62 protein-coding genes and 1 tRNA gene (2 of these 63 cut by a window edge) are annotated in these 56,993 nt (G+C 37.5%); 22 read left to right on the top strand and 41 right to left on the bottom strand.

Features of this window, described 5'->3' with window-relative positions; all coding sequences use genetic code 11:
* Together ggt and GQR56_RS02105 are read right to left on the bottom strand one after the other, a co-directional pair.
* On the bottom strand, window positions 1–755 hold the 5' portion of the coding sequence (ggt, locus tag GQR56_RS02110) for a gamma-glutamyltransferase (RefSeq protein ID WP_166108994.1). 919 nt of this gene lie to the left of the window's left edge; only the first 755 of its 1,674 coding nucleotides appear in the window; its start codon is at window positions 753–755; its stop codon lies off the left edge, out of view.
* Window positions 756–843: 88 nt separating this feature from the next.
* Window positions 844–1,389 (bottom strand): GNAT family N-acetyltransferase, encoded by a 546-nt coding sequence (locus GQR56_RS02105; RefSeq protein ID WP_166108993.1) that lies wholly within the window; start codon window positions 1,387–1,389, stop codon window positions 844–846.
* Window positions 1,390–1,440: 51 nt separating this feature from the next.
* On the opposite strand from GQR56_RS02105, the gene GQR56_RS02100 reads away from it, so the two are divergent.
* Window positions 1,441–1,806 (top strand): hypothetical protein, encoded by a 366-nt coding sequence (locus GQR56_RS02100; RefSeq protein WP_024612281.1) that lies wholly within the window; start codon window positions 1,441–1,443, stop codon window positions 1,804–1,806.
* 48 nt (window positions 1,807–1,854) lie between these two features.
* Here the strand turns inward: GQR56_RS02100 and GQR56_RS02095 are convergent, their stop codons facing one another.
* Window positions 1,855–4,080: a TonB-dependent receptor gene (locus GQR56_RS02095; RefSeq protein WP_166108992.1), complete on the bottom strand. Its 2,226-nt coding sequence runs from the start codon at window positions 4,078–4,080 to the stop codon at window positions 1,855–1,857.
* Between the two features lie 463 nt (window positions 4,081–4,543).
* Here GQR56_RS02095 and GQR56_RS02090 point away from each other — a divergent pair, with 463 nt between their 5' ends.
* Window positions 4,544–5,125 carry a LuxR C-terminal-related transcriptional regulator gene (locus tag GQR56_RS02090; protein ID WP_166108991.1) on the top strand — a complete coding sequence of 194 codons (582 nt, stop codon included), beginning with the start codon at window positions 4,544–4,546 and terminating at the stop codon, window positions 5,123–5,125.
* A 65-nt stretch (window positions 5,126–5,190) separates the two neighbouring features.
* Here the strand turns inward: GQR56_RS02090 and GQR56_RS02085 are convergent.
* From GQR56_RS02085 to rlmE, 7 genes are all read right to left on the bottom strand, one after another.
* Window positions 5,191–5,275, bottom strand: a tRNA-Leu gene (locus GQR56_RS02085).
* 78 nt (window positions 5,276–5,353) lie between these two features.
* Entirely contained in the window at window positions 5,354–5,707 is a 354-nt protein-coding gene (secG, locus tag GQR56_RS02080; protein ID WP_024609585.1) for a preprotein translocase subunit SecG, read from the bottom strand.
* A 1-nt stretch (window position 5,708) separates the two neighbouring features.
* Window positions 5,709–6,458, bottom strand: coding sequence for a triose-phosphate isomerase (tpiA, locus tag GQR56_RS02075; protein WP_166108990.1), 750 nt, complete (start codon window positions 6,456–6,458; stop codon window positions 5,709–5,711).
* Between the two features lie 72 nt (window positions 6,459–6,530).
* Window positions 6,531–7,880 carry a phosphoglucosamine mutase gene (glmM, locus tag GQR56_RS02070; protein ID WP_166108989.1) on the bottom strand — a complete coding sequence of 450 codons (1,350 nt, stop codon included), beginning with the start codon at window positions 7,878–7,880 and terminating at the stop codon, window positions 6,531–6,533.
* On the bottom strand, window positions 7,880–8,725 hold the full coding sequence (gene folP, locus GQR56_RS02065) for a dihydropteroate synthase (RefSeq protein WP_166108988.1): 846 nt from the start codon (window positions 8,723–8,725) through the stop codon (window positions 7,880–7,882). Before folP ends, glmM begins: the two co-directional genes overlap by 1 nt.
* Window positions 8,726–8,845: 120 nt before the next feature.
* Window positions 8,846–10,819, bottom strand: a complete 1,974-nt coding sequence (gene ftsH, locus GQR56_RS02060) for an ATP-dependent zinc metalloprotease FtsH (RefSeq protein WP_166109043.1) — start codon at window positions 10,817–10,819, stop codon at window positions 8,846–8,848.
* Between the two features lie 66 nt (window positions 10,820–10,885).
* Window positions 10,886–11,515: a 23S rRNA (uridine(2552)-2'-O)-methyltransferase RlmE gene (gene rlmE / locus GQR56_RS02055; protein ID WP_024609590.1), complete on the bottom strand. Its 630-nt coding sequence runs from the start codon at window positions 11,513–11,515 to the stop codon at window positions 10,886–10,888.
* 88 nt (window positions 11,516–11,603) lie between these two features.
* On the opposite strand from rlmE, the gene yhbY reads away from it, so the two are divergent.
* Window positions 11,604–11,900: a ribosome assembly RNA-binding protein YhbY gene (gene yhbY, locus GQR56_RS02050; RefSeq protein ID WP_024609591.1), complete on the top strand. Its 297-nt coding sequence runs from the start codon at window positions 11,604–11,606 to the stop codon at window positions 11,898–11,900.
* 111 nt (window positions 11,901–12,011) lie between these two features.
* Here the strand turns inward: yhbY and GQR56_RS02045 are convergent, their stop codons facing one another.
* A complete protein-coding gene (locus GQR56_RS02045) occupies window positions 12,012–12,521 on the bottom strand; it encodes a histidine phosphatase family protein (RefSeq protein ID WP_166108987.1) in 510 nt (169 codons plus the stop codon).
* Entirely contained in the window at window positions 12,518–13,672 is a 1,155-nt protein-coding gene (locus GQR56_RS02040) for a serine hydrolase domain-containing protein (protein WP_166108986.1), read from the bottom strand. The genes GQR56_RS02045 and GQR56_RS02040 overlap by 4 nt, the downstream gene beginning before the upstream one ends.
* A gap of 111 nt (window positions 13,673–13,783) precedes the next feature.
* On the opposite strand from GQR56_RS02040, the gene GQR56_RS02035 reads away from it, so the two are divergent.
* From GQR56_RS02035 to GQR56_RS02010, 6 genes are all read left to right on the top strand, one after another.
* Entirely contained in the window at window positions 13,784–14,590 is an 807-nt protein-coding gene (locus GQR56_RS02035) for a hypothetical protein (RefSeq protein ID WP_024612031.1), read from the top strand.
* Window positions 14,591–14,681: 91 nt separating this feature from the next.
* Window positions 14,682–15,539: a MipA/OmpV family protein gene (locus GQR56_RS02030; protein ID WP_166108985.1), complete on the top strand. Its 858-nt coding sequence runs from the start codon at window positions 14,682–14,684 to the stop codon at window positions 15,537–15,539.
* Entirely contained in the window at window positions 15,529–15,912 is a 384-nt protein-coding gene (locus tag GQR56_RS02025) for a DUF3019 domain-containing protein (protein WP_024612030.1), read from the top strand. The genes GQR56_RS02030 and GQR56_RS02025 overlap by 11 nt, the downstream gene beginning before the upstream one ends.
* Window positions 15,913–15,933: 21 nt before the next feature.
* On the top strand, window positions 15,934–16,638 hold the full coding sequence (locus tag GQR56_RS02020) for a response regulator transcription factor (RefSeq protein ID WP_166108984.1): 705 nt from the start codon (window positions 15,934–15,936) through the stop codon (window positions 16,636–16,638).
* 19 nt (window positions 16,639–16,657) lie between these two features.
* Window positions 16,658–17,950: an ATP-binding protein gene (locus GQR56_RS02015; RefSeq protein ID WP_166108983.1), complete on the top strand. Its 1,293-nt coding sequence runs from the start codon at window positions 16,658–16,660 to the stop codon at window positions 17,948–17,950.
* 205 nt (window positions 17,951–18,155) lie between these two features.
* Window positions 18,156–19,511: a sodium-dependent transporter gene (locus GQR56_RS02010; RefSeq protein ID WP_166108982.1), complete on the top strand. Its 1,356-nt coding sequence runs from the start codon at window positions 18,156–18,158 to the stop codon at window positions 19,509–19,511.
* 82 nt (window positions 19,512–19,593) lie between these two features.
* Here the strand turns inward: GQR56_RS02010 and GQR56_RS02005 are convergent, their stop codons facing one another.
* Together GQR56_RS02005 and GQR56_RS02000 are read right to left on the bottom strand one after the other, a co-directional pair.
* Window positions 19,594–20,043, bottom strand: coding sequence for a GNAT family N-acetyltransferase (locus tag GQR56_RS02005; protein WP_166108981.1), 450 nt, complete (start codon window positions 20,041–20,043; stop codon window positions 19,594–19,596).
* Window positions 20,044–20,110: 67 nt separating this feature from the next.
* Entirely contained in the window at window positions 20,111–20,854 is a 744-nt protein-coding gene (locus GQR56_RS02000) for a sporulation protein (protein ID WP_166108980.1), read from the bottom strand.
* A gap of 266 nt (window positions 20,855–21,120) precedes the next feature.
* Here GQR56_RS02000 and GQR56_RS01995 point away from each other — a divergent pair, with 266 nt between their 5' ends.
* Both GQR56_RS01995 and GQR56_RS01990 read left to right on the top strand, forming a co-directional pair.
* Entirely contained in the window at window positions 21,121–22,692 is a 1,572-nt protein-coding gene (locus GQR56_RS01995; protein ID WP_166108979.1) for a cation:proton antiporter family protein, read from the top strand.
* Between the two features lie 333 nt (window positions 22,693–23,025).
* Window positions 23,026–23,241, top strand: coding sequence for a DUF3820 family protein (locus tag GQR56_RS01990; RefSeq protein WP_024612023.1), 216 nt, complete (start codon window positions 23,026–23,028; stop codon window positions 23,239–23,241).
* Between the two features lie 112 nt (window positions 23,242–23,353).
* Here GQR56_RS01990 and GQR56_RS01985 read toward each other — a convergent pair whose 3' ends face one another.
* From GQR56_RS01985 to ilvY, 6 genes are all read right to left on the bottom strand, one after another.
* Window positions 23,354–24,595, bottom strand: a complete 1,242-nt coding sequence (locus tag GQR56_RS01985; protein ID WP_166108978.1) for an ATP-binding protein — start codon at window positions 24,593–24,595, stop codon at window positions 23,354–23,356.
* Between the two features lie 26 nt (window positions 24,596–24,621).
* Window positions 24,622–25,314 (bottom strand): response regulator, encoded by a 693-nt coding sequence (locus GQR56_RS01980; protein ID WP_166108977.1) that lies wholly within the window; start codon window positions 25,312–25,314, stop codon window positions 24,622–24,624.
* Window positions 25,315–25,328: 14 nt separating this feature from the next.
* Window positions 25,329–25,709, bottom strand: coding sequence for a DUF3019 domain-containing protein (locus GQR56_RS01975; protein ID WP_029880521.1), 381 nt, complete (start codon window positions 25,707–25,709; stop codon window positions 25,329–25,331).
* A 1-nt stretch (window position 25,710) separates the two neighbouring features.
* On the bottom strand, window positions 25,711–26,586 hold the full coding sequence (locus GQR56_RS01970) for a MipA/OmpV family protein (protein ID WP_166108976.1): 876 nt from the start codon (window positions 26,584–26,586) through the stop codon (window positions 25,711–25,713).
* Between the two features lie 131 nt (window positions 26,587–26,717).
* Window positions 26,718–27,773, bottom strand: a complete 1,056-nt coding sequence (locus GQR56_RS01965; RefSeq protein WP_206018066.1) for a GGDEF domain-containing protein — start codon at window positions 27,771–27,773, stop codon at window positions 26,718–26,720.
* A 115-nt stretch (window positions 27,774–27,888) separates the two neighbouring features.
* A complete protein-coding gene (ilvY, locus tag GQR56_RS01960; RefSeq protein WP_166108975.1) occupies window positions 27,889–28,794 on the bottom strand; it encodes an HTH-type transcriptional activator IlvY in 906 nt (301 codons plus the stop codon).
* A gap of 138 nt (window positions 28,795–28,932) precedes the next feature.
* On the opposite strand from ilvY, the gene ilvC reads away from it, so the two are divergent.
* Together ilvC and GQR56_RS01950 are read left to right on the top strand one after the other, a co-directional pair.
* Complete coding sequence (gene ilvC, locus GQR56_RS01955) at window positions 28,933–30,405, top strand: ketol-acid reductoisomerase (RefSeq protein WP_166108974.1); 1,473 nt, start codon at window positions 28,933–28,935, stop codon at window positions 30,403–30,405.
* 194 nt (window positions 30,406–30,599) lie between these two features.
* Window positions 30,600–32,519, top strand: a complete 1,920-nt coding sequence (locus tag GQR56_RS01950) for a methyl-accepting chemotaxis protein (RefSeq protein ID WP_166108973.1) — start codon at window positions 30,600–30,602, stop codon at window positions 32,517–32,519.
* A gap of 122 nt (window positions 32,520–32,641) precedes the next feature.
* Here the strand turns inward: GQR56_RS01950 and GQR56_RS01945 are convergent, their stop codons facing one another.
* Complete coding sequence (locus tag GQR56_RS01945) at window positions 32,642–32,956, bottom strand: GIY-YIG nuclease family protein (RefSeq protein WP_166108972.1); 315 nt, start codon at window positions 32,954–32,956, stop codon at window positions 32,642–32,644.
* Window positions 32,957–33,062: 106 nt separating this feature from the next.
* Between GQR56_RS01945 and bamE the strand changes: the two genes are divergently transcribed.
* On the top strand, window positions 33,063–33,422 hold the full coding sequence (gene bamE, locus GQR56_RS01940; protein ID WP_024612013.1) for an outer membrane protein assembly factor BamE: 360 nt from the start codon (window positions 33,063–33,065) through the stop codon (window positions 33,420–33,422).
* A 65-nt stretch (window positions 33,423–33,487) separates the two neighbouring features.
* On the opposite strand, the gene GQR56_RS01935 is transcribed toward bamE, so the two are convergent.
* Together GQR56_RS01935 and GQR56_RS01930 are read right to left on the bottom strand one after the other, a co-directional pair.
* Entirely contained in the window at window positions 33,488–33,811 is a 324-nt protein-coding gene (locus GQR56_RS01935) for an RnfH family protein (RefSeq protein WP_024612012.1), read from the bottom strand.
* A complete protein-coding gene (locus tag GQR56_RS01930) occupies window positions 33,808–34,248 on the bottom strand; it encodes a type II toxin-antitoxin system RatA family toxin (protein ID WP_166108971.1) in 441 nt (146 codons plus the stop codon). The genes GQR56_RS01935 and GQR56_RS01930 overlap by 4 nt, the downstream gene beginning before the upstream one ends.
* 148 nt (window positions 34,249–34,396) lie before the next feature.
* Here GQR56_RS01930 and smpB point away from each other — a divergent pair, with 148 nt between their 5' ends.
* On the top strand, window positions 34,397–34,876 hold the full coding sequence (gene smpB / locus GQR56_RS01925; protein ID WP_024612010.1) for an SsrA-binding protein SmpB: 480 nt from the start codon (window positions 34,397–34,399) through the stop codon (window positions 34,874–34,876).
* Between the two features lie 319 nt (window positions 34,877–35,195).
* A complete protein-coding gene (locus GQR56_RS01920; protein ID WP_166108970.1) occupies window positions 35,196–37,787 on the top strand; it encodes a TonB-dependent receptor in 2,592 nt (863 codons plus the stop codon).
* Window positions 37,788–37,841: 54 nt separating this feature from the next.
* Here the strand turns inward: GQR56_RS01920 and GQR56_RS01915 are convergent, their stop codons facing one another.
* Both GQR56_RS01915 and fadR read right to left on the bottom strand, forming a co-directional pair.
* Window positions 37,842–38,447, bottom strand: a complete 606-nt coding sequence (locus tag GQR56_RS01915) for a peroxiredoxin C (RefSeq protein WP_166108969.1) — start codon at window positions 38,445–38,447, stop codon at window positions 37,842–37,844.
* A 237-nt stretch (window positions 38,448–38,684) separates the two neighbouring features.
* Window positions 38,685–39,398, bottom strand: coding sequence for a fatty acid metabolism transcriptional regulator FadR (gene fadR, locus GQR56_RS01910; protein ID WP_024612007.1), 714 nt, complete (start codon window positions 39,396–39,398; stop codon window positions 38,685–38,687).
* Window positions 39,399–39,824: 426 nt separating this feature from the next.
* On the opposite strand from fadR, the gene dsbB reads away from it, so the two are divergent.
* Window positions 39,825–40,343 (top strand): disulfide bond formation protein DsbB, encoded by a 519-nt coding sequence (gene dsbB, locus GQR56_RS01905; protein ID WP_166108968.1) that lies wholly within the window; start codon window positions 39,825–39,827, stop codon window positions 40,341–40,343.
* Between the two features lies 1 nt (window position 40,344).
* The gene (locus GQR56_RS01900) at window positions 40,345–40,647 is read left to right on the top strand and encodes a DUF6170 family protein (protein ID WP_024612005.1); all 303 of its coding nucleotides are present in this window, start codon (window positions 40,345–40,347) and stop codon (window positions 40,645–40,647) included.
* A gap of 13 nt (window positions 40,648–40,660) precedes the next feature.
* Here GQR56_RS01900 and GQR56_RS01895 read toward each other — a convergent pair whose 3' ends face one another.
* Complete coding sequence (locus GQR56_RS01895) at window positions 40,661–40,957, bottom strand: ComEA family DNA-binding protein (protein ID WP_166108967.1); 297 nt, start codon at window positions 40,955–40,957, stop codon at window positions 40,661–40,663.
* A 314-nt stretch (window positions 40,958–41,271) separates the two neighbouring features.
* Here GQR56_RS01895 and GQR56_RS01890 point away from each other — a divergent pair, with 314 nt between their 5' ends.
* On the top strand, window positions 41,272–41,589 hold the full coding sequence (locus GQR56_RS01890; protein WP_166108966.1) for a YebG family protein: 318 nt from the start codon (window positions 41,272–41,274) through the stop codon (window positions 41,587–41,589).
* A 97-nt stretch (window positions 41,590–41,686) separates the two neighbouring features.
* On the opposite strand, the gene putP is transcribed toward GQR56_RS01890, so the two are convergent.
* Complete coding sequence (gene putP / locus GQR56_RS01885) at window positions 41,687–43,165, bottom strand: sodium/proline symporter PutP (protein ID WP_024612002.1); 1,479 nt, start codon at window positions 43,163–43,165, stop codon at window positions 41,687–41,689.
* Window positions 43,166–43,495: 330 nt separating this feature from the next.
* Between putP and GQR56_RS01880 the strand changes: the two genes are divergently transcribed.
* Window positions 43,496–44,719 (top strand): HDOD domain-containing protein, encoded by a 1,224-nt coding sequence (locus GQR56_RS01880; RefSeq protein ID WP_024612001.1) that lies wholly within the window; start codon window positions 43,496–43,498, stop codon window positions 44,717–44,719.
* Window positions 44,720–44,774: 55 nt separating this feature from the next.
* Here GQR56_RS01880 and GQR56_RS01875 read toward each other — a convergent pair whose 3' ends face one another.
* From GQR56_RS01875 to ccmA, 10 genes are read right to left on the bottom strand one after another with little or no spacing between them, the layout of a single operon-like run.
* Window positions 44,775–45,506: a VacJ family lipoprotein gene (locus tag GQR56_RS01875; protein WP_166108965.1), complete on the bottom strand. Its 732-nt coding sequence runs from the start codon at window positions 45,504–45,506 to the stop codon at window positions 44,775–44,777.
* A 9-nt stretch (window positions 45,507–45,515) separates the two neighbouring features.
* Window positions 45,516–46,769, bottom strand: a complete 1,254-nt coding sequence (ccmI, locus tag GQR56_RS01870; protein WP_166108964.1) for a c-type cytochrome biogenesis protein CcmI — start codon at window positions 46,767–46,769, stop codon at window positions 45,516–45,518.
* Entirely contained in the window at window positions 46,770–47,231 is a 462-nt protein-coding gene (locus tag GQR56_RS01865; RefSeq protein ID WP_024610529.1) for a cytochrome c-type biogenesis protein, read from the bottom strand.
* On the bottom strand, window positions 47,231–47,800 hold the full coding sequence (locus GQR56_RS01860) for a redoxin family protein (protein WP_024610530.1): 570 nt from the start codon (window positions 47,798–47,800) through the stop codon (window positions 47,231–47,233). Before GQR56_RS01860 ends, GQR56_RS01865 begins: the two co-directional genes overlap by 1 nt.
* On the bottom strand, window positions 47,797–49,767 hold the full coding sequence (locus GQR56_RS01855; protein WP_024610531.1) for a heme lyase CcmF/NrfE family subunit: 1,971 nt from the start codon (window positions 49,765–49,767) through the stop codon (window positions 47,797–47,799). Before GQR56_RS01855 ends, GQR56_RS01860 begins: the two co-directional genes overlap by 4 nt.
* A 2-nt stretch (window positions 49,768–49,769) precedes the next feature.
* A complete protein-coding gene (gene ccmE / locus GQR56_RS01850) occupies window positions 49,770–50,249 on the bottom strand; it encodes a cytochrome c maturation protein CcmE (RefSeq protein WP_024610532.1) in 480 nt (159 codons plus the stop codon).
* Window positions 50,246–50,449: a heme exporter protein CcmD gene (gene ccmD, locus GQR56_RS01845; RefSeq protein WP_007377927.1), complete on the bottom strand. Its 204-nt coding sequence runs from the start codon at window positions 50,447–50,449 to the stop codon at window positions 50,246–50,248. Before ccmD ends, ccmE begins: the two co-directional genes overlap by 4 nt.
* Window positions 50,450–50,451: 2 nt before the next feature.
* On the bottom strand, window positions 50,452–51,189 hold the full coding sequence (locus GQR56_RS01840; protein ID WP_024610533.1) for a heme ABC transporter permease: 738 nt from the start codon (window positions 51,187–51,189) through the stop codon (window positions 50,452–50,454).
* On the bottom strand, window positions 51,189–51,875 hold the full coding sequence (gene ccmB, locus GQR56_RS01835; protein ID WP_166108963.1) for a heme exporter protein CcmB: 687 nt from the start codon (window positions 51,873–51,875) through the stop codon (window positions 51,189–51,191). Before ccmB ends, GQR56_RS01840 begins: the two co-directional genes overlap by 1 nt.
* Window positions 51,875–52,495, bottom strand: coding sequence for a cytochrome c biogenesis heme-transporting ATPase CcmA (ccmA, locus tag GQR56_RS01830; RefSeq protein WP_166108962.1), 621 nt, complete (start codon window positions 52,493–52,495; stop codon window positions 51,875–51,877). Before ccmA ends, ccmB begins: the two co-directional genes overlap by 1 nt.
* A gap of 113 nt (window positions 52,496–52,608) precedes the next feature.
* Here ccmA and GQR56_RS01825 point away from each other — a divergent pair, with 113 nt between their 5' ends.
* Both GQR56_RS01825 and GQR56_RS01820 read left to right on the top strand, forming a co-directional pair.
* Window positions 52,609–54,747, top strand: coding sequence for a flagellar hook-length control protein FliK (locus GQR56_RS01825; RefSeq protein WP_166108961.1), 2,139 nt, complete (start codon window positions 52,609–52,611; stop codon window positions 54,745–54,747).
* A 2-nt stretch (window positions 54,748–54,749) separates the two neighbouring features.
* On the top strand, window positions 54,750–55,058 hold the full coding sequence (locus GQR56_RS01820) for an EscU/YscU/HrcU family type III secretion system export apparatus switch protein (protein WP_166108960.1): 309 nt from the start codon (window positions 54,750–54,752) through the stop codon (window positions 55,056–55,058).
* A 31-nt stretch (window positions 55,059–55,089) separates the two neighbouring features.
* On the opposite strand, the gene GQR56_RS01815 is transcribed toward GQR56_RS01820, so the two are convergent.
* The 4 genes in view from GQR56_RS01815 to GQR56_RS01800 are tightly spaced (at most 24 nt apart) and all read right to left on the bottom strand, a layout consistent with a single transcriptional unit that may run on beyond the window.
* Window positions 55,090–55,491, bottom strand: a complete 402-nt coding sequence (locus GQR56_RS01815; RefSeq protein WP_024610538.1) for a DUF2802 domain-containing protein — start codon at window positions 55,489–55,491, stop codon at window positions 55,090–55,092.
* An 18-nt stretch (window positions 55,492–55,509) separates the two neighbouring features.
* Window positions 55,510–56,004, bottom strand: coding sequence for a chemotaxis protein CheW (locus tag GQR56_RS01810; RefSeq protein ID WP_024610539.1), 495 nt, complete (start codon window positions 56,002–56,004; stop codon window positions 55,510–55,512).
* Between the two features lie 24 nt (window positions 56,005–56,028).
* Window positions 56,029–56,808, bottom strand: coding sequence for a chemotaxis protein CheW (locus tag GQR56_RS01805; protein WP_166108959.1), 780 nt, complete (start codon window positions 56,806–56,808; stop codon window positions 56,029–56,031).
* A gap of 3 nt (window positions 56,809–56,811) precedes the next feature.
* A protein-coding gene (locus GQR56_RS01800) for a ParA family protein (RefSeq protein ID WP_166108958.1) crosses the window boundary here: on the bottom strand, window positions 56,812–56,993 show its 3' end. The gene runs 589 nt beyond the window's last position; 182 of the gene's 771 nt are visible here — the last part of the coding sequence; the start codon falls outside the window, past its right edge; it ends in the stop codon at window positions 56,812–56,814.

The following is a 56,993-nucleotide window of genomic DNA, read 5'->3' as shown; positions in this document are numbered from 1 at the left end:
GTATAATTTTTTAAATCATCTTGGTTAATTATGCCACCGTGCTGATGCATAAATTTAGCAATAATATTTGCGGTTTCGCCTTTATAAAAACCATCTTGACCGTTATCGCGAATACGCTTTAGTGTAGCTGCGAGCTCTGGTTGTTTAAACGTGGTATTTGCTTTTACATCTGCAAAATAGTTTGCAAAGTTTACGTTTATTTTTTGCTCTTTTAAATAAGCTATATACTCGCTAACGCCTTTTGCTAGTTTTGGCGGAACCACAAAGCCTTTTTCAGCTAAAGTAACTGCAGGTTGTACTAACGTTTTCCACTCAAGCGTGCCATGCTTTTTATGAGCAAGCCACATACCCGCAACACTGCCTGGTATTCCACTGGCATGAATACCATATATTGATTTATCAGGAATAACGTTACCTTGCTCATCTAAGTACATATCACGGTGAGCTGCTGATGGTGCTGTTTCTCGATAATCTATAAAATCACCTTCACCATCTTTTTGAATAAGCATAAAACCACCACCGCCAATATTGCCGGCTTCGGGTAACGTTACAGCAAGTACAAATTGCGCAGTAATAGCCGCATCAATTGCATTGCCTCCTTGCTCTAATATACTTTTAGCCGAATCAGCACTAAACGAATCCGGCATAGCAACTGCGCTTTGAGGTAAAGGCTGTGCCACCGCGCTAAATACGGTGAGCTGTAAAATAAATACACTTTTGACAATTAATTTTCGTCGAGAGAAAAACAATCCCATTGAATATCCTTAACTTATTATTTTTAGTTACTCATATTAATGCACGCCACTTATGTGCAGGTCAATATTTATACTGTCAATTTAATCATCATTGAACATTTTTTGAATAAAGCACCGCAGGTAAACTCCCTTGCTCGTCTTTATGTGAATAGTTTTTTATAAATTGTAGACCTAATTTTTTCATTATTTTTATAGAAGCCGTATTACTTACAATAGCAGTAGCACTTATTGCTTTAACTTCATTGTTTTTAACAAGCTCGTCGCACAATGCTAATGCAGCCTCTGTAGCGTAGCCATGACCCCAGCTTGCTTGTTTAAAACGCCATCCTATTTCAATATTATTAAAGCGAGGTGTTTCACTAAAAAAATCCATAGGTCTTATTAATATCCAACCAATAAATGTATTATTTATTTTTGTCGTAATTTGCCAAAGCCCCCACCCTTTATCTTCATTTCGATAAGCAAGCATGCGAGGAATGCCTTCATTTTTTATTTGAGCTAATGTACTTGGCACACCACGCGTTAAATACTGCATTACAGCAGGGTCTTGATCGAGCTCAAACAATTGAGGCCAATCGTGTTCATTCATTAATTTAAAATTTAATCTTGTTGTTACAGGTGTGTTCATTTTCATTCTTGTATAGTCCGTCTCGAATTAATTATTAGTCTCTAAAGGGGATAACACATGAATAAATTAGCAGGTTTAGCTTTATTAGGCACTTTAATTACATTAACTGGTTGTGAAGATGCGAGTGAAGTAAAAGAAGATGCAAAAGACAAAAGCGCTCAAATGCAAGAAAAGCTTGGTGATGCATGGGAAGACGTAAAAGAGACGACACACGAGCTTAAAACTGATGAATCACTAAACCAGTTATTAGACCAAAGTAAAGCTATGGGCTTAGACATGTACGATGACGGTAAAGAAATTGCTGTTGATGCATGGATTAAAAGCAAAGAAGCAGCTGGCGAATTGACTGAAAAAACAAAACAAAAAGCACAAGAAATTGCTGATGAAATAGAGCAAGCTCGTCAAGATGAAAAAGAAGGTTAATTTAACTTCTAATAAAAAGGGTAAGCCATGGCTTACCCTTTTTTTGTTTTAGTTAAGTTCAAAGTCTTTTTTGAATTTTAAACCAAATTCACTACGATCGTTACTACGCATTACCCCTACAAAACCTGATTGCTGTAAACGTCCTACGTCGTATATTTCATTAAATACGTTTTCACCATAAAGCGTTACTTCCATATCGCCGTACGGGTTAGTATAAGAAATATTAAAACCAACAAGCTCGCGTGAATCTATTGTTTCACTTTCGTTATAAACTGACTGCCCTTGCATATCACTACGGTATGAGTAATTAGCGTTTAGTGCCAAAGTGCCCCCATTGCTTAAATCCATAAAGTAAGAAGGTGCAATCATTACAGTCCAACGAGGTGTTAATGCTGGTGAATCACCTTTACCAATACCTTGTACACCGTCTGCTACGTCTGTAATTTCAGAATCTAGGTAACCCACTGCGCTTCGAATTGTAAAGTCGTCTGTAATTGCAACAGTTGTTTCAAGCTCAATGCCCTGTGCTTTAGATTGACCTGCATTTTCAACAATAGTAACAAAACCACCACCGGCTGTTGGATCTGAAAAAGGTAATGCTAAATCAGTGTAATCAGTAACAAATACGGCAAGCATCATAGATACATTTTCGTGTACTTGACCTTTTAAACCAACTTCATAGTTAATTGCTTTAGTTTCATCAAATGAAGTAAATTGGTCGGGACCACCAAATGGACGCGGTGGAAAGCCACCTGTTTGATAACCTTTTTGAATTTGACCATACACATTCATATCATTACTGAGTTGATACGAAGCGTTTATATCCCAAGTAACGGCATCAAAATCGGCGCTTACATACTTACGCGCAGGGAATGATGGAAAAATAGCATCAGCATCTTTTTCGTCTTGAGAGTAACGTAATCCACCGCCTAGTGTTAAATCATCAGTTAAATCGTAACTTGCATTTATATATGCGGCGTATGAGTTAGTCTCTTGATTAATTTCAAAATTTCCATATCCACCAAATGATGGGGTTACTCCATCATTTAATAAACTATTTGGTGTATTAAACGGGCTAAATACAAATGGTCCTGAACGCGTAAATCCATCTTCATTAAAGAAATAAAGACCAGACACAAAGTCCATATTCTCAAACGTAGCATTTAACTGTATTTCAAAAGAATACTGGTCAGCACCACCCTCTTCAGGAAACTCTGATAAATTAAGTGGCGATGCATCATCATCAAGTCCACCTTCGTATTCAGAAGTACGGTAGCTTGAAATAAACTTTGCAGCGTAAGTATCGTTAATCGCCCAATCAGCTGTAAACGATGTTCCCCAACCTGAGTATGATGTAGATTCAATGCCAGCAACAGTTGTGCCTAAATCATCAGGATCAGATGGAATTAAATCTTGTGTTAATAATGGGAAATCTCCATTAAACACGTCATTCGAATCCAATGGCTCAGTTAGCTCAATAGTATATGGAGATTGACCTGACTCATTATCAACACCATCCAAAGAGAAAGTAAGAGCTAAATCACTGCTTGCCTGCCACTTAATTGCAACACGACCGCTAAACTCTTCTTCTTCGCCAATTTCTTTCTCTGGATTTGCTAAATTGACAGCTTCACCTACACCATCTCGAGTTTTATATGATGCACTTGCTGACATACTTATGTCATCGTTTAGTGCATTGTTAAAATATACATCGCCAGCAATACGACCACGGCTGCCAACCTTTGCTGTAGTGGTAATAATGCCCTCATCACCTGGCTGCTTTGTAATTACATTTACTGCACCACCTAAAGTGTTACGCCCGTACAAAGTTCCCTGAGGACCACGAAGAATCTCTACACGTTCAACATTTGGTAAAGATAAGTTAGAACCCATTTGGCGACCCAGATAAACACCATCTAAATAAACACCTACGCCAGGATCTGTTGTAATTATATGATCTTGCAGACCAATGCCTCGAATAAATACCGAGGCATGAGCCGAGTTACCAACGCCATAGCGTGTAATATTTAAATTAGGGACATACTTACCAATATCTTCTAAATTACTCATATTGGCTTTATCAATAAGATTTGCACCAATTGATGTGATAGCAGTTGGAGATTCAAACAGACTCTCGGTGCGTTTACGGGCTGTTACTTCTATTTTCTCAAACGCATCTTGTTTTGCTGTTGTTTTAATTTCCTCAGCATTTACTGATGTAGTTAGTGCAGCAAGAATTGCTAGGCTTAACGGTGAGAGGTTGCGTAGTTTCAAAGTATTCACCAAAGGATATCGTATGATTTGTTATGCGTTTATATTTAGATAATATAAATTTTAAACATAAAAAAAGACGCTAAAAAGCATCTTTCCTCTGGAAGGTTATTATATGACAAATTTGTGAGTGAATGTATAAATACCTTTAAAATAAAAACAACACAAAGTAACAATTGCAATTTTGTAAATTATCATTTGAGCATAACGATATAAAATTACTACCAAATAAATAGTACTGAGTATGTTAGTTTTTAAATTTATTATCGCTATCCTTTATCTTGCTTCTCTTTAAAACAATTAGAGTAAAGGTCTATAAATAAGAACTTCAATTTAAAGTTCTAAATAAATACTAGTCACTGTTCAATTAAAGTACAATAACAGAACAAAAAACTACTTGTATACTCATTAATACTCACAAAAAAACAGGAATGTGCAATTAAAACTAATCTATGGATAGAATATTATGGATATCAATAATAAGAATATTGAGAGCTTAAATGCTCCAGATTATAAGTCGTTACTTTATGTAGCGCAAAACTACAATATACTATTAATTAATTATAGTGCTTTGAATACTATTACTAATTATGAACTTGTAAGTAAATTCATGGCAGAAAACGGTCATTCCGGATTGATGATATTTAACGTTCCTAAAAACGGTGATTTATTAGAGTTAAAAGAGTGGCCAAATTTGAAAGGGATATTTTATGAAGGTGCTGATAAATTACTTTTCCAACAAGGTTTAAAAGCGATTGAAAGAGGTGAGCTTTGGTTTCCAAGAGCAGTGACTGATAGTTGGATGCGACAGATGCTTAAGAATGAACAAAAAACAGCATTGCAATCAAACAACATAACAATTAAAGAAATGAAAGTACTGAACTTGTTATTCTCTGGTTTACACTCATCCGCAATCGCAGATAGCTTATTTATTAGTGAAGCAACAGTGCGAGTTCATTTACATAAAATTTATCAAAAAATATCTGTAAAAAATAAACAACAAGCACTACTTTGGTGTCAAAAAAATCTAAATAAAATTAATAACTGATATTAAAATCATGTTATTTAAAATACAAAAAAACCAGTAACATCACTGTTACTGGTTTCTAAATTTGGTGCGGATGGGGGGACTTGAACCCCCATGCCCTAAAGCACCACCCCCTCAAGGTGGCGTGTCTACCAATTCCACCACATCCGCATTTGTAATATCTTTATCGCTAAACTTTAATGATTTATTTGAGGAATATAAATCGTTTAACTATTAGTTTTAACTAAATTAGTTTGGCACGTCAGAGCTTTGCTCTTTAGTTGATGTTACTGGAACATCTTCTTCAACAGGAACAACTGTTTCAACTGCTGGTGCGTCTTGTAGGTTTTCCCACTCATCAGTCTGTTTAATTTGACCTGCAGTTAGGTTACCTAGCACAATACTTAAAACAAAAAATACAGTTGCTAAGCTTGTGGTTGTTTTTGTCATGAAGTTACCAGCACCTGACGACCCAAAAACGGTACCAGAAGCACCAGCGCCAAATGAAGAACCCATATCTGCGCCTTTACCTTGCTGGATTAAAACCATGCCAACTAAAGCTAAAGCCACTACTAAATAAACTACTAATAAAATTTCGTACATCTTATACGGTTCCTTTTGCACTTTTGCAGATTGCAGTAAATGAATCTGCTTTTAAACTAGCACCACCAATTAGGCCGCCGTCTATATCTGTTTGTGCAAATAATAATTCGCTATTTTTTTCATTTACGCTACCACCATATAAGATGGAAAGCCCTTGTGCTAAACCGCTATCTAATCCAGCAATTTTGTCACGGATAAATTTGTGAACGTTTTGTGCCTGTTCCGGCGATGCAGTTTTACCTGTGCCAATGGCCCAAACGGGCTCGTATGCTATCACAGAATCTTTTAGTGCTGCTACACCTAATTTCTCAATTACTGCATCAATTTGCGCAGCAACTACTTGCTCAGTTTGACCGTTCTCTTGCTCAGTTTCGCTTTCGCCTACACATAAAATAGGTGTCAAGCCAACTTGTTGAGCTCGTGCAAACTTTTCGGCTACAGTATTATTACTTTCGTTATAAATACTTCTGCGCTCAGAATGTCCTACTAAAACATACTCTGCGCCTAAATTTTTAATAAGTTGAGCATCAACTTCGCCAGTAAAAGCACCTGGTTTATTTTCAGAAACAGTTTGTGCCCCTGTAGATACACCACTAGCAATAAGTGCCGATATTAATGGGAACGGAGGAAATAAAACAATGTTTATCTCTTGAGATTTAACACTGTTAATAGCTTCAGACATTTGTTTAACAAGTTCTAAAGAACCGTTCATTTTCCAGTTGCCTGCGACCATCGCTTTGCGTATTGCCATTTTTCCACTCCACATTAGAAAACGGGCGAGATATTAACTTTTCTCACCCAAAGTTACAAGAGGTTATTGTTATCAATCAGTTTGTTTGCTCATAGATTCGACAACATCCGCAATTTTTTGAGCGCTATCTATTACTATTTTTTCTTGCTCTGCTTCAACCATAACACGAACAACAGGTTCAGTGCCTGATTTACGAAGTAAAACACGCCCTTTATCACCTAAACATTCTTCAACTTGAGCAACAGCAGCAAGCACTTCTTTTGCTTTAGTTGGATCTGTTCCTGGGGTATAACGCACATTTATCATTTTCATTGGATACTTGGTAAAACCAGCACCTAAATCTTGAAGCGTGCGATTTTGTGCAACCATAGCAGCCAATACTTGTAAGCTCGAAATAATACCATCACCGGTACTTATTAAATCAAGGTTGAGAACATGTCCAGAGCTCTCTCCACCGATTTTCCAGCCTTTTTGTTGCAGTAGTTCCATAACATATCGGTCACCTACTTTGCTGCGAGCAAACTCAATTCCCTTCGCTTTCAAGGCGTTTTCTAAACCCATATTCGACATAACGGTGCCAACTACACCACCGCCTAAGTTATCATCTTGAGCGGCTTGGCAGGCAATAATATAAACTAAATCATCACCATCAAAAACACGACCATTATGGTCAACCATCATCACACGGTCACCATCACCGTCATAGGCAATACCTACATCAGCTTTAAATTCAAGTACTTTACGTTTTAAAGTGTCTACATGAGTAGCACCGCATTCGTGATTAATGTTTACACCATTTGGCTCACATGCAAAAGTAATAACGTCTGCACCTAGCTCTCGCATAACAGAAGGAGCTATGTGATAAGTTGCGCCATTAGCGCAATCAACAACAATCTTTAAACCCTCTAGCGATAAGCCTTGAGGAAACTGACTTTTACAAAATTCAATGTAACGTCCATCAGCGCTAGGTAATCGGCTCGCTTTACCTAATTTATCTGAGGCAACACACGTCATTGGCTCATCTAGCATGGCTTCTATTTGTAACTCAACTGCATCATCAAGCTTTAAGCCGTTGCCATTAAAAAACTTAATACCGTTATCATAATATGGATTATGTGAAGCACTGATAACAACACCAGCTTCAGCGCGAAAAGTTTGCGCTAAATAGGCAATTGCCGGAGTTGGCATTGGCCCAAGTAATACAACATCAATTCCAGCGGCAATGAAACCAGATTCAATTGCGGTTTCAAGCATATAACCAGAAATACGTGTATCTTTGCCAATGATAACTTTTTTAGTTCCATTTTTAGATAAAACACGTCCTGCTGCCCAGCCTAGTTTCATAGCAAACTCAGGTGTAATTGGTGCGGTTCCAACTAACCCACGAACACCATCGGTACCAAAATATTTTCTTTCTTTCATTATAAAACCCCTTGTTCACAGGCTCGTAATACTCCAAGTACATCAGCTGTTTCTTTAACATCGTGTACTCGAATTATTTTAGCGCCATTTTGTGCTGCGATTAATGCGCCAGCTAAACTACCCGCTAACCGTTCATTTGTTTCTCTATTTAATAAGTTTCCTATCATCGATTTACGAGATAAGCCTGCAAGCAATGGTAAACCAAACTTATTAAAATCATCAAACTTAGCTAAAATTTTATAATTATGGCTAAGTGTTTTTCCAAATCCAAAACCTGGGTCTAAAATAAGCTGTTCTAGCTTAATCCCTGCTGTTTTACAGGCAATTATGCGCTTATTAAAAAAACCACTAATATTAGCTAATAGATCATCATAATGCGGTGAAGATTGCATGCTACGTGGTTGCCCTTGCATGTGCATCAAACAAACAGCTACATTTTCAAACTGCGCTACAACCTCTAATGCACCGGGTTCTTGTAAAGCTCTAACGTCATTTACAATATCAGCCCCAGCTGTAATAGCCTGCCTCATTACCTCTGCTTTACTTGTATCAACAGATATTACGCAATCACTTTTATTGCGTATTGCTTTTATAACAGGAATAACACGTGCCAGTTCATCTTCAAGACTTACATCGGGAGCACCGGGTCTAGTCGACTCTCCACCAATATCCAAAATCAGTGCACCATCATTAAGTAATTGCATTGCACGTTCAAGCGCTATATTGATATTTAAGCACTCTCCACCATCAGAAAATGAATCTGGTGTCACATTTAATATACCCATTATCACAGGGTTAGTTAAATTTAGAGTGCGCCCGTGAGGGAGGTTTAGTAAGTCATTCATTGCTAACCTTTGTATTCTTATAGCAATTAAGCAAAACCCTAACGAATAATTAGGATATTAAATTAAATCCATACAAAAAAAGCCCCGAAGTTCGGGGCTTTTAATTTACTACTTTAACGATTATTCATCTTTATCATCAAGATTTGTATCATCTTTATCATCAAGATTTGTATCATCTTTTTTTGATAAATCTGTAGGTTTTTGACTTTCGCTATCATCAACAACCTTATCTTTACTAACATCTACTTTTTCTGATTTTTGTTCATGACGGTCATGCGCATCGCGAGGTTCGCGAACTGGTTGACGTGCCATTAAATCATCAATTTGTTTAGCATCGATTGTTTCGTATTTCATCAGTGCGTCTTTCATCGAGTGAAGAATATCAATGTTTTCTTTTAATATATCTTCTGCTCTTTGGTAGTTACGGTCTGAGAATAAACGAATCTCAGCATCTATCACTTTAGCTGTATCATCTGACATGCTTGATGCGCGACTTCCACCGCCACCCATATACATTTCATTTTGATCTTCAGCATAAAGTAATGGACCAAGTTTTTCACTTAAACCCCAATGCGTAACCATTTTACGAGCTATATCTGTTGCTCGTTCAATATCATTACTTGCACCCGTTGTTACTTTATCTGCGCCATAAATAAGTGCTTCAGCAATACGACCACCATAAAGGCTAGAAATCATTGACTCTAGAAGCTCTTTAGAATGACTTACACGGTCTTGCTCAGGCAAGTACATCGTTACACCTAGTGCACGACCACGTGGAATGATAGACACTTTATACACTGGATCATGCTCTGGCACCATGCGACCTACAATCGCGTGACCAGCTTCATGATAAGCTGTCATTGCTTTTTCTTGCTCGCTCATTACCATGGTTTTGCGCTCAGCGCCCATCATAATTTTATCTTTAGCGGCATCGAACTCAGCCATGCTAACAACTCGTTTATTTCCACGAGCAGCATAAAGGGCTGCTTCGTTTACCAAGTTAGCTAAATCAGCACCTGAAAATCCAGGAGTACCACGAGCAATTAAAGCAGCTTCTACGTTATCGCCTAAAGGTACTTTGCGCATATGTACTTTAAGAATCTGTTCACGACCACGAATATCTGGTAAACCAACTTCTACTTGGCGGTCAAAACGACCTGGACGAAGTAATGCTGGGTCCAATACATCAGGACGGTTTGTTGCTGCAATAACGATAATACCCTCGTTACCACCAAAACCATCCATTTCTACTAGCATTTGGTTAAGTGTTTGTTCGCGCTCGTCGTTACCGCCGCCCATTCCTGCGCCACGTTTACGACCTACGGCATCAATCTCATCTATAAAGATAATACAAGGTGATGCTTTTTTAGCTTGTTCGAACATATCACGTACACGTGATGCACCAACACCAACAAACATTTCAACAAAGTCTGAGCCTGAAATTGTAAAGAATGGCACTTTTGCTTCACCAGCAACAGCCTTTGCAAGTAAGGTTTTACCCGTACCTGGAGGACCTACCATTAATACGCCTTTAGGAATGCTACCGCCTAACTTTTGGAATTTTGATGGGTCACGTAAGAAATCTACTAATTCAGTAACATCTTCTTTCGCTTCATCACAACCGGCTACATCAGCAAACGTTGTTTTAATTTGATCTTCGCTCATCAAGCGCGCTTTGCTCTTACCGAACGACATCGCACCTTTACCACCACCGCCTTGCATTTGACGCATGAAGAATATCCATACACCAATAAGCAGTATCATTGGGAACCAAGAAATAAATATATTTGCTAAAAATGATTGTTCCTCGGGTTTAACCCCTTTCACATTTACATCACTTTTAAGTAAATCATTTAAAATATCTTTATCGTAAATAGGCATAATCGTTTGAAAACGTTCGCCACTCGTTTTAGTACCAGTAATTGTTCCACTCGTACTTTCTATTGCAACTTCTTGTATAGAGCCATTTCGGGCATCTTTAACAAATTGACTGTAACTCGTTTGACGATCAACTTGATCGCCACCATTAAAGCTCTGAAAGACTGACATCAGCACAACTGCAATTACCAGCCATAGTATTAAATTTTTCGCCATATCGCTCAAGGGGTTAACCTCTTGTATCCAATTAATGTAAATTCAACTAAACGCCAAGTAACTGTACTATAGTTTGTATCCGCTCGCTACTATATATACTTCCCGAGAACGGGCACGTGAGGCATCAGGTTTGCGTATTTTTACTATTTTAAAACTATTACGTACATCTTGCAGGAATTGATCAAAGCCTTCCCCTTGGAATACTTTAACAACAAATGCACCATTTTTCTTCAATACTTGATTACACATATCTAATGCAAGCTCAACTAGATACATACTACCAGCTTGGTCAACTGAGTTGTTACCACTCATATTTGGTGCCATGTCAGACAATACCACATCAACATTTTTACCATCAATACGTTTTAATAAGGCACTTAATACAGCTTCTTCACGAAAGTCACCTTGCAAAAAGTCAACACCCGCTAATGAATCCATAGGAAGTATATCGCACGCAATAACTTGACCTTTATCACCTACTTTTTCAGCTAGGTATTGTGACCAACTACCAGGCGCAGCGCCTAGGTCAACAACAGTCATCGCTGGACGAAGTAATTTGTCTCTGTTCTGGATTTCATCTAATTTAAAAACCGCTCTAGAACGCCAGCCTTTTTTTTGCGCTTCTTGAACATATTTATCATCAAAATGTTCTTTCAGCCATCGCTGTGAACTGGCTGACTGTTTTTTATTTGTCATAAATTAACACGCAACTAATTAGTAATATTCTTTAGATGGCGGTAGAATACCCTTAATTCAAGCCATATTCAGCAAAATTTGTATAAACATGACATTATCAAACAAACAAAAGCAGTTCTTAAAGGGTCAAGCACATAGTCTTAAGCCCGTAGTTTTACTAGGTTCTAACGGTTTAACCGAAGGCGTAGTAATGGAAATTCAAAGTGCATTAGAAATTCACGAATTGATTAAAGTAAAAGTTCCTACTGACGATCGTGAAACTAAAGCGCTAATTTTTGATGCAATAGTACGTGAAACTGGTGCTACTAAACTACAATCGATTGGTCACACTATCGTGATTTATCGTCAAAGTGTAGAGAAAAAAATTAGATTACCACGTAGCTAATCCTTCTTTTTTAAAGATTTAGCACGTTGAATGAAAAAACCAGCTTAATGCTGGTTTTTTGTCGTTTATAGAAAGTTTTTTTGATTATTATAAATTTAACTTACTCGCACGTTAAAAATCCATAGTTAACTCGCTAACACTATATTGGTTGCTACTTTTATCTAAATTGCTTTTTAATAAAAAATAACGTGTGAAGTCTGTCTCTGCCATTAACGAAACTTTTTCACTTGAAAGTAACTCCGCAAATACTGGCGTTGTATTACTATGCCCTATTACAACCACCACACCATCTAATGTAAATAACTTACTTTTAAGTGCTGTTAACTCGCTTGCGTTGTATATATTAACGCTTGTATTAAAGTGCTTTGCAAGTGGCTGAGCTGTTTGTAATGTACGGTTATAGTTACTACTAAATACATGTACATTTTTATATTTTTTAAACAACAAAACTAAGTTGTTTGCTCTAATTTTACCTTGCTCTGTTAATGATGGGTTTTTACCTGATTGCTTTTCGCTGTGACGAAATAAGTAAATTTCATCCGGAGACGCAAACGCAAACTTACAACTAAACAATGTAAAAAACACTAAAAACAGCGTCGTTATTTTATTTTTAACGTTCATATTTTTTGACCTCGTTTGTACTCTAATACACGGTTAATAAATTCAGTTGTTAGTTCATTTATAACCCCTGTTTCTGCGTTTACAATTAAGCTAAAACCGACATTTAAGTGCGGAAAAACAACTAAATCACTACGGTACCCCTGTACCCAACCACTGTGATAATAAAGAGTTTCATCTGCATAGTTGTACACTCTCCAACCCAATCCATAAAAAGCTTCATTGAGGTGTTTTTTCCATACACGCCTATAACGTTCTTTTTTGGTGTGAGTATAAGGACGTGTTTGAGTTGCTAAAGCATTAAGGGATAAAACATCAGGGTATTGACCTAATTGTGCTTTAAGCCAAATTACCATATCGCTAGCACTGGCGTTAACGCCGGCTGCTGCACCAACTTTATAGTAATTTTTTTTAAGCTCAGCGCTATACCAACGCTTTTTACCACGCACATGTGGTAATGCAAAATTTTTATTTTTTACCATAGCCTCATAACCTAAGCTTGCATCAGTCATTTTTAAAGGAGTAAAAATAGCTTCATTTAGCCACTGCGAATAACTTTTATTTGTGCTTTTTAAAATAATATCGTCGATTAAGCTAAACATTACATTTTGATAGCCATAACATTGCCCTGGCTCGCAAATAGGCTTAACACTAACAAGCTTTTCAACTATATCGGGGTAACTCATTCGCGATTCAATTAAGTTATCGTATGCGTTGGGGACTAAACCACTTGAGTGACTTAGAATATGAAATACCTTTAAATTATCTTTATAAACCGTATTTTTAAAACTGGGTATATATTCACTAACAGGGCTATCTAACCTAAGCAAACCATCCGTTGCTAATTTAGCTGAAAGCGAGCCTGCGAACGTTTTGGAAACAGACGCTAACCTAAAACGAGTATGCGCATTTATTTTTTGCCCATTACGCGCTTTGGTATGTCCCATAGTATTAATATAGTCATCATTTTGAATACTAACTATTGATAAAGCGGCACCTGGAATTCCTTTGCTTTTAAGCGTTTTTTCAGCATAGCGACCATATTTACTTACAAAATCATTCCAATTTGGATCTAGTTTCTTTGCAAAAGCCACCGGGCTGAGCAATAAACAAAAAGCAGATAGGCAATACAATAAAGGGGTGGAATACTTCATTCTTTATAATTTTATCTTTTTAACTACATCTATTGGCATAATATCATGAAGTTTTGTTTGGACTAACGTACAATGGCATAATTATTGTTTTTTAGTGGATGTTTAGTACTTATGCGTTTTTTAGTTGTGTCACTTTTTATTTTACTGTCAGCTGGTTGTGCCGTCACGCAACAACAACCTGCAGAACCTTTAGCTATGCCGTTAAAGCCGACATTAAAAAGTCAAACATATAAACTTGAGTATAAAACTGAACATGCATCGCCAAAAGTAAAGTCTGTTCAGTTACCTGCTCATAAAGTATCAAGAAACCAAACAGTTAAAATCATTACGGGTAAAGCAAGTGTAACCGACACCTTGTTAGCGCAAATAGGCCAAGCATTAAGCGAAAAACAATTAAAAGTAACTACCAAAAACGATAGTGACTATACACTTTCAATTCAACAGCTTGATTTAACCTTTAAAGATGATATTCAATATTCACTTAATCAACCTGAACAACCATTTTCACTTTACACTAATATTGCTCAGCAATACCCAACTCAACAATGCGCAGCTATTTTTGCAGAAGTAAGCATGCGTCTTACTCACAAAAAGTCTGGTGATGTTGTGTGGTTTGCAAAATCTTCAATAGACAGTGCAAGTTTTCACCGCGAACCATTAATTTATAGCTTTAGTGAAGAGCAAAAAGTGACAAACGAATTAGAAGTTGCTTCTTTTGTTCACCAACAAAATACAGAACAAGCTCGCTTAGCTAGATTAGGCAAAGAAGTTCAAATTCCTGAGTATAAAGTACTTTCAAAGCTATCAAGCCTTACTAAGCTTAGTGGTCCGTGTAATCGTACAGAAGTAAGTGCATTAACACCTATGATGCAATTTTACCTAAGTAGTATATTAATCGATAAAATTAAAGTGCAGTAAGCCTTGCGTTTACTACACTTTTTTACAGATAAAAAAAACGGTTTAACAATATACTACGCTTTATAACAAATAATAATTAGGCACTTTAGGGATGAAACACTCTTTACTTATCCATACTTTATTTAGCACAAGCTTGTTTTTTGCAAGTATTTTTAGCACTTCAAGTATGGCTAGTAATCGCTATTACGCCGATAACACATTAGAGCCTACCCAAGGCTTTGCATGGGATTGGAGCGCAGGTGCCAGCTATTTTATTGAAGACTCTTATTTAGTTGGTATTGACTCTTACGACGATGGTTTAGAACTTGATTTAAGTGTTGCTGTTTCTTATGAGAATTTTTATCTCGACTTTGATCATAACCAACTAAGTGGTGGTCTTGTTGTAGGCTACAGCTTAATTGATAAATTTGATTGGGGTTTAGATGTATTAGGCACTAACACCCAAGCAGGCTTTGATGAGAAGGGTCTTGGCTTTTATAATAATGGCGTAATAGATGAATTACGCGGTATTAAGTCTCGCAATTATGATTTTGATGTAGGTCTTAGGCTAACTCGTCGATTTGAAAACTCACAAGTCTCATTTGAATACCTCCATGACGTTTCTGGCACACACAATGGCTGGGTTGTTAATAGCTTTTTTAGCCATATTTTACCATGGCGAAACTGGGAGTTTAGATCTGGTGTTGGCGTAAGCGCCTATTCTGCTGACTTTACAAATTATTACTTTGGTATAGAGCAAAGTGAAGCAACCCCAATACGCCCTGTTTATCAAACCAATTCTAGTACTAGCGTTATTTTTGAATTTCATGCTGAATACCCTATAAGCCAAGATTGGGTATTTTTAGCCGGCTTACTTTCTACCTGGTTTTCAAAAGAAATTGACGATAGTCCTATTATTTCACAAGGGTACCAACATAAAGCCAAGGTAGGCCTACGTTATGTATTTTAAGTGGATATGTTTGCTATTATTTTTCCCTACTGCGCTATACGCAGAGACTGATGATGAGCTAGATACTTTAGTTGCAGTTCCCGATACCTGTGTAGCGCTTCGCGAAGGTCGAGATTGCTATGCTGATGTGGTACTCACTTGGAGCCAGCCAATCATTGGCAATTATTGTCTGCGCGATGCTACATCAAAATACATTATGCAATGTTGGCTTAAGCAGCAAAAAGGAACTTTTAATTATGCTTTTGACTCACAGCAAAGCATCTCGTTTGAACTCTTTGATAGCAATACATCTAAAATAATTAGTACTGCAGAAGTAAAGCTTCAATGGGTATATCAAAACAGACAAAAAAAACGTCGCTGGCGATTATTTTAACCAACGCATTAAGGATAATTTATGGATAACTACGGCACTATTTTACTTGTAGAAGATGATGTATCACTTGCTCAATGGGTTGCAGAGTATTTAACAGAGCAAGGTTACACTACTCATGTTTGCCACAGAGGCGACGAAGTTGTGAGCCAAGTAAAAACTCTTAATCCAAACATTGTACTGCTTGATATTATGCTTCCTGGACAAGACGGTATTAGCGTATGTAGAGAGCTTCGCAGTTTTTATAATTCACCTATTATAATGCTTACAGCACGCGACGAAGAAATGGATGAAGTAATAGGTTTAGAAGTTGGCGCAAGCGACTACATAATGAAACCTGTTCGTCCGCGCGCACTTTTAGCCCGAATTAAAGCTGCACTGCGTCAAAATAACGAACCAAATAAATCTCTTGCAAACGAAAGTGTCATAAATGTAGGTGCGTTAAGTATTAACACTGAATCTAGAAATGTAAAACTCAACGAGCAAGACGTAAATATTTCTAGCGCTGAGTACTTACTACTTCACTATTTAGCAAGCAACGCTGGGCAAGTTGTTTCTCGTGACGCTGTATTTAAAGCAACTAAAGGCAGAGAATACGACGGTCTTGATAGAAGTGTTGATGTACTTATTTCGGCTTTGCGTAAAAAATTCAATGATGATCCACAAAACCCAGAAAAAATAAAAACTATATGGGGCCGTGGCTATTTATTAGTGTCTACTGCTTGGTAACTAGGTGGTATTTATTTAAATGAAAAAGTTTTATATATCGCTCTTAGGCAGCGCGCTTTTATCTATTGTGGTACTTGGTTGGCTTATTGACGCATTTAGCCAACAAGCACACACCCCACAAGATGAGTTTAGCGTGCAAAGTAAGATGATCACGGGCTTTAGCAAACAGTTAGCTAATATCCCAACTTCTGAGCGCAGTGCTTATGTAAAACAACTCGCTAATGAATTTGATTTACTAATTGATTATAAGCTTAATGAATCACTCGCCCTTCCCCCTTCTTTACTATTACAAATGCATGCACTTGGCGGATTGATTTTAGAAGATCAACAAGGTTTTTATATGCTATATAGCAATCAAACGTTAAATCCTTTTCATATTTCAATGCGACTCGATAAACGCACAGACACAGAGCAGCGCAATGATATATTTTTAACTCTGCTATTTTATGCAGGTTTGTGTGTATTTATGGGCTTTATTATTGCGCCTTTAGCTAAGCGTTTAACAGTGCTAAACGAAGCCGCAAAAAAGTTTGCATCGGGCAATGTACAAGCTCGTATTAAAGTGTCGCATTTTACTTATATTAAAGACGTAGAGCTCACATTTAATAGAATGGCAAGCCAAATAGAAAAACTAGTCGCCGAAAACAAGCTAATGGCTTCGAGCTTATCTCACGATATCCGAACACCTATAGCTTGTCTCCGCTTTGGATTAGATGCCGCAATTGACAGCCACGATGAGCAAAAAATAAAGCAATATTTAGCCCGTATGGAAAACGATTTAGACCATATGGAATCAATGCTAAAAAGTTATTTAGCTTTTGCAACACTTGAACAAAACGCAAATAAACTGACTTACTCTTCAACTAATATAAAGCACTATCTTGACGATATTTTAGTACAGCTTGCTCCTAAACTTGAATCACAAATGCTCAACGTACAACTCAATAGCTCAAGTGATCTTATTAATGCAGACCTTCACTGGCTTGCTCGTGCAATTACTAATTTATTAACCAATGCATGTGATTTTGCTGATCAACACATTTACTTAAGCGCTAAAGTTTACGAACAGCAACTTATTATAACTGTTGAAGATGATGGACCAGGTATCGCTAAAGAAAACTTTAATAATGTATTTAGTCCATTTTTTAGAGAAGAAAACCATCGTAACCGTGCAGATAAAAGCTACGGGCTTGGTCTAGCAATTGTCGAAAAAGTTGCCGACTGGCATCATGGCAGCGTAAAAGTAAGTAAAAGTAACCAATTAGGCGGGGCTTGTTTTACCCTTACAATTGATCAACATCACAAAGCGTAAAGCATTAGTTACACACTGTAATTAACATTTTAAAAACAAAAACAACCTGTTAACTTTAACTATACGATAACATTTACTAAAAACAGCGCCCATACCACACTACTGCCGTATTAAATTGTGTTAGATCAGCAAATAAGCACTTTTTATTTTTTTACATTTCCAGTAGATTGTCAGCGCCGTCAAAAAAATAGAGAAGTACAATAATATGAGCGCAGTTAGAGGCGAGTTTAGTTCTCGTTTTGGTTTTATTATGGCCGCCGCGGGTTCTGCCGTTGGTTTGGGCAATATTTGGGGATTCCCAACACAAACAGCGAGTAATGGTGGTGCTGCGTTTTTAGTTGCCTATTTAGTGTTAGCCTTCTTTTTAGCTTACCCTGCTTTAATGGCTGAACTTATGATTGGTCGTCATGGTCAAGCAAATGCAGTTTCTTCGCTTCAAAAAATATCTAACAAACCTTGGCAAAAGCACTTTGCGTTTATTGTGGGTTTTGGTGGTATTTTATGTGCTGGCTTTATATTAAGTTTTTATGCCATTGTTGCCGGTTGGATGCTTAGCGCGACTGTTGAACCAGTCACAACACTAGTGGGTGCAGAGTCAGCATCAACTTGGCTAAGTGAGCAGTCACTCTCGCGAAATATTATATTCACCATTATCTTTATTGTATTAACGGTAGCCATTATTAGTCGTGGTGTAGAAAACGGCATAGAAAAATGGTCAAAGCGATTAATGCCTGCATTACTCGGTATTTTATTCTTATTAATTGCCTACGTAATGACACAAGATGGAGCAATGGAAGGTTTAAAAGCTTATCTCGTTCCTGATTTTTCATCTATTTTTGATGCTGAATTATTAGTAAGTGCATTGGGGCAAGCTTTTTTCTCGCTATCACTTGGTACTAGCGTAATGATCATATACGGCTCATATATTAGCAAAAAAGAAAATCTTGTTTCGTTAGGTGCTTATGTCACACTTATTGACGTGTTTATTGCCTTTGTAGCGGGTTTACTTATTATCCCTGCTATGTATGTGGCCCAAGCACAAGGCGTAGAAATATTCTCACCAACAACAGGTAAGCTTCTCTCTGAAGACACATTGGTATTTCAAGTATTACCGGCGCTATTTGATGGCATGGGTAGTGTGGGAGTATTTGTAGGTTTTGCCTTTTTTGCGCTCATGAGTATTGCTGCATTAACTTCGTCTATTTCAATGCTTGAAGCCCCTGTATCTTACACAGTAGAGCGCTTTGCAATGAAACGCGTACAAGCCACTTGGTTAATTGGTGCCTTAATAGCTGTCGTTAGCGTAATAATAGTATGTAACTTAGGTGCATTATTTGGTCTGGTTATCACGCTTACAACTAAAGTAGCTCAGCCATTGCTTGGCTTAATGTGTTGTATATTCGTTGGTTGGATCTGGTATAGAGGCTCATTACTTAAAGCGATTCAACAAGGTAATCCTGAAGTACATAACACCTTATTTTGGAAAGTATGGCCTTGGTACACTAAGTTTATTTGCCCACTGGCAATTGGCATGGTGTTTTTACATTCGCTATTAAGCTAAACATTATAAAAACAAAACAAGCCCACATTTGTGGGCTTGTTTAATAGGCACTTAAATTAAATCCACTTAATTTAATCTCTGGTTACTTCACCACTTTCAAAATCATATCTTGATGAGGAATACCATCCTCAAGATACTCTTTTCCTACACTTTCAAAACCAAATGAACGGTAAAAATCAAGCAAATAAATTTGTGCACCAATATAAATATCACACTCAGACCACTGTGCTTTACAACAGCTTATAGCAGCCGTAACAAGCTTAGTTGCATAACCTTTACCTCTAACTTTTTCGCCTACTAACACTCGCCCTATCGCACTAAACTGCGCGTTTTTTTTATAGCAACGTGCATAGCTTAGCAATTGGTTATCATCAATTGCATATATATGTTGAGTAGCTGGCGCAATATCATGATCATCAAGTTCAGGATACGGACACGCCTGCTCTACAACAAACACATCAACACGACCACGCATAATAGTAAAAAGAGTATACGCATCGAGATCGTCAAATTTCTCACATTTAAACTGCATATTAAATTCCATAGATAAAAAACCCAGCCTAAGCTGGGTTGTTTTAATAACTAACTAATAGATAGAGTTAAGTAAATAAACGCTCTAATTGGTCACACAACTGTGAAAGATTCACATGATCATGCTCTATTGTTAAATCAATATAACCATCGCCTTTAAATGCACGGTCTAGTTCAATTAAAACATGGGTTTTGTGTGCTTCAGGTACAAACGACAACTCAATTTCTTGAATACCAAATAAGCTTCTGCTGTTAGGTTTATATTCAAGCTCTTGATAACACCCAGAGACAGATTGGAACGTAGATGCGCGTAAATGACCTTCCTCAACATCTGCTTTAGTTAAACTAAAACCCAATTTTTCCATTGCTTGCATACAAGTTTTAACGGCTTCATTAGGATAAATATGTAAATGATCTTTATCGGTAGGATCCAGCGCTAAATCAATATCAAGACCTGTTTCTAACCAGACATAAGATTGATTATATCCAGCGTTAATTTCTGTTATTGGTGTTTCAGAGTGAAGTCGAGCTTCAAAAGGAATGCTTTTAACATCACCAGGTTCAATAGTACCAATATCAGTAATGCGCCACTGATCAATCACATGATTAGTAAAGTAATCGCCATCATCACCAGCTACTTTTACGCGGGTCATTAATAGCAAATCTAAACCCGCTATTTCTTGGCTAACATCACCTGCGGTAATAACTATTTGTGCATTGAAAAGCTGGCCAGGTTGTAAGTGCTCAGTTTCTAAAATAGTATCTACTTTAGCGGCACCAATACCAACCGATGCTAAAATCTTTTTAAACATATATTTCTCCTTAAGCAGAGCGGCTCTATCATGTGCTCTTACTTAAACTTCTTCGTTATAGCATCTTAACCATATTTAAAAGCGGTTGTCAGTGAAAAAATGTTATTTACATGTTATTTACGATTAAATACCTGTTAAATGTTTATTTTTCATACGTAACAAAGCAACTAATTGATTAAATAGGCTCACTAATACGTTTATATTTATTTTCATTGATATCAATTTTTCGCTACACTGCAGCACCAAATGAAGTGATATTAAGAATTATGGAACTAATCTATTTTGCTACCGCGTTTGTTTGTGGTTTTGGCGTTTATCAATTAAAACTACCTCCTCTTATTGGCTTTTTGCTAGCAGGATTCGCACTTAACTTAGCAGGCTATAAAAGCACAGAGTTACTCAATACAATAGCGGCCCTAGGCGTCACTCTTTTATTATTTAGTATTGGTTTAAAACTCAAAGTAAACAGCTTGATAAAACCGCAAGTTTGGGCTCCAGCCACGCTTCATATTATTTTGAGTAGTGCTTTATTTAGCGGCTTTATGCTACTTCTTGGTGTATTTGCCCTACCACTTTTTGTTGATTTAAGCTGGCAAAGTTCGCTGCTTATTGGTTTTGCGCTTAGCTTTTCGAGCACCGTATTTGCTGTAAAAGTACTTGAAGAACGCGGCGAAATGGCAAGCCTTCATGGTAAAATCGCTATTGGTATTTTGGTAATGCAAGATATTTTTGCTGTTATGTTTTTAGCAATTAGCACCGGTAAGGTTCCAAATATTTGGGCTTTGGGTCTTGTTATTGGGCTTATTTTACTGCGCCCTCTTATGTATTGGGTATTAAACCGCTCAAAACATGGTGAACTACTGCCGTTATTTGGTTTTTTCTTTGCCCTTGTTTTAGGCTACAACGCCTTTGAATTTGCAGGTCTAAAAGGCGACTTGGGTGCGCTTATTATTGGGATGATGTTTGCACCTCACAAAAAAGCAGGCGAGCTTTCTAAGTCATTACTTAACCTAAAAGATATATTACTGGTCGGATTTTTCTTAAGTATTGGTTTAAATGCAGAGCTAACCGCTAATTCACTATTTATAGCTTTACTACTCGTTTTATTAATGCCGATTAAAACATTACTTTACTATGTATTTACGAATCTATTTAAGTTACGAGCTCGTACATCACTCCTTACCGCGTTTAGCCTAGCTAACTATAGTGAATTTGGTTTAATTGTTTGTGCCGTTGCTGCAAGCACAGACATGATCACCTCAGAATGGCTTGCAGTTATGGCTATAGCTGTTTCAATCACCTTTGTTATTGCTTCACCGTTGAATAAACGTTCTAACGAGTTGTATGTAAAGGTAGAGCGCTGGTTACTTAAGTTTGAGAGTAAAACTCGCTTAGCCGAAGAGTTACCAGTGAATCTAAATGATACAAAAATAGTTATTTTTGGAATGGGACGAATCGGTACAGGTGCTTACGAAACAATTAATACCACCCACCCTAACTTGGTCGCGGGTATCGATATAGAACCAGAAGTTGTCGATAAGCACATAAGCAGAGGTAGAAAAGTATTAATTGCAGATGCCACCGATCCTGACTTTTGGCAACGTGTAAACCACTCTCACGTAGAAATGGTTATGCTTGCAATGCCAAAGCATATGCAAAATATATTTGCCTTAGAGCAACTACAAGCCTCTGGTTATAGCGGACAGGTTACCGCTATTGCAAACTACCCAGATCAACAAAAAGAACTAGAAGAGATGGGTGTGCATTCTACCTATAACTTTTACCTAGAAGCAGGTAGCGGCTTTGCAGAGCACGTAAAACAAAAGCTTTTTCCATAATATGATTTTAAAGCCTTAGCAAAAAGCTAAGGCTTTTTTATTATAAAAACAAAAAAAACCAATTATATTTACATTTCTTCACAAAGCTAATTAACCCTAGCTAAAAAAACAGGTAGACTACCTTCGTTGGTTAAATAAGAACCCATATGCTAAAAATAACTTAATTAGACTCCAGCTAATTAATGTTCAGCTAAGTTTATATTTATCAACATAAATTCATGAATAAGAGGGCCTACTCCCTCACACAATAGGCTGTTTCTTGCCCGTCACAGCCTATTTTATCCCTCCAAAATACCTTACACTTACCTATTAAAAGCAGACTTACATAAGCCAATGGATCCAAAACAACTTAAAATAGCTATAAATACAAAAATGCCTTTTGGTAAATATGCCGGACGCCCTCTATTAATGTTGCCAGAGCCTTATTTAGTCTGGTTTAAACAACAAGGCTTTCCTGATACAAAACTCGGTAGTCAATTAGCAATGATGTATGAGGTAAAACTCAATGGGCTTGAACAAATGCTAATGCCATTATTAGAAAGAAAATAAAAAGAGTGGAAACTTTTTTGAAGGTGCACGGTCTATTACTTTGCTACTTGTTGATTTTGGTTTAACCGTAAAAGCGCCTTACAGCGCTTTTTTTATGTCTATATATTTAGGGTTATTTTTTTATAGGTAAACTGATAATAAATTTAGCACCACCAAGCTCAGAATCTTCAACTTTGCACTCGCCTTGATGCCACGATACGATTTTACACACGATGGCAAGACCTAGTCCAAATCCACCTGTTTTTTTATCTCTGCTCTTATCAAGCCTTGTGAAAGGCTTAAATATACTTTCTCTATCTATTTGAGCGATACCCGCACCATCGTCTTCAACAATAAATAAAATCCATTGTTTCTCAGCGAGTAATGTTACTTTTACTTGAGTCGTTGCATATTTGAGAGCATTACCAATTAAGTTTTGAAATACACGCGCCATAAAGTGGCTATCGCATTTATGAGTAAGCTTATCTGGTAAGTTATTACCAAGATTTATTCGTGTATCAAAAGTTAACTTTTCAATACTCGTTCTTACTAACCCCACCAAGTCACAACTAGTAGATTGTAAACTTGGTTGTTGAGAATCTAATCTTGCGTACTCAAGCATTTCTGAAACTAACGATTCCAGTTCACTAATATCGGTTTGCATATTAGCCAAATACTTCTCGCTTTTGTCATCTAAAAGCTGATCTTGTAGCATAACAATTGCAAATTTTAATCGCGCCAGTGGCGTTCTAAACTCATGAGAAACTGAAGATGTGAGTTCTTGCTGTGCCGTTAGCAAAAAAGTAATGCGTTGCTGCATTACCTTTAATGTATCTGTAACAGGCAAAAAGAAAGATTTAGAAGTATCGTTTAATTGAAAATCTTGCAGACCCTCAACGGCTTCACATGCTTTGCGTAACTTAGCAAAATCACGCCAAAGTAAAAAACTCCAAAGCCCAACCGGTATACCAACAATAATGAGTAATAATAAATAGGGCCAAACAGAAGACGATACAGGAGCAGGCACACCAAAAGGACCTACTTGTAATAAGTCCTTCTGGTTCAGCTCTACATACCAAACAATACGTTGTTGTTTATCGTATAAATAAAGGTAGTGATTATCGATTAGTTGCGCTTGCTGCTGTGGTGGCAACATCAAGTCATGTCGCTCGATGATGTGACTTTCAAAATTACTTTTTAGCTTTTGTAATCCAGAGGAAGTTTGAGAGAGCAACCAGAGCGACTGCCCAAATTCGTCATCTAATAGTACCTGTTGCTGTGACTCTTCATATGGCCACAACTGTTCAATTACACCACTTACTACAAATAAAGAAACAATGAAGTAAACATACAAACTTGCAAACAGTTTTCCCATTAAAGCCGACTAATCCAAAACACTAACTATAAATCCCACGCATCAGAAACAAATAAATAACCTTGTCCCCACACAGTTTTAATACGATATGGTTTATCGCTGTTATCACCTAACTTCTTACGAATTCGAGACACTCGCACATCAACTGTACGGTCAAGACCGTCATACTGACGCCCTATCATGTGTTGGTGTACATGTTCTCTGCTCAGCACTTCACCCGCGTTTGAAGCCAATAACCAAAGTAACTCAAACTCATGAGATGTCAGTACTATTTCAGTCTCATTTAATTTTACTATACGACTTGTTTTATCAATCATTAAGTCGCCAAATTGTAACTCTTCACTCGTTTTAGTAATTGCTTGACCGCGACGCAGTAAAGCATTAATTCTGGCTAGTAATACACGAGGTTCTGCTGGCTTTATAACATAGTCATCAGCGCCTAACTCTAAACCAAGTACTTGGTCAAAGTCTTCCCCTTTCGCTGTTAACATTAAAATTGGCAAAGTATATTTATCACGAACCTGACGACATACGCTAAACCCATCTTTACCTGGTAGCATTACGTCTAAAATAATTAAATCGGCTGCATTATTTTCAAGGTAATTAAACACTTCGTCACCGCGGTCTAACACAGCGACTTCTAAGCCATTCTGTTCAAGATAATCTTTTGTTAGTTGTTGTAAACCGAGATCATCTTCAACAAGTAAAATTTTTGGCATTGGTTGCTCCTAATTTAAAAAAAGCTCCACGGAGAGCGAAGCCTACGCCTATTTTTTTTAGCATGGGCGCTTTGTACTTCAACCTGTGTTTTTGATAATGAAACACCCGTATGAGGATTGATTAAGGAGTATATGGTCTCTACCTGAACACGCGCTTTATAATTAAATTGCCCTGAATGTTGCTGTTGCCAACAATGTATCTTCTCATCTTGTTGATATAAGCATACGTCTATAGCCTTATCTAGCTGCCAATTAAATTGCAAATCAAGCTCGCAAAAATCGCGTTCTTCAGAAACCACACATACTTTAGGAGAGACGTTAAAAGCTGTGGTTTTTGCCATACTAGAGCCACTAAATAGCAACCCAGTAAGCACAATAAACATTAAATACTTCATATTAAAAAGTATGATCTAATCCTATAAAGGCAGTCATTGAATAAGTACGTTCAAAGAGCGGACTGCCATCCATAGCTGAATAGTCGTAATATGCTACATGAAAACGAAGAGAGTTGACCTTACTCAGTGGCCAACGGGCGTCGATTTTAGCATAAGGCTGCCAGCTACTACCAACGTCTATTTTACCAAACTGAGTTTCATCGGCATTTAGTCCATAATAATAGTTATTTAGTTCCGCCGATTTATAATTAATACCCATGGTAGATTTTAATTTAAGCTTATCTATTTGAGCATGATACTGCCACTGTAATCCGGCACGTAATCCATTATAAACATTAGTAACATCGTGTAATGCTTGAATAGAAAATACATTAGGTCCACTCACATAGTGATAAGCAATACCGGTATCGAGTGCCGTATGGCGTTTTTTAATGTCATTTATATTGAGGATTTTAGCGGGAGAAGAGTCACCGTCTTGAACAAGTTGGCTGCTAAGTGCATTTCCCTGTAGAGCAAAAATATTTTTAGGATGCCAATCTATAAAAAAACGAGATTCTGTATTTAGCTCACTAACAAGATTAAGTTGGTGCTTGGGGGTTTGTATAAATGAATAACCAACTCGACCATTATCAAAAAACCATTGTTGTGCGTAAAAAGCAACTTGCGGAATTAACACCAAAGGGATGTTATCACCACCGTGCAACGGATTCGTAATAACGCCAACTCCAGCACTCAAACTTAAATACCATTGTTCTGTAGCTATTTGCTGCTCTTCAAACTCATCTGTTACATTGTCGTTTTGCTGCCCATTAGCAGTAAAGCAAGCGACTAAAGCGAGATAGAGTAAAGTTGTTATTATTAAAAAATTAAACCGCATCAGTGTCAGTCAAGGTGTCAAATATTCAGTCATTTATAGTAGCAAAGTCATTTTAAACTAGCTCTACCTAGTTACAATCATTCACAATTTATATACATAATTATTAACTTTATTATTTTATCTAATCATCATTAAATATCAGGTGCTATTTCTATACGATTTCGACCATGTGTTTTTGCAATATAAAGTGCTCTATCTGCTCGTTCAATTAACACCGCACTGTTAGTAAATGGACGTAAAATAGATAACCCAAAACTAGCAGAAATAGCCCGCTTAGCATTTGTATCATGTTTTTTACGCACCGCCAGTTTGGCTATATCTAAACGAATACGATTGGCAAACGCCATAATATCGTTAATAGTGTCAAAGTAAGCCGTTATACAAAACTCTTCCCCACCATAACGATAAGCCTTCGCCATATTTATGGTGTTTTTAGTATGCTGTATAACTTTTTCTGCTACTAACTTTAATACTTCATCTCCTTTTTGATGACCAAAGTCATCGTTAAAGCGCTTAAAATGATCAATATCAAACATAATTAACACAGCAAGCGAAGTTTCTTGAGTACGCAGGGAATATTCGTTACAAAAATTGGCTACGTCGGCGTCAAACTTACCTCTATTATAAAACCCTGTTAGCGGGTCTGTTTCAGCGGCTTCTTTGGATAGGTTAAGCGCCTCTTTAAGATCTTTAATTTCGTTATAAGCTAATGCAAGCTTAGTTTGAAATTCACGCACATAATCTTGCATCGCAATAGATTCATCAGTTAAACGCTCAACACACCCAAGCACTTCATTGAATGAATTAACTTCAGTAAGCGTATTTAACTCATTTTGCGAGTCAATTAATGTAGTAGTAAAGCTTTTAGAGTGATTGAGTGTGATGCTTATGTCTTTTTGTACTTCCTCAATCGTCGCGTGGAATTTTTTAGATGCTTCTTGAAAAAGGGTCAAATCTTCTTTGTTTAAATGCTTATCAAATATTTCTTGTGCTTTATTTTGAGTGCACGTTTGCTGCTGAGAAATTATTTGATCTAGTTCGGCATTTAAAGACGGCTTATTACCTTGAATATAACAATACCAAATAGCGTAGTTGATAGGAGTAACCGGCATTCGGTATTTTACCATCATAGGAACTGCTTTTTTTAAACACTGAGCAGAGTGTGCTAGTGATACAACATGATTCATAATTAAATCTTAAACATTATTATTTTTATTATTTGACTCCCGATGTTAAGTAATCGTAAAAATATACGCAACAACTATTCATACTATTTTTCGAATTAGTTTAATTTATAAAACTTTAAATTGCCTTGGCATCTAAAGTTTGCGCAATATTCCACAAGGCACTGATTGCAGGGTCATTTAATTCTTTCCTCAATACTGCCAAACCAATATCAAACCCATCAGGCGCTTGCATTTTTGGTGTTAGTATTTGTACTTTATCTTGCAGTGGGCTGTTATCTAGCACTATTTTAGGGACCATTGCGACACCTAATCCTAAGCTCACCATAGATACCATTGCTTCGTGCCCAGCAACTTGTGCATAGATTTTTCCGTGAATATTATTTTTGCGCCACCAATGCTCTAACCTTTGGCGAGAAAAACCTTGTTCTGGCACTATAAATTCTAAATCAGACCAATTAATGCCATCACTATTGTGTGTTAATTTTTCTGTGATCGGACATTGAATTTTTGGTCCAATTAATAAAAGCGGAGAGTGCCCTATATCTACAAAGGCAATTTGTGAAGGTAATTTACTTGGCTTAGCAGCAATAGCCATTAGCTCGTGCCCATCTAATACACGATTTATAGCAAGTGCAGGGTCGCCTGTATTTAATGTTATTTCTATGTACTGATGCTGTGCGCGAAGTTGCTCTAATATTTGATGTAAAAAACTATAAGACGCAGTAACCGAGCAATAAATACTTACTTTGCCGTAAATATGTTGCTGTGGATCTTTTACATTCGCTTTAAAGCGCTGCCAATTAGCGAGCGTTGCTGTGGCGTAATCAATAAACGACTCACCCTCACGCGTTAATTTAACACTGCGGTTATCGCGGATAAACAACGCAACACCTACCTCCACCTCTAAGTACTTTATATTACGGCTCAAAGTAGGCGCGCTTATATGACAAAGCTCGCTTGCACGCCCAAAGTGAAGTGTTTTAGCCAGTGCTAAAAAGTAGTTTAAATGTTTATGATCCATGCCAAACCCAGTATTTCATATTATGAAACACTTTAATTCAAATATATCATTTTACGCAAGCAACGATTTTACATATGGTGTTTGTAAGCGCAATAAACATTGCGCATCTAACAAACATGACTTTATAGGACACTAACAATGGCGAATTATTTCAATACCTTACCTTTACGCGAGCAATTAGCGCAATTAGCGCAATGTGAATTTATGGACGCAGGCGAATTTGCTGATGGCGTTGACGCACTTAAAGGTAAAAAACTAGTTATTGTAGGCTGTGGCGCACAAGGTTTAAACCAAGGCTTAAACTTACGTGACTCTGGCTTAGATGTTTCTTACACATTACGCGCATCAGCTATTTCTGAGCGTCGCCAATCATTTTTAAATGCGTCTGAAAACGGCTTTACTGTTGGTACTTATGAAGAATTAATTCCTACCGCTGACGTAGTACTTAATTTAACGCCAGATAAACAACATACCGCTGTAGTAAGTGCGATTATGCCGCTTATGAAAAAAGACTCTACCCTTGCCTACTCTCATGGTTTTAATATCGTTGAAGAAGGCATGCAAGTACGTGAAGACATTACTGTCATCATGGTTGCACCTAAGTGTCCTGGTTCTGAAGTACGTGAAGAATACAAACGCGGTTTTGGTGTGCCAACTCTGATCGCGGTTCACCCAGAAAATGACCCTCAAGGTCTTGGTTTAGCACAAGCTAAAGCGTATGCAGCGGGTACGGGCGGACATCGCGCAGGTGTACTTAAATCATCATTTATTGCTGAGGTTAAGTCTGACCTGATGGGCGAACAAACCATTTTATGTGGCATGTTACAAACTGGCTCTATTTTATGTTTTGATAAAATGATAGAAAAAGGCATTGATGCTGGTTACGCATCAAAACTAATTCAATACGGTTGGGAAGTAATTACCGAAGCACTTAAGTACGGCGGCGTTACTAACATGCTTGACCGCCTTTCAAACCCTGCAAAAGTAAAAGCGTTTGAACTAAGTGAAGAGCTAAAACTAATTATGCGTCCGCTTTATAATAAGCATCAAGATGACATCATCGACGGCACTTTCTCACGCACTATGATGGAAGACTGGAATAACGATGACGTAAACTTACTTAAATGGCGCGCAGAAACAGCAGAAACTAACTTTGAAAAGACCCCTGCTGGCGATGTAGAAATCTCAGAACAAGAATTTTTTGATAACGGTATTTTAATGGTAGCAATGGTTAAAGCAGGTGTTGAACTTGCATTTGAAACCATGACAGCAGCAGGCATTATCGAAGAGTCAGCTTACTACGAGTCATTACACGAAACGCCATTAATCGCCAATACTATTGCGCGTAAAAAGCTTTTTGAAATGAACCGTACTATTTCTGATACTGCTGAATACGGCTGTTATTTATATAACCATGCATGTTTACCATTACTTGCTGACTTTATGAAAAACGTTGATACAGACATTATTGGTAAAGGTCTTGGCGAGCACAGCAACCAAGTTGATAACCAAACATTAATTCAAATCAATGCTGCTCTGCGTGAACACCCTGTTGAAAAAGTAGGTGCTAAGTTACGTGGTTACATGTCAGCAATGAAAAAAATTGTTTAACCCTAAACAATAAAAGTTTCGCTTGTTAGAAACCAAGCTCATATGCTTTTTGCATGTGAGCTTTTTTATGTCTGTTAATAAAACTTTAACCAATCAAGGTATATCTTTACCTATTCTGCTCGACCAATATTTAGTTCCCAAATAAATAATGTGCTAATATGTTTCTCTACTTAGTTGTAAAATAAATTATTATCATGACGTTACAAAAGCTTTCTATTACTCAAAAAATCACGGCTTTAGGCAGTGGCATCGCTATTTGTGTTGCTGCACTTATTGGCTTGACCTCTTTATACAGTTCAGAAGATATTATTGAACAACGTATGATTGAATCTGAGCTACCCAGTAAGTTGCAAACAATAAGTAATCATATTGGTGGCGATATAAATGTACTCATTGGAGCTGCAGAGCAACTATCATCAAACGAGTTTATTTTACAGTGGGCACAGTCTGATAATAAAAACGATACTTTGTTACTCAAAGAATTAAATAATCTGGTTGATCAATACGATTTAGCGACAGCATCTTGGGCAAACAGAAATACAGCTCAATATTGGAATCAAGATGGCTTTTTACGCGTATTAAAAAACGATGCAGCGGATGGTTGGTTTTTTGCTTTTAAACAATCAAAACAACCTTACTCTATTAGTATTTACCAAGAGTCGGCTAACGATGTAAAAATGTTTATTAATCACCAGCAACCTAACGGCACTGGATTAGCGGGTCTTGCTAAAAGCATTACTGATATGCAAAGTTTATTACAACAATTTAAAATTGAGCAAACAGGCTTTGTATTTATCGCAGATAAGAGTGGGTTAATTCAACTCCATAAAGACGCAAGCAAAGTAGCTAAAACAAATATTGATGATTTATATGCTCATAATATCCACAGTAAGCTATTAAACAGTAATGGTTTTGCGCTAGAAGAAATAAATTTTAATGGTCAGCCTACGCTTGTTGCTGCAACACCTATTAAAAATACCGACTTGTACGTTGTTGCTCAGGTGCCAAAAAACGAGGTATTTGCGAGCGTAAACACCCTACAATGGCAGATACTAACCTTTACGTTAATTATTGCTTTAGTTGCCAGTTTAATTAGTTACTTACTAGCACGCTCTCTTTCTTCTCCATTAACTAAAATGGCAGAACTGTTTTCACGCTTGGGCTCTGGTGACGCTAATTTAGCGTACCGCCTACCAGAATCAAGCCAACCAGAGCTTAATAACCTAAGTAATGGTTTTAACCAGTTTATTAATAAAATAGAAACCGCAATTACTCAAGTTGCCAGCGAAAGCCACGATATTAGAAAAAGTTCTGATCATGTATTTGAGCAATCTAAACGAAACTCACAAGCAATTGACAGTCAAAAAGAGCAAACTATTTCGGTTGCTGCTGCTATAAATGAAATGGGTGCAACTGTTCAAGAAATTGCACAAAGCGCCGCAAACACAGCAAAATTAACAGATAGTAGCCGTGAAAACACGATTCAGAGCCACAAACAAGTTCTGCAAAGTCAGGCTACTATTTCGGCTCTTGCCAGTGATATAGATGGCATAACAGAGCAAGTAACTCTCCTATCTAAAAAGACTGTGGATATAGCAAGTATTGTAGATTCCATAAGAGGTATTTCGGAGCAGACCAATTTACTCGCTTTAAATGCGGCAATTGAATCTGCTCGCGCAGGCGAGCATGGTCGTGGCTTTGCTGTTGTAGCTGATGAAGTACGTGCATTGGCAAATCGCACTTCACAATCAACAACCGAAATTCAATCGATGATTGAAGAACTCACAAAAATTTCTGACGATGTAGTTAATGATATTAGCCAATCTAAAAATAAAGCACAGGAAAGTGTAGGTGCAATGCAAAGCTCTGTTGAATTACTTGATGCAATTACAGAGACCGCAAATCAAATAAATGATATGGCAACCCTAATTGCAACAGCAACAGAGCAACAAAGTAATGTAGTTGCTGATGTAGGGCGTAGCATTGAGCAAATAAGTGAAATTAGTGATAAAGCAATGAGTGAGCAAATAAATACTGAACAAGCCATCAGTGATTTAGCTAACAGCGCTCAAACTCTTGACACTTTGGTTGCAACTTTTGAAAAAGGTCGTTAAACCGCTATAAAACCGCATACTTCTCTGGGCAAAATTACATAATATTTAAAAGTAACTTTGCTCAGAGGTTTAACTGGTTATTGATTTATAATTTAACAAATCAGTTAGCTAATCCATTAAATTTAAATATTTTTAAATGAAGCAACGTACGCTTCTTTTTTCGCTTTTGATAATTTTTTTAATCGGTACTCTAGCTTACTCGCTTCACTTTTATTCCCCACCTCTTGCTGGTGAATAAGTAATAATGGCCCTTTTCCTTTAAGGTTTTTAGCGCCTTTACCTGCTTGATGTGTGGAAAATCGCTTTTCTACGTTTGTTGTAATACCTGTATACCAATGGCCAAATCGTGTTTGTACAATATATAAGTACCAAGTAGACGTACTTTTTAAGTTATTCTCTTCAATGTGATGTAAACTTTTTTCATTATTAATGGTCAAAACATTACCTTAACGCCCTTAACAAAAAACAATTGCTAAAAGGGTTTTACCTTCAGTGACTAATCGGTATCATGCAGATTATAAAAAATAAGGATCACAACTAACAATGCAGTCGTTAAAAACTTTTTCTCTTTGGCTTATCGTTGCGCTAACATTAAGCACCGCAGCAGGTTGTTCTAGCTGGGTATACAGAATCAACATTCCTCAAGGTAACTTTTTAGAGCAATCAGATGTTGAAAAACTTCGCGTTAGTATGACTCGAGAGCAAGTTATTTATGTATTAGGTAGACCTGTTGCCGAAGATGCCTTTGATAACAACACATGGCGTTATGTTTACAGCTTTAATAAAGGTCGTAGCAACGAGCAGCATAAATCATTAGTTATTAAATTCGAAAACGAAAAATTAGTATCGATTTCAGGTGACTACGATCAACCAGAAAACTTTAACACGCCTCTAGAGCAATAATACTCTATTTAGCGTTAACAAAAAGGTGAGCAATGCTCACCTTTTTAGTATTCATCAGTAAATAATTACCGCTCTATTGGTCTTCCACCCGTTATTTTATTTGCTCGACCTTCATCTTTTGCTTTTTCAGCACGTTTTCTACGGGCATCTTTAGGGTCTGCAATTAACGGCCGATAAATCTCAATTCTGTCGCCATTTTTAAGCTCTAGAGTTGGCTTTACTGTTCTATTCCATACACCTAAAGTTAATGCTTGAGCATCTATTTCTGGGCACTTTTCGATAATTCCTGATTGAATCACCGCCTGCTCTACTGTTGTACCTTCTAATACTTCAATAGATAAAGTGGTTGCTGTAGTTGGTAAAGCAAATACGACTTCAACATTAATCATACTCGATCTCCATAAACTTGCTTAGCACGCTTAGTAAACGCACTTACCATATTTTTTGCTACATCATTAAAAATTTTACCAAAAGCAAGCTCAACTAGTTTACTCGAAAACTCAAACTCTAGTTCTAGCTGTACTTTACATGCTTTGGCATCAAGTTCTTGGAAATGCCAGCGACCTTTTAACATTTTAAACGGACCATCAACAAGGCGCAGCAGCACTGTATCCTCATTAATAAAGGTGTTTTCGGTGGTAAACCACTTTTTTATACCCGCCTTGGATATTTCTAAACTCGCGGTCATGTTATTATCGTGTTGTGAAACAATTTTTGAGTTTGAGCAATTTGGTAAAAACTGCGAATAAGCTTCTACGTCATTAACTAGATCAAACATTTCTTTAGTGCTGTACATAACCAGCGCACTTTTTTCTATTTGTGGCATACTCACTCCCAACTGTGTGGGCGAATTTTAGCAAGCTTTGTGCGTTTCCCCAAATTTTCATACTGCTTAAATTAAACCTTAACTTTTTAAAAGCATTATTAAAAAAATCGATGTAAAACATCTCACATTACGTATATTATAGGGCACTATGGCTAAGAAAAATTCATCAAAATCGAACAGTAATACCATCGCGCTAAACAAAAAAGCGCGACATGAGTATTTTTTACACGATAAGTTTGAAGCAGGTGTGGAACTACAAGGCTGGGAAGTAAAAAGTATCCGAGCTGGTAAAGTAAACATCACCGAAACTTATATTCACCTTAAAAATGGCGAAGCATTTTTACTTGGCGCGCAAATTCAGCCTCTTAATAGTGCATCTACCCATGTTATTTGCGATCCAATGCGTTATCGCAAACTATTATTAAGCAGACGTGAGCTAGACCGCTTACTCGGTGCTACCGAACGTGATGGTTATTCATTAATAGCCACTGCGATGTACTGGAAAAAATGCTGGGTAAAACTGGAGTTTTATTTAGCAAAAGGTAAAAAGCTGCATGACAAGCGCGACGACGGGAAAAATAAAGATTGGTCTCGCGAAAAAGAACGCTTAATGAAACACAAAGTATAACCTCAACGCCTAACTCTGTTAGGCGTTTTTATTTACTCGATTCAATTTATCGCAAGTAAAATAAATTATTACAAAAAATATTAAAACCTAATTACTATCTATTTAACTCAACTCTCGAGCAAATATAATTAGATACAACTCCCAAAAACGTTAAGCTTATTCGTATCAAATAATTTTTTCAGATTAAAATATCAACAAAACCATTCCAAAACCCATACTAAAATCACAAAAAAGCGCAATTGATAACACTTAAGTTACATGATATTAATGTACCTGTTTTAAAAAACAATATTAATAACATATCAACAAGGATTTAAGGATGAAGCAATCAACCGTATTTACACCCAGTATTATTGTGGGTGCAACACTCGTATTATCAGCTGGCTTTACAACAACTTCATATGCTGCAGATGAAGTAAAGAAAGTAGAACGCATTGAAGTAACAGGTTCACGCATCAAGCGATCAGATATAGAAGGTCCCTCTCCGGTGCAATCTATAGGTCGAGTTGATATTGAAAACATGGGTTACGACAATTTACAGCAACTTCTTGAAAGAATGCCTGTTGCAGGTAATGGTACTTTTTCTACCCGTGGTAATAACCAAGACTCAACAGCAAATGGATCTGCTGCCGTTAGTTTACGTGGCTTAGGAGCCGACGCTACACTTGTACTAATTAATGGTCGTCGTGTATCAATTAGTGCCTTTGCTGAAGGTATTACTAATTCATTTGTAGATATAAACAGCATTCCAATATCTGCTATTGAGAGAATTGATATACTAAAAGATGGCGCATCAGCTATTTATGGCTCAGATGCTGTAGCGGGTGTAGTTAACGTTATTTTAAAGAAAGATATTGATGGTGTTGAGATTAATTTAGGCTACGGCGGTACCGACGGTCCAAATTATGAAGAAACAACAGCTAGCCTTGTTTGGGGTACTACAAGCGAAAAGAGTAGTGCATCAGTTATTATTGATTACTTTAAAAACACCTCTCTTTCTTCTGATGAAATGGGTCGTTTAGGCACTGCAAACCAAGAACCTTATGGCGGTGAAGATTTCCGCTCTTCTCGTGGTTTCCCTGGATACTTTTATGTCGATGGCGTAAAAACAATTGACCCTTCATGCCCTGCTGAAAATGCAACTTCAGGGGGGAGTTGTTTATTTGATTACGGCTCTTATGGCTACATTGCTCCTGCGTCGGAGCGTGTAGGTGCAATTTCACAATTTGAATATCGTTTTGATGCTGGTATAACTGGCTTTTTAGAAATAGCAGTACAGCATAATAGTTCTATAGCGGCAGGTGCACCCACCCCCCTTGATGAAGATGCAGGATTAACAGTACCTGCAAGCCATCCTAATAATCCATATGGTGAAGATATTCAAATTGGTCGTTACCGTACTGTAGATGCCGGTGCACGACAATGGGATATTGAATCGGATACTCTTCGTTTTGTTGCTGGTTTAAAAGGCGAAATTAACGATTGGAGCTGGGAAACAGCGGTACAAAAAGGTCGAAGTAAATCGCTGCAAACTGGCGATAGAACCCAAGGTTGGGTACGCACTGACTTTTTACAACAAGAAATTGATGCTGGAAATTACAACCCATTTGGCGGCACTTATAATGATGCAGCCGTTATCGATAGAATAACAACCAGTTTAGTGCGACGCGGCGAATCACACATGACATCATTTGATGCAAACATTACCGGCGAAGCATTTAGTTTTGGTGATGATGTGATCATGATGGCGGCAGGTATTGAATACCGAGAAGAAGATGTAAGCGATATTCCTGATGATCAATTTCAACGAGGCTTAATTTTTGGTACTGAGTCTGTATCAGCCTCTGCTGATCGTGAGCAGTATGCTGCCTATGTTGAGTTTTCGATTCCGCTTGCTGATAACCTTGAACTACAATTAGCGGGTCGTTACGATGATTACAGTGACTTTGGTACTACAACTAATCCAAAAGTAGCTCTGCGCTGGGCACCCACTGAAGAAATTACTGTACGTGGTTCGTGGGCTCAAGGCTTTAGAGCGCCGTCATTAGCACAAATAGGTTTAGGTCCATCACAAAAAAGTCAATTTTTTGTGGATACAGAGCGCTGTGAACAAACAGGATTAGATTGCCAAGCCCTTGATTACAACATTGAGTTTTCAGGTAATCCTGACTTAAAAGCAGAAGAATCTGAATCATGGAATGTAGGGGTTATCTGGGCACCAGCAGCCGAATTCGGTGTAAGTGTTGATGTGTGGAGTATTACTCAAGATAATAAAATTGATCAAGAAGAGTTTGGTCCTATTTATGCTGCAGAATGCGGCAATCAAAATAGTACAGTTTGCGTTCGTCTACCAACAACAGGTGGTTTAAGCCTAGGCACAATACAAAAAGTACACAGCACATTTAAAAACTTATCGTCGCAGGAAGTCTCCGGCGTTGATATTTCTGCAAACTATAATCACTCTCTTGATGACTTAGGTTTACTTAAGTTTAATTTAGAATGGGCTTATCAAGACAAGTTTGAAAAAGATGGTCGTGATTACACTGGCGAATATGGCTACCCTGAACATCGCTTTATTTTCTCTACCAACTGGGAAGTTGGTGAGTTTAATACAAACTTAAACATTAGTTATGTAGGTGAATTTGAAGACACACCTGATATCAACTTTGACGGTACTTTAGATTTTGATAGTAATACATCGCGTATGGTTGACTCACAAACACTAGTCGATTTACAAACGTCTTATCGAATTACTGAATCTATTAAATTATCGTTAGGTGTTAATAACTTATTTGATGAAGAGCCACCATTTGCAATTGGTGATGGTGATAGCGATTTATACGGTTATGTGTCTGGTGTACATAACCCTCGTGGTCGTTACCTGTATACAAAAGTAAGATTTACATTTTAAATTAAATATAAAAAAACCGCCAATTGGCGGTTTTATTTAAACAAAGAACCTAAATTATAGGTCGCCTTCGTTTTCAGATAAGAATTTAGCAACGCCTTCTGGGCTTGCATCCATACCTTTTTTACCTTCAGTCCAACCAGCAGGACAAACTTCACCGTTCTCAGTGTGGAACGCTAGTGCATCAACCATACGTAGCATTTCATCAATGTTACGACCAAGTGGTAAATCGTTCACTACTTGGTGACGTACGTTACCTTCTTCGTCAATTAAGAAAGAACCACGAAATGCAACACCAGCTTCAGGGTGTTCAACGTCGTATGCTTTACAAATTTCGTGTTTAACATCTGCAACTAGTGCGTATTGAACTTTACCAATACCGCCATCTGCTATAGCAGTGTTACGCCATGCGTTATGTGAGAATTGTGAATCGATAGAAACACCAATTACTTCTACGCCACGCTTTTTAAAATCTTCAAAACGCTTATCAAATGCAATAAGTTCAGAAGGACATACAAACGTGAAATCTAGTGGGTAAAAGAAGATAACTGCTTTTTTACCTTTAATTGTTTCATGAAGGTTATAGCTATCTACAATTTCACCGTTACCAAGAACAGCTGCAGCGGTAAAGTCTGGTGCCTGGCGGCCTACTAATACACCCATTTTATTCTCCAAATATTTTGAGTTTGTTATCAATTGCTTTCGCAATGCTGATAGTTATATGGGCGCTAAAAGTTAAAAACCAATAGCAGCGACATATAATTAATTGGCATTCTAGAGTTATTAACTAGAAAAGGACAATCGTATTTAGCGATGTGACTAATCGAAAATACCGAACGCTTATAAATAACGAATTTAGGTTATAAAAAAACCTGCATTAGCAGGCTTTTAAATATAGGTTTAATCCATAATATCAGAGGGCATGTCGCCTCTGATTTTCTGCCAGATTTCACCGGTTTGATGACCATATTTACGCATCATAGAAATAGCACCATCGTGCTCTTTATTTTCAGCTAATACGGTTAAATCTTTATAAAACTGACGTGCAAGTTCGCGAGTACCTGCATCTGAGAAATAATGGCATCCAATTTTAGAATAAAAGCCTCTAAAACCATTTAAAATTAATACATATATACGGTTATTACCGGCAACAGCTAGTTCATGATGTACTTTATAGTCGTAATCAGAAAACGCTTGAGCGGTATCTTCTAGCTCATGGCTTTGCGATAAAATTTCAATTACACGCTCTGGGTTCAACTTAATTGCAGCACGAGTATAAATAGCACTGATATTTGTTCTTGCTGATAATAACTGATCTGTCAGCTCTGGCATTTTATCTTCATCAAGACGTGCTAACGTTTCAAGAATATTTAAGCCTGACGTTTCCCAAAAGTTATTAACTTTAGTTGGTTTACCGTGTTGAATAGTCAGCCAGCCATCACGCGCTAAACGTTGTAATACTTCACGTAAAGTTGTTCTTGTTACACCAATTAACTCCGAGAGTTCCCGTTCTGCAGGTAGAATTGAACCTGGTGGAAAATCGCCGTTCCAAATAGATTCAACTATATATTCTTCAGCAAATCCTGCTGGGCTTTTCGCTTTAAAAATTCTCATTCAATTCCCACTCGAATTAATCTACAACTCATTGTTTACACGAATAACTGACTGATTGTACCAGACGATGCATAACTAACAAGTAAAGTAAGGTATATTAGTTAAAGCAAATGAACCACTATTTATAATAAATTAATAATTTAAATTAAATCACACCTTTAAATAATATCCGATAGACACATTCACATTGGGTACATTGTTACCATTGACCTTTTTGCTTTCACTTCACTCAAGCTGGGTTTATTTAACAAGCCCAATTTATAAATATAAGTGCTATTTAAAGTATCACTCCGTCACTTCTGAGATAATGATTAATAATCATTATCCCTACTTAAAAAACGACTAAAGTCGCTTTTTTTTCGTTTCCCTTGTGGCTTACTTTATCCTAAGTCATAATCTAACCTCTTATTTGACTGCGGATTTTTTATGAACTGGCTTGCACAACTACCTACGCAACGTACTCCTTGGCTTTTATTTACTGCTATCGTATTTTTGCTTGAAGTAACGGCACTCTTTTTTCAATATAAAATGGGGCTTGCTCCATGCATTATGTGTATCTATCAACGTACAGCTGTACTTGGTTTACTTGGTGCAGGTGTTATTGGCTCAGCTAAACCACAGAGTAAAATAGCAAGAGTGATTGCTTATTTAGTATGGGGAATATCAAGTGGTTGGGGGTACTTAATCGCACGAGAACATATTGATATGCAAACAACAACAGATCCTTTTGCGTTCAGTTGTGAATTTGAACCAAACTTTCCTTCTTTTATGCCATTACACGAATGGATCCCTAGCTTTTTTCAAGCGACGGGTGATTGTGCGAATATTGATTGGCAGTTTGTAGGTTTAAGCATGCCTGCATGGATGGAGATTATATTTGCTTTATTTTCAGTTGTATTAGCCCTACTCATTATTAACCGTTTAATTACGAAGAAGTCGATTTAATATGTTTACTTTTTTTTCTAGCCAACTAGATGAGCTAAAGCATTTAAAAATACGCGAAAGACAAGCCGTTATTGCGCTGTCACTGAGTATGATATCTCCTACCGAGCGCGTGTTATTACGTATAATAAAGCTTGTATTATTAAGTCCGCTATTTCTAATATTTACCTTATTTAAAGGCTGGATAGTTATCCCATTTTTAATACTGGGTGGGTTATGTTATCCACTATTAACAACACCAATTGAAATTAATTTTGCTAAAAAAAACCTAGCTGAAGCATTAAAACAATTTGAACAGGGCGCTTAGCGCCCCTACTCATCTACAATTTTATTTTTCCTTCAAGCTTAGTCATCAGTTTTTTACCAACCCCCTTCACTTGAGCTAAATCATCTACATTGGTAAATTCACCATTTTCTTCTCTGTAATCAATAATTGCTTGCGCCTTTTTTTTACCGATACCTGGAAGCTTAGCCAGCATATTTAAATCTGCGTTATTAATACTTACAGGTTCAAATTGAGGCATTTCTTGGAGAACTTCTGATGACTGTGCAAACGTGACTGTTGCAGGAAATAAACATAACAAACTAACAAATAATAAGCTTTTAAAAATCTTCATTGTGGTTTCCTTATTGTTCTTATCGAACGTTCATTATTTTGCTCAGGAGACATTCAATAAATAAGGAGCTACAAACTCATCACTTAAAGTGTACCTAAACGCATTATCACTAATTTCCGAAATGGTAAAAATGCAGCGGGTACAGCAAGTGATTGCTTAACTAAAGTAAAGTTAGTGTTTTTTGTCAAATTTAAGACACCTAAAAATTAATAAGAGAGACTTGCAAATTACACCACAAACCATTACTGTACATAAAAACAGTAATCTAATGGTTTTCATAAACCACATTGCCACGCAAGCTTGCAGGAGAAATCATGGCTGTTGTTGTTAAATATGTTGTAGAACGAAACGGAGTCGAGCGCATGACGTTTACTACTAAAAAAGAAGCTGATGCCTATGACAAAATGCTCGATATTGCTGAGTCACTTGAGCTAATGTTAGAAAAAGTAGATGTGCCATTAAGCGAGCAACAAATAGAGTCACTTGCTTTAGAAATAGCTAAGAGTAAAGAAGACTTTATGACTATATTGAAAGGTGGCAAAGATCCGGTTGTTACCAAAGCCCCAGCTAAAAATAAAAAAGCAGACAACGCTTCAGCTGCCCAAGATAACGATGAGAAAAAAGTAAGCTAAACCGTGTATTAATATATTAATAAAAAAGGGAGCAACTTAGTTGCTCCCTTTTTTTATTGCTTATAACTCATCAAAAAGAAGAGTCATAACGCGCTACTTAAAGCTCTTTTTCTACTTCATCAAATAAAGTAGTAATATTTTCCTCAGGTGCTTTTGTCGCTAAACTTACGGCTACAATTGCAATACTTGATAAAATAAAGCCTGGTACTATTTCATACATAAAGCTACTTAAACTTTCACCGTTAATAGTAAACGGACCATAAATCCAAATAAGCACTGTAAACGCACCTACTAACATACCAGATAAGGCGCCAGCAAAATTCATACGTTTCCAATAAAGGCTGAACAGCACCAATGGACCGAATGCAGCACCAAAGCCTGCCCATGCATTACTAACTAGGTCTAAGATAGAGCTATTTCTATCGTACGCTAAATAAATTGCAAACAGGGCAACAAATGCAACGCTAATTCGACCAACAGTAACTAATTCAAAGTCGCTAGCATCTTTACGTAAAAATGTTTTATATAGATCTTCAGTCAATGAACTTGAACTTACTAGCAATTGCGATGAGATAGTACTCATAATAGCAGCCAAAATTGCAGCTAATAAAAAGCCGGCAATAAGTGGGTGAAACAATAACTCAGAAAGAATTAAGAAAATCGTTTCAGGATCTTCAACTACAATATTGTTTTCATAAGTATAAGCAGCACCAAATATACCAGTACCAACAGCACCAAGTGCAGCAACAATCATCCATGTCATACCAATACGGCGAGCTTTAGGCATATCCTTAACACTACGTACCGACATAAAACGAACAATGATATGTGGTTGCCCAAAATAACCTAAGCCCCATGCCATTGCAGAAATAATACCTAATGCAGAGCCTGCTCCAATCCAGTTGAGCATATCAGGATTTACACTATGTAGAGTAGATTCCAGGGGTTGCTCAAGCAAAGAGTATGCAACGGTAGGCACTAGAATTAGTGCAATAAACATAATACAACCTTGCACGAAGTCAGTTAAGCTAACCGCTAAAAAACCACCAAACAAAGTATATAAAACAACTACACCTGTTGTAATGTATAAACCCAGTTCATAACTTAGACCAAATGAGCTTTCAAACAATTTTCCGCCGGCTACAACACCTGATGACGTATAAAGAGTAAAGAAAACTATAATCACAACAGCAGATACAACACGTAATAAGTTTGACTTATCATTGAAGCGATTTGAGAAATAATCTGGGATTGTTATAGAGTCATTCGCTTTTTCAGTGTAGACACGTAATCTAGGTGCAACTAATAGATAATTTAACCAAGCACCAATCACTAAACCAATTGCTATCCATACACTACTAAAACCGGTAACAAACATTGCACCTGGCAAGCCCATTAGAATCCAACCACTCATGTCTGATGCACCAGCTGAAAGAGCTGCAACACTTGGTGATAAGTTTCGCCCACCTAACATATAACCTGAGACGTCACTTGTAGATTGCTTATATGCATATAGTCCTATACCAAGCATCACTACAAAGTATAACGCCAGTGAAATAATCATTCCTGTTTCCAAATTAGCCTCCGCATAATTATTAATAACAGGCTCTTGATCCGAATATTGACTCTTAAAATATTATAATAAAGACACTATTAGGATAAAAACCATTCTCGAAGACTATATCATGCTTAATATGGAAATCCCCAACTTGTTACTTTTTCTTGATTCAAAAACACCCATCTTGAATGTTTTTAGAACAAAATGGTAAGAAAAACTAAAAAAACAAATAAACCCTTTAATTTGTAATGATTATTTATTAAAAGTATCAATATACATAATGCTATTTTGAATGTTTTCCAATATATTATTACAATTGTTACTGATTTTAACTATACGGAATTGTTTATGTATTTTTATGCCGCACGCCAACCAATTTTAAATCGCGATAAAGAACTAATTGGTTATGAACTTTTGTTTCGTGATGGCGTAGATAACGTGTTCCCCGATATAGACGGAGACGAAGCAACAACGCGTTTAATTGAAGGTAGCCAGTTTAATTTTGGACTAGAAGATTTAACAGATAATAAACCTGCGTATATAAACTTCACTTTAGAGACCCTACTAAAGGGTTACCCAACTTTGTTGGGTAAAGACACCATTGTTGTTGAAATACTTGAAACAATTCAACCAGGTAAGCGTCTGTTAGCTATTGTTAAAGACTTAAAAGATAAAGGTTATACGATAGCTTTAGATGATTACATTCATCAGCCAGTTTGGCGTCACTTTTACCCGTTCGTAGATATTATTAAAATCGATTTTTTAGCATGTGACACCGATACTATTAAAAGTGTTATTAATGATTTAAAAGCGCATCCGCATATTAAATTACTTGCTGAAAAAGTAGAAACGTATGAAATGTATAGCTTGGCATTAGATCTCGGTTTTGATTATTTCCAAGGTTTTTTCTTTTCAAAGCCAGAAATGGTGCAAAGTAAGGCATTACCGCCATCAGAAATGGCATTAGCTGAATTACTTTATGAAACTTCAAGCGTTGAAATAGATCTGAAAAAGATCACAGATGTATTCGAGCGCGATGTAAATTTATCATACAAACTATTGCGTTACTCAAACTCAGCTGCATTTGCTCGACGTGCTGAAATTAGTACTATTAAGCAAGCGCTTATTGTACTTGGTGAGAATGAAATTAAAAAATTACTCTCTTTGTTATTTGCAGCACAAGTATCTGCAGATAAGCCAGTAGAGCTCATCAGATTATCACTTACTCGTGCTCGTTTTGGCGAATTACTCGCTATATCGCATGGTAAATTTAAAGATACTGGCATGGCGTTTTTAACCGGCATGATGTCGCTAATGGATGCTATTTTAGATGAAAGCATGGAAAGCGTAATGAAAAAGCTACCGCTCTCTAGCGAAATAAAAATGGCACTACTTAAAGACGAAGGCTTACTCGCTAAATATTTAAATTTAGTTAAATACTACGAACAAGCAAACTGGTCTGCTGCAAACGAAATAACCAAAGAGCTTAACCTAGGGGATAAAGTACCTGATGCTTATCATGAAGCTCTAGGCTGGGTTAATGAGCAAATGCAGTTAATGGTTAGAGAATAAACGACTAAAAATGAAAAATGCCAGCAGTTGCTGGCATTTTTTTTGCTAAATTTAATTATAAACTTTCTAAAAAGTCTTCATCAAAATCTGCAGGCTCTTCTTTAATTGGCGGGTTACCATCATACAGCTCGTATATTTGACGCTGAAAGTAGATATCTTTTACAAATAAATATGGGTCAAGTGAATCATTTAATAGCCCTTCTTGAGGTATTAATGATGCACGAGCTTCTACCGCTTTTAAAACAAATACTAAAATAGTTTGTGGTGTAGTAAGGGCTATATCAGGCAGTACAAATCCATCAACTACATCGCCGGTTAAGTTACGTGCTGTACTTGGTCCCATGGCTGGGAGCATCAAATAAGCGCCGTCACCCACGCCCCATACACCTAACGTTTGTCCAAAGTCTTCATCTACAACTTCAAGACCTAATGAACTTGCAACATCAAAAAGACCAAAAATACCAACAGTAGAGTTAACTAAAAAACGGGCAAGGCTAACACTTGCATTACCTGCTTTACCTTGTAAACCCGCATTTATCATATCTACTGGAGCAGTAATATTATCGGTAAAATGTACAACACTTCGTCGAACAGGTGCTGGAGTTACTGTTATATAACCGACTGCGGCTGGACGTAGTATATATGCATCCAATACATCCATATTAAAGTCGTATAACGGACGATTAATACTTTGCAGTGGATCCCTTTCGTCTACTTTGCTTTGAGGTACTTGAGCACAACCGGCTAGCACCAATAAGCATAAAAAAGTAAAACTATGTTTTAACATATAAAGTCCTTAAGGTATTAATGTATCAATTTGAAGTTTGTAGTCACTTACACTTTCACGTTTTAATGATTTTGAATGACCTTCTAGCTCACCAGAACTTGGCATAACAGAATCATCTATAGAAATACGCGCCGATATAACAATATTTTCTGCACTAGATAAGTTAAGCCCTGCAACCATTGCACTACTATCACTTAATTCGACAGTAATGGGAAATGAATATTTAGCTAACTTAACTGCAGCCAACGGCATTGGTGAACCACTTGCTGCTTTTGCAAATATAAACAAAATACCGTCTTTTGGTTGTTTATCAATAAGCTCTTTTGCAATGTCGACTGTAACTGCAATAGCACCCGTATTATTTGTAACTGGCATAACAGAGCCTTCCGTTTGCATTTGCTGCTCAATATCAGTAATACGCTCGGAGATCATGCTATAACGAGAATCACTTTTTTCCATACTCGCAAGTAAAACTTCAAATGCAGCTTTGGCTTGAGGCCAATCTTTACGTTCATAAGCAATTAGTGCTAATAACGAAATTGCATCTAAATTGGTAGGCTCAACTTTTAATACTTTTGAAAGCATACCTGCCGCACGGGTCATATTAGCTTCGCTGCCTTCTAGTAATAAAACTTGGCTATAACTAATAAGTACCTGCATATTATCAGGGTTCATACGCAGTGCTTTATCAAATGACTGCTGCGCCATGTCAAATTCATTAAGCGACATAGCAACTCGACCCAGTAGCATCCAAGCAACTTCATCATCGCCTGAGCGGCTAAGTTTTGTACGAAGCGCCAGTGCAAAAGCCTGCAGTTCATTTTGGCTAAGCGGCTCGCCTTTTTGCATTACAGCACGCTCGCCATAATCAGCTAAATTATCCATGGCATCATGCCAAGCTGAAATTTGCTGTTGACTACCCGTTAAGCCATAAAAAACACCAGTTAAAGCAAGAACAAACGCGCCACCTGTCAAAGCAAAAATACGGTTATTACCTTTGCTATTAAGTGACTTTTCTGGTGATAGCTCGTTCAATAAACGGCGTTTTAATTCAATAATTGATTCTGCATGATTTACGGTATCAATACGCTGATTATCTAAATCAGTTTGTAAATCAACTAAACGCTGCTCATAAATACTAATTAGCTCCGCATTGGCATTATGAGTGATTGTTTTAACGTGCTCTTTTTTTAAAAAAGGCAACATAACAAAACCAAGAGCAACAAGTGTGAGTAAAGCAAAACATGCCCACATTAAAATCATTTAACTTTGCTCCTGACGTTTATTTTGTTCAATTAACTTGGCTAGCAGCATCTCGTCGTCGCTGCTCCACGTTTGCTTTACTGATGCTTTTCGCTGGCGAATAACAATAAAGCCAAAGCCGACTATTACAATTAGCACAGGCAACACCCAAAGTACTAAAGTTGCAGGTGTAACCGGTGGATCGTAATGAACAAAATAGCCAAAGCGGTCAATCATGTAGTCAATCACTTCGTCTTTGCTCTTACCCTCTTTAACCAATGCGAGTACTTTATCGCGTAAATCTTTGGCAACAACAGCGTCGGAGTCAGCAATGTTTTGATTTTGACACTTAGGGCAACGCAACTCTTTAGTTAGCTCTTCAAACAGTATTGCTTGTTCGTTATTATCAAATTGATAGCGATCTTGTTCTGCAAATGCACCTATGCTTACAAAAAGACTAAGAGTAAGTAGTAACCACTTCATTATTTAAGCTCCTGCATAATTGGCGCAAATTTAGCTCGCCATACTCGCGGGTTTATATCACCCGTGTGATGCAACAAAATAGTGCCGTTTTTATCGACTAAAAATGTTTCAGGCGCACCCGAAACACCTAAATCCAACGACAAAGTACGGTGTAAATCTAATATATTAAATTGATATGGGTCACCTGCACGTTGCAGCATATCGGTCACTTCTGTGCGAAGTGATTGCATATTAAATGGACCATCAAAGTCAGCGTCGTAACCTTGTACGTAATAAAGCCCAATAATTTTAACGCCTTGCTCACGCAACTTAGTTAAATAGCCAAGCTCAACTAAACATGTTGGGCACCAAGTACCCCACACATTTAGTAAGTAAACCTCACCTTTTAACGACTCGTTAGTCCATTGTTTATTGTCTTGCATTAAATCTGGTAGATTAAATGCTGGCATTTCTTGGCCTAACCGCCCCGTTTGAATTTCACGAGGGTTAGCAAAAAGGCCTTGGTATAAAAATACACATACAAAAGCAAACACTAAAAGCGGCGCAATAGCTAAAATTTTACGGTTCATAAAACACTCTCCGACGCAGCCTTACGAGCTGTTTTAGCTGATGTACGGTAGCGTTTATCAAATAAAATCATAAACCCTGCGAGGGAAATAAGCACACCGCCAATCCACATCCAACGAACAAACGGTTTATGATAAATGCGAAGTGACCACGCACCTTGACTCAACTGTTCACCTAACGCTAAGTATAAATCACGTGTAAAGCCTGCATCGATTGCTGCCTCGGTCATAAATTGCATACCGATATCATACTTACGTTTTTCGGCGTGTAAGCGTGTTACTAGCTCATTGTTTTTAAGTACCGATACAACACCAGCATGACCGCTGTAGTTTGGTCCGCGAATAGTTTTAACACCATCAAAGCGGTATTCATACTCGTTAAGCTGAACTGTGTCGCCTTGCTTCATCGATACGTCACGCTCAACTGAATATGCAGATGTAAGCGTTACACCCGCAATAACAAACGAAATACCAATATGCCCAAGCACCATAGCCCAGTAACTTACACCTAAGCGTTTTAAACCTTCTTTTAAGGTGCCGTGTACAGCTGATTTAGTGTAAATATCAATCCCTGTTGATATTGCAATCCAAACTGCAAGCGTTGTAGCTAATAGCGTAAGTGGTTTTACTAAGTCGTAACTTGAAAACAACCAAGCACAGGTAATAACAACACTGGCTAATACGCCCATTAATATTTTGTTTTGTAAAAAAGCCCACTTATTTTGCTTCCAGCGTAAAAATGGTCCTATTCCCATCAAAATAGCAAACGGGACTAAAATTATTGCAAACATCTTATTAAAAAATGGTTCGCCAATAGAAATACTGCCCAAGCCCATTTCTTTATGAACCATAGGTAATAACGTACCAAGTAATACAATTAATGTAGCAACCACTAAAAATATATTATTGAGCCATAATGCCACTTCGCGTGATACAAATTTGTATCGACCTTCACTATGTACTTGCGATACACGCAGCGCGTATAACGTCAAACCACCACCAACAACAATACCTAAAAAGGCGAGTATAAATAAGCCACGATCAGGGTCTGTAGCAAAAGCATGCACCGATACAATAATACCTGAGCGCACAATAAAGGTGCCTAATAAGCTTAACGAAAACGCTGCTATCGCTAATAATACAGTCCACGATTTAAATACACCGCGCTTTTCAGTTACGCTTAATGAGTGCAGTAATGCGGTTGCCACAAGCCATGGCATTAATGATGCGTTTTCTACTGGATCCCAAAACCACCAGCCGCCCCAGCCAAGCTCTGAATACGCCCACCAGCTACCTATTGTTATTCCAAGAGTTAAAAAGCCCCATGCAGTCATTGTCCACGGACGTGACCATTTAGCCCATGTGTTATCAAGCTTGCCGGTTAACAACGCAGCAATAGCAAAAGAGAAAGCAACTGATAGCCCTACATAACCCATGTACAGTAATGGCGGGTGAATAATCATACCCGGATCTTGAAGTAACGGATTTAAATCACGCCCTTCTACCGGAAAATAAGGAAGTAGGCGCTCAAACGGGCTTGAAAGTAGCAAGGTGTACATCATAAAACCCACACCTAAAAAGCCAAGCACACCTAACACGCGAGCACGTAACACCCAAGGCAATGATTTAGAACGCGCAGCTACAACTGCAGTCCAACCGGCTTGCATTACTAACCATAATAAAATGGCTCCCTCATGACCGCCCCACGTAGAGGTGATTTTATAATACCAAGGCAACGTACTACTTGAGTGATACGCCACGTACGACACGGTAAAATCATCCGTTACACTGGCATAAATAAGTGCTGCAAAAGAGATTAATACAAAAGCGAATTGCCCTATTGCTAAAGATGGAGCCGCACGCATTAATCGAAGATTACCGGTATGCGCTCCCCAAAGAGGAAAAATACACAGTAAAACGCTTAGCACCATGGCAAGCGTTAAAGAAAAATAACCAATTTCTGGGATCATAGCTAATTACCACTATCTAAGTTGTATTTTGGTTTTTCGTGCTTAATACCTTTAACTGCCTCGGCAACTTCTGCTGGCATATATTCTTCGTCATGCTTTGCAAGGACTTCAAAGGCTTCAATTACATTAGGTTCTATTAATACGCCTTGCGCTACAATACCCTGCCCCTCACGAAATAAATCTGGCAATATACCTTGATAACGCACGGTCACTAATGGACCTGTATCAATTAGCTTAAAGCTTACTTGTAAGCTTTGTTCATTACGCTTAACGGTGCCTGGTACAACCATGCCGCCAATACGTAGCTTTTGCCCAATAAATGGTTTTTCTTTATTTGGACCTTTGCCATCAATAAGCTCGCTTGGCGTATAAAAAAGGTTAATATTTTCTTGGAGTGCATAAAGCACTAAACCAATTGAACCACCAATACCAAACAGTACGGCAATAATTACCAATAGGCGCTTTTTACGTCTTGGATTCATGATACTTGTTCCTGTTTAGCTTTTTTAATTCGCGCTTCACGTATTATTTGTTGCTCTACTGAAGCCATAATACGTTTAGTATCTCTTAAAGAACTTACTAAAATACCGAGTAAAATAAGTGCGCATGTACCAAAAGAAAGCCAGATATAAAACCCGTAGCCTCCCATTGCAATAAAATCAGAAAAAGAGTCGAACTGCATAATTACCCCTTATTTAACAACAAACGCACCCACGGTCGGTGCTTTTCGCGTTGCAAAATTTCATTTTTAAGACGAATTAAAGTCACTGTTCCTACAAAAGCAGCAAAGGCTAAAATATTAACCATAAGAGGCCAAAACATACTTGGGTCTATTGCTTTGGTGTCTAGTTTTGTAATGCTTGCACCTTGGTGTAGCGTATTCCACCACTCAACTGAGTAATGAATAATAGGTAAGTTGATTACGCCCACAATCGCTAAAATAGAAGCCGCACGCCCTGCTGACTTCTTATCTTCAAATGCATGGTAAAGCGAAAGCACGCCAAGATATAAAAATAGTAAAATAAGTTCAGACGTTAAACGCGCATCCCATACCCACCAAGCACCCCACATAGGTTTACCCCAAGCAGCGCCAGTAATTAGCGCTATAGCAGTAATACATGCACCAACAGGCGCAATAGCAATAACGGCAAGTTCGGCATTTCGCAGTTGCCATACAAGTGCAACAATGGCGGCAATTGCCATTGAGGAGTAAGCGCCCATAGATAAAATGGCGGAAGGAACATGAATAAAAATGATACGGTAGCTGTCTTTTTGTTGGTAATCGGCAGGTGCAAAACCAAGCCCCCATACCCATCCAACAATCATACTAACTACGGTAACTACGGCAAAATAAGGCAGTAACGTATTGCATAACTGGTATGCACGCTCTGCTTTAGCATAGGGATGTAACCACTTCCACATTAACTTACACTCACTTTTAAAGCTGACGATATGGCAATTGGTGCGCTAATAATAGCAAGAAGTAACATTGCACCAAGGATGGCAAGCTGCCCACTATAATCCAGCAACATTGTACTGGTATCGATAGCCGACGTTGCAAAAATCAAAACAGGAATATACAAAGGCAGTACGAGTAAACTCATCAAAATACCCCCTTTTTGTAGCCCCACAGTAAGCCCAGCACCAATTGCGCCAATAAAGCTCAATAGTGGTGTGCCTAATAATAATGTTAAAACGGTCGCTGTTAGTGCCGTACTTTCTAGGTTTAATAACAACGCAAATAACGGAGTCATTAATACAAGCGGTAAACCTGTTACTACCCAGTGTGCAGCCACTTTAGCGAGTACAGTTAACGATAACGGGTAAGACGACGCAATTAACTGCTCTAATGAGCCATCGTTAAAATCATCTCTAAACAGCTTATCTAAACCCAACATGGTAGAGAGTAATGCGGCAACCCAAATAATTCCCGGCGCCATTCTCGCCAGTAGACCGGGCTCAGGTCCAATTGCTAACGGAAATAATGAAATTACAATTAAGAAGAATAAAATAGGGTTTACAATTTCGGCGCGCTGACGAAACGCAAGTTTTACATCTTTGGTAAATACCGCACTAAATAGCAACCAATAAGAGTGTTGACGAGTCATTAGTGGCGGTACTCCAATGTAACCGTTTGTAAGTTACTAAAGTGGGTCGTTAAATCTTGGTGGGTCGTTAACAAAATAGCTCCACCGTTTAATAAATGCTCGGTAAATCGCTGCTGTAAAAAGGCAACACCGCTTTTATCTAGCGCAGTAAATGGCTCATCAAGTACCCATAATTTAGCATCACTTAACCAAAGCCTTACCAAAGCTACACGTCGTTGTTGTCCAGCAGACAACATTCTAACGGGTACATCTTCAAGTCCAACAAGACCAATTTGAGCTAAAATAGGGTATAAATCAGGCTCGTTTATGTAGCCATTTATGTGTAACCAATGGCGAACATTCTCAACTGCGCTTAGCTGAGTATTTACACCTGTTTTATGACCTATAAAAAGCAGCTCTCTGGCATACTCTTCATAGTACTTAGATATGGGTTGCTCTTGAAATAAAACAGCCCCTTCATCAGGCACAGAAAAGCCAGCGATAATACGCAACAGCGATGTTTTACCAGCCCCATTTGGACCCGCTAATTGCATGATTTGACCGCTATTAAGGCTAAAATTAAGATCCGCAAACAAACAACGATCTTGCTTGATGCAGGTGACGGACTTAATGTGTAACAAGATGACGATTCTCTCTGCCAAAAATTAGGCGTTAGTCTACCATAATGATAGGGTAATACGAATATTGCTTTAAAATCGATTCACTTAAAATAGAGAAAACTTGATTTAAAATAATGAATACGCCAACGCAAATAACATTATCTAATTCATTGGTTATCAATCAATCGACTAACCCTCAAACCAATGAGTTATCGCAATTACCTAATGAGGTACTTGCGGCTAAAAACATTCAATTTTCGAAAGACTCAGTTACGCTTGATGTATTTATTGATAAGCATTGGCAAACATTAAGGCTTGGCACTACAAACGCCCCTCAAAACTTACAAAAAATAGCCAGTGCTAACATACAGCTCAACCCAGATGGCAAACAACTCAATATTACGCCAAACAGTACAACTATTACTTTAAACAAGCCGGCTCAATTACAGCGTTTACTAAATTATGTTAACACGGGTACTGAGGTACAAAGCAAACCAATGGATGTACAAGTAGTTATGTCCCCTACCCCAAAATTAGTCATTGATAAACTCAACGCCAGTATTGCGATAAACAAAGAGGTAGCCCAACTGCTTGTAACCGAGCAGCCTTTAAAAGTAGTTGTTAGCACTACTAACAAAGGCACACAGCTTAATGTAATCAATCGCTTTGCTGATACGGTTCATACACAACCGCTTAGTCAAACTAAACTTACCAAATTGCTTGTGGCTTTATTACCAAACGCACAACTACAAGCAACCCCTAAACTGGCTATTTTAACTCATGCACAAAAGTCAGGATCGTTTACAACGCCGATTACTAATCAACAGGTTACTGAACTACCTAATACACCTATTAAAATAAACTTAGTGAATCAGGCAGATAAGTTATTAATTAAAACCGAAACTGATAATATAAAAGTGACGCTTAATAACTCATTTTCTAAACCGTTTAACGAGTTACTTTTAGCTCAAAAAAGCAATGCCTCTGAAATACCTTTTTCTGCGTCCACTATCAAAGCAAGCCCACTGCTTACGTCTGATAGCCCAATAAAGTCGTGGATTCAAAATAGCTTTAGTGATTTTAAAACCAGAATTAATGATGCTGTTAAGTATTTTGAAAATAAGCCTTTTGCAACAGAGTTAAAACAACAAGCAATTAATCAAAAAGTAAATATTACTCAAAATATAAATACGATAATTACCGACACTGAAAGTAAATCATCTAACTTATTAAATGGCTTTTCTAAAGACTTAACTCAACTCCCTCCTTTGGTACAGCTAACTCAACTTATAAAGGCTAGTGCTAATGCATGGCAAACAGTACCTGAAAATATTTCTCGCAATCAAATACCACTACCAATAGAAGAAAAGTTACTTTCACCTCTGTTAAAGCAATTTAGTGCAGTAACGTCTACCCAAACGATCATTAATAACAAGTCACTTTTGAGTAGTCAAATAACCGACATAACAAATAAAGCAGTAAAGGATACACCCGATTTAACGCGCCTCATTAATCAGGCATTTAATCGTATGGTATCAAGTAGTAATACACACCCTACTACCATGCAGCGTGAAATACTTGCTGCAATACAGCCCTCACAACTGACTAATGACACCTTACAAAGTAGTTTTACTAAAGGCTTAGAGCAGATTGCTGTAAGTATTTTAGCTGCACCAATTATTAATCAATCGATCTCCCCTATTAGCTTAAATAATCACACTGGTGTAGATGCATTACTTCAAGTCTTAATGCCCACATTTAAAACAGGAAATACAACAGCAAAGCTACTTGAACAGTTACAACAACCTCAAATTCAAGCACTTGCAGGCGAACTAATTCAAGTTAAAAGCACATTAACTCAAATCCAAATTACAACACCTAATCAACAGCCTGATTCAAATCCTTTAGTACAATTTTTACTACCAATGAAATTGCCACCAGAAGCAGCCCAAACAGAAATAACTTTAGGGCAATATAAAAAGCAAAGTGTAGATAAATTAGAAGATAAAAATGTGTGGTTTGTAAGGTTAAACTTCGATTATGCTGAACTAGGTCAACTCCAAATCACTGCTGAATTAATGGATAAAGCACTTGATTGTCAGCTATTAGCATCAAGCCAAGAGGTAAGTGCAATTGCTCACCCTCACCTAGATAACTTAAGATCAAAACTAGCTAAACATGGCTTACAAGTTGGCGAGCTTAATTTAAAACGAGGCGATGCAGGCAATCAGGCATTTTATAAATCACACGCAATTATTAATATTAAGGTTTAACTATGAGTGATATATCAACAAATAAATCAGCCATTGGACTTTTATATGAAGCAGGTAACACCCCCACTGTAAGTGTGAAAGGTTTTGGTAAATTAGCTGACGAAATAATAGCTGCGGCCAAGAAAAAAGGCATTATGATCCACGAAGATGCAGCGCTTGCTAAAACGTTATCGCATTTAGAGTTAGGGGAAGAAATTCCAAAAGAACTTTATTATGTAATTGCAGAACTTATTGCGTTTTCGTATGTATTAAGAGGTCAATTTCCACCTGGTTGGAAGGACTTCCAAGGAAAGTTAAATATTAAAGCATGAGTTTAGTTATAAATTTATAACTAAAAAGGCGCTAAGCGCCTTTTTGTTTATGTAATGAAAACAGTAATTCGGCTTCTGCTCTAGGTAATTCACACTCACGAATCACTTCATCTAAATCAGCGCCTAACCCTACCATTTTTACAGCTCGAGAATAAATTTTAGCGTCAGGGTCATCGTACTTTTGAGCCGCTTGTTGTTGAACTAGGTCTTGGTTTTGTTGTTCAACTTCAAGTACGCGTTTGCCTATACTTAAAAGGCCTGTGCGTAACTCTGAAATCTCACTTCTCAAAATATGTGTTTGCTCTGAAGTGTCTTTAAGTTGCTGCATGACAGAGGCAAGCTCATTAGCTTGTTTGTTTTTTAATGCAACAATTAGCGCCAGCGATATAAACCCGACAGCTAACGCTGCTATTGCGATACTAAGTAACAGCATAATTTTTAATAATTAAGCTTATAAATCGCTTAACTCATCCCATTCATCATCGCTGAGTAACTTGTTTAAATCGACTAAAATAAGCAACTCATTCTCGCGATTACAAACACCTTGAATAAACTTAGCACTTTCTTCAGTACCAACGTTTGGTGCACTGTCTATTTCCGAACTACGTAAATAAACAACTTCAGATACACTGTCTGCTAAAATACCAATAACTTGCTCTTCAGCCTCAATTATTAGAATACGAGAATTATCAGTAGCGTCAGTAGCATCTAAACCAAAACGCGCACGTGTATCAATAACGGTTACTACGTTGCCACGTAAGTTAATAATGCCAATCACGTAAGACGGCGCGCCCGGCACAGCCGCAATTTCGGTGTAACGTAATATTTCTTGTACTTGCATTACGTTTACGCCATAAGTTTCTTCTTCTAGCTTAAACGTAACCCATTGTAATATTTCATCGTTATCTGCATTTTTGTTCGCTGACAGTAATTTTTCTTGATTCATGCTGTTACCCCGTAATGATCATTATTATTGACGACTATCTAAGCCTTTCTCCAATAATACATTTAAATTATCTACATCTATTAAAGCACACATTTTTTCTTTAATTACGCCAGCAAGCCATGGGCGCTTACTTTTGTTTGTACGCCATTTTACATCTTCTTTTCTTAATGTAATGTTATTTATCAACTTTTCGGCTTGAAGTCCCCATTGACTGTCACCTAAAGTAATTAAATATTGATAGTTAAGTGATGCTTCGAGCTCTTCATTATACTTTTCAGGCATAACCCACCGTGCAGTATCAACCACGTTTAGCTTTTCATCTCTGTTAAGCATAACGCCTTTAAACCACTTAGGCTTCCCAAACAAATGATTTACCTCACCTAAATGATGAATCCCGCCAAGTGCTTTTAAAGGTACAGCAAGCGTTAGCCCTGCAACTTCAAAAAATAACGCTTGAAATTCATCTTCAAAATAATCTTCTTGGTTTTGTGTTTTAAGTAATTGCTCAGGCTCTTCAGATAAGTGCATTGCAGTATCGTCAATAACATCAACAACGGTATCGGCAACTACATCATCACTTTCAGTAATTAAAGGCTCTACTTCAGTTATTTTTAAATCTTGTTGAACAACTTTTTCTGCCTGCTCTTTAGGCTTTAAATTAACTTGCTCTTGCTGGGCGGCCTCCGGCACTTGTTCGAGTAATTTAGCAACCGGTTCAAGGTTATCTTCGGGCTCATCGTCACATAACAACGCACCTAAGTATTGAGTCATTACTTTTTCATTAGCAAATAATTGCTTACTCATTTATTAACCTTGTTCAATTAAATAATCTAGCAATGCTTTATACGCAAATACACCTCGAGAGCGAGGACAAAACTCAACAGGGACTTTTTGTGCAAAGCTTGCATCTCTAAACTTTGTATCAACCGGAATTACACCCGGCCAAACTTTATCTTTATATGTATCTCGCAGTGTTTTATATGCTTCTA

It is taken from the genome of Pseudoalteromonas sp. Z9A5 (assembly GCF_011378875.1).
GTDB lineage: Bacteria > Pseudomonadota > Gammaproteobacteria > Enterobacterales > Alteromonadaceae > Pseudoalteromonas.
This window is presented reverse-complemented; position numbering and strand designations above follow the sequence as displayed.

What these genes read in the sequence shown, in the direction of transcription:
- GQR56_RS02105 (WP_166108993.1), bottom strand. Translation starts at nt 1,389, where the DNA reads ATGAAAATGAACACACCTGTAACAACAAGATTAAATTTTAAATTAATG.
- GQR56_RS02100 (WP_024612281.1), top strand. Translation starts at nt 1,441, where the DNA reads ATGAATAAATTAGCAGGTTTAGCTTTATTAGGCACTTTAATTACATTA.
- GQR56_RS02090 (WP_166108991.1), top strand. Translation starts at nt 4,544, where the DNA reads ATGGATATCAATAATAAGAATATTGAGAGCTTAAATGCTCCAGATTAT.
- secG (WP_024609585.1), bottom strand. Translation starts at nt 5,707, where the DNA reads ATGTACGAAATTTTATTAGTAGTTTATTTAGTAGTGGCTTTAGCTTTA.
- tpiA (WP_166108990.1), bottom strand. Translation starts at nt 6,458, where the DNA reads ATGGCAATACGCAAAGCGATGGTCGCAGGCAACTGGAAAATGAACGGT.
- glmM (WP_166108989.1), bottom strand. Translation starts at nt 7,880, where the DNA reads ATGAAAGAAAGAAAATATTTTGGTACCGATGGTGTTCGTGGGTTAGTT.
- folP (WP_166108988.1), bottom strand. Translation starts at nt 8,725, where the DNA reads ATGAATGACTTACTAAACCTCCCTCACGGGCGCACTCTAAATTTAACT.
- ftsH (WP_166109043.1), bottom strand. Translation starts at nt 10,819, where the DNA reads ATGGCGAAAAATTTAATACTATGGCTGGTAATTGCAGTTGTGCTGATG.
- rlmE (WP_024609590.1), bottom strand. Translation starts at nt 11,515, where the DNA reads ATGACAAATAAAAAACAGTCAGCCAGTTCACAGCGATGGCTGAAAGAA.
- yhbY (WP_024609591.1), top strand. Translation starts at nt 11,604, where the DNA reads ATGACATTATCAAACAAACAAAAGCAGTTCTTAAAGGGTCAAGCACAT.
- GQR56_RS02045 (WP_166108987.1), bottom strand. Translation starts at nt 12,521, where the DNA reads ATGAACGTTAAAAATAAAATAACGACGCTGTTTTTAGTGTTTTTTACA.
- GQR56_RS02040 (WP_166108986.1), bottom strand. Translation starts at nt 13,672, where the DNA reads ATGAAGTATTCCACCCCTTTATTGTATTGCCTATCTGCTTTTTGTTTA.
- GQR56_RS02035 (WP_024612031.1), top strand. Translation starts at nt 13,784, where the DNA reads ATGCGTTTTTTAGTTGTGTCACTTTTTATTTTACTGTCAGCTGGTTGT.
- GQR56_RS02030 (WP_166108985.1), top strand. Translation starts at nt 14,682, where the DNA reads ATGAAACACTCTTTACTTATCCATACTTTATTTAGCACAAGCTTGTTT.
- GQR56_RS02025 (WP_024612030.1), top strand. Translation starts at nt 15,529, where the DNA reads ATGTATTTTAAGTGGATATGTTTGCTATTATTTTTCCCTACTGCGCTA.
- GQR56_RS02020 (WP_166108984.1), top strand. Translation starts at nt 15,934, where the DNA reads ATGGATAACTACGGCACTATTTTACTTGTAGAAGATGATGTATCACTT.
- GQR56_RS02015 (WP_166108983.1), top strand. Translation starts at nt 16,658, where the DNA reads ATGAAAAAGTTTTATATATCGCTCTTAGGCAGCGCGCTTTTATCTATT.
- GQR56_RS02010 (WP_166108982.1), top strand. Translation starts at nt 18,156, where the DNA reads ATGAGCGCAGTTAGAGGCGAGTTTAGTTCTCGTTTTGGTTTTATTATG.
- GQR56_RS02005 (WP_166108981.1), bottom strand. Translation starts at nt 20,043, where the DNA reads ATGCAGTTTAAATGTGAGAAATTTGACGATCTCGATGCGTATACTCTT.
- GQR56_RS02000 (WP_166108980.1), bottom strand. Translation starts at nt 20,854, where the DNA reads ATGTTTAAAAAGATTTTAGCATCGGTTGGTATTGGTGCCGCTAAAGTA.
- GQR56_RS01995 (WP_166108979.1), top strand. Translation starts at nt 21,121, where the DNA reads ATGGAACTAATCTATTTTGCTACCGCGTTTGTTTGTGGTTTTGGCGTT.
- GQR56_RS01990 (WP_024612023.1), top strand. Translation starts at nt 23,026, where the DNA reads ATGGATCCAAAACAACTTAAAATAGCTATAAATACAAAAATGCCTTTT.
- GQR56_RS01985 (WP_166108978.1), bottom strand. Translation starts at nt 24,595, where the DNA reads ATGGGAAAACTGTTTGCAAGTTTGTATGTTTACTTCATTGTTTCTTTA.
- GQR56_RS01980 (WP_166108977.1), bottom strand. Translation starts at nt 25,314, where the DNA reads ATGCCAAAAATTTTACTTGTTGAAGATGATCTCGGTTTACAACAACTA.
- GQR56_RS01975 (WP_029880521.1), bottom strand. Translation starts at nt 25,709, where the DNA reads ATGAAGTATTTAATGTTTATTGTGCTTACTGGGTTGCTATTTAGTGGC.
- GQR56_RS01970 (WP_166108976.1), bottom strand. Translation starts at nt 26,586, where the DNA reads ATGCGGTTTAATTTTTTAATAATAACAACTTTACTCTATCTCGCTTTA.
- GQR56_RS01965 (WP_206018066.1), bottom strand. Translation starts at nt 27,773, where the DNA reads ATGAATCATGTTGTATCACTAGCACACTCTGCTCAGTGTTTAAAAAAA.
- ilvY (WP_166108975.1), bottom strand. Translation starts at nt 28,794, where the DNA reads ATGGATCATAAACATTTAAACTACTTTTTAGCACTGGCTAAAACACTT.
- ilvC (WP_166108974.1), top strand. Translation starts at nt 28,933, where the DNA reads ATGGCGAATTATTTCAATACCTTACCTTTACGCGAGCAATTAGCGCAA.
- GQR56_RS01950 (WP_166108973.1), top strand. Translation starts at nt 30,600, where the DNA reads ATGACGTTACAAAAGCTTTCTATTACTCAAAAAATCACGGCTTTAGGC.
- bamE (WP_024612013.1), top strand. Translation starts at nt 33,063, where the DNA reads ATGCAGTCGTTAAAAACTTTTTCTCTTTGGCTTATCGTTGCGCTAACA.
- GQR56_RS01935 (WP_024612012.1), bottom strand. Translation starts at nt 33,811, where the DNA reads ATGATTAATGTTGAAGTCGTATTTGCTTTACCAACTACAGCAACCACT.
- GQR56_RS01930 (WP_166108971.1), bottom strand. Translation starts at nt 34,248, where the DNA reads ATGCCACAAATAGAAAAAAGTGCGCTGGTTATGTACAGCACTAAAGAA.
- smpB (WP_024612010.1), top strand. Translation starts at nt 34,397, where the DNA reads ATGGCTAAGAAAAATTCATCAAAATCGAACAGTAATACCATCGCGCTA.
- GQR56_RS01920 (WP_166108970.1), top strand. Translation starts at nt 35,196, where the DNA reads ATGAAGCAATCAACCGTATTTACACCCAGTATTATTGTGGGTGCAACA.
- GQR56_RS01915 (WP_166108969.1), bottom strand. Translation starts at nt 38,447, where the DNA reads ATGGGTGTATTAGTAGGCCGCCAGGCACCAGACTTTACCGCTGCAGCT.
- fadR (WP_024612007.1), bottom strand. Translation starts at nt 39,398, where the DNA reads ATGAGAATTTTTAAAGCGAAAAGCCCAGCAGGATTTGCTGAAGAATAT.
- dsbB (WP_166108968.1), top strand. Translation starts at nt 39,825, where the DNA reads ATGAACTGGCTTGCACAACTACCTACGCAACGTACTCCTTGGCTTTTA.
- GQR56_RS01900 (WP_024612005.1), top strand. Translation starts at nt 40,345, where the DNA reads ATGTTTACTTTTTTTTCTAGCCAACTAGATGAGCTAAAGCATTTAAAA.
- GQR56_RS01895 (WP_166108967.1), bottom strand. Translation starts at nt 40,957, where the DNA reads ATGAAGATTTTTAAAAGCTTATTATTTGTTAGTTTGTTATGTTTATTT.
- GQR56_RS01890 (WP_166108966.1), top strand. Translation starts at nt 41,272, where the DNA reads ATGGCTGTTGTTGTTAAATATGTTGTAGAACGAAACGGAGTCGAGCGC.
- GQR56_RS01880 (WP_024612001.1), top strand. Translation starts at nt 43,496, where the DNA reads ATGTATTTTTATGCCGCACGCCAACCAATTTTAAATCGCGATAAAGAA.
- GQR56_RS01875 (WP_166108965.1), bottom strand. Translation starts at nt 45,506, where the DNA reads ATGTTAAAACATAGTTTTACTTTTTTATGCTTATTGGTGCTAGCCGGT.
- ccmI (WP_166108964.1), bottom strand. Translation starts at nt 46,769, where the DNA reads ATGATTTTAATGTGGGCATGTTTTGCTTTACTCACACTTGTTGCTCTT.
- GQR56_RS01865 (WP_024610529.1), bottom strand. Translation starts at nt 47,231, where the DNA reads ATGAAGTGGTTACTACTTACTCTTAGTCTTTTTGTAAGCATAGGTGCA.
- GQR56_RS01860 (WP_024610530.1), bottom strand. Translation starts at nt 47,800, where the DNA reads ATGAACCGTAAAATTTTAGCTATTGCGCCGCTTTTAGTGTTTGCTTTT.
- GQR56_RS01855 (WP_024610531.1), bottom strand. Translation starts at nt 49,767, where the DNA reads ATGATCCCAGAAATTGGTTATTTTTCTTTAACGCTTGCCATGGTGCTA.
- ccmE (WP_024610532.1), bottom strand. Translation starts at nt 50,249, where the DNA reads ATGAATCCAAGACGTAAAAAGCGCCTATTGGTAATTATTGCCGTACTG.
- ccmD (WP_007377927.1), bottom strand. Translation starts at nt 50,449, where the DNA reads ATGCAGTTCGACTCTTTTTCTGATTTTATTGCAATGGGAGGCTACGGG.
- GQR56_RS01840 (WP_024610533.1), bottom strand. Translation starts at nt 51,189, where the DNA reads ATGTGGAAGTGGTTACATCCCTATGCTAAAGCAGAGCGTGCATACCAG.
- ccmB (WP_166108963.1), bottom strand. Translation starts at nt 51,875, where the DNA reads ATGACTCGTCAACACTCTTATTGGTTGCTATTTAGTGCGGTATTTACC.
- GQR56_RS01825 (WP_166108961.1), top strand. Translation starts at nt 52,609, where the DNA reads ATGAATACGCCAACGCAAATAACATTATCTAATTCATTGGTTATCAAT.
- GQR56_RS01820 (WP_166108960.1), top strand. Translation starts at nt 54,750, where the DNA reads ATGAGTGATATATCAACAAATAAATCAGCCATTGGACTTTTATATGAA.
- GQR56_RS01815 (WP_024610538.1), bottom strand. Translation starts at nt 55,491, where the DNA reads ATGCTGTTACTTAGTATCGCAATAGCAGCGTTAGCTGTCGGGTTTATA.
- GQR56_RS01810 (WP_024610539.1), bottom strand. Translation starts at nt 56,004, where the DNA reads ATGAATCAAGAAAAATTACTGTCAGCGAACAAAAATGCAGATAACGAT.
- GQR56_RS01805 (WP_166108959.1), bottom strand. Translation starts at nt 56,808, where the DNA reads ATGAGTAAGCAATTATTTGCTAATGAAAAAGTAATGACTCAATACTTA.